The sequence below is a fragment of the Streptomyces sp. NPDC049954 genome (assembly GCF_040656295.1).
Classification (GTDB): domain Bacteria; phylum Actinomycetota; class Actinomycetes; order Streptomycetales; family Streptomycetaceae; genus Streptomyces.
On record NZ_JBFALS010000012.1, the window covers coordinates 1 to 56236 of the forward strand.

Annotated in this window: 50 protein-coding genes and 1 pseudogene (1 of these 51 cut by a window edge); 21 read left to right on the plus strand and 30 right to left on the minus strand. The window is 72.7% G+C overall.

The genetic code is table 11. The features are described from left to right. Positions 1-88: 88 nt before the first annotated feature. Positions 89-1114, minus strand: coding sequence for an ATP-dependent 6-phosphofructokinase (locus tag AB0J21_RS25290; RefSeq protein ID WP_363148392.1), 1026 nt, complete (start codon positions 1112-1114; stop codon positions 89-91). A gap of 313 nt (positions 1115-1427) precedes the next feature. Between AB0J21_RS25290 and pta the strand changes: the two genes are divergently transcribed. The 3 genes from pta to pyk all read left to right on the plus strand — a co-directional run bounded on the left by pta (position 1428) and on the right by pyk (position 6358). After that, the gene (gene pta, locus AB0J21_RS25295) at positions 1428-3506 is read left to right on the plus strand and encodes a phosphate acetyltransferase (RefSeq protein WP_363148393.1); all 2079 of its coding nucleotides are present in this window, start codon (positions 1428-1430) and stop codon (positions 3504-3506) included. A 105-nt stretch (positions 3507-3611) separates the two neighbouring features. Beyond that, the gene (locus AB0J21_RS25300; protein ID WP_363148394.1) at positions 3612-4853 is read left to right on the plus strand and encodes an acetate kinase; all 1242 of its coding nucleotides are present in this window, start codon (positions 3612-3614) and stop codon (positions 4851-4853) included. Positions 4854-4927: 74 nt separating this feature from the next. Further along, positions 4928-6358 (plus strand): pyruvate kinase, encoded by a 1431-nt coding sequence (pyk, locus tag AB0J21_RS25305; RefSeq protein ID WP_363148395.1) that lies wholly within the window; start codon positions 4928-4930, stop codon positions 6356-6358. A 117-nt stretch (positions 6359-6475) separates the two neighbouring features. Here the strand turns inward: pyk and AB0J21_RS25310 are convergent, their stop codons facing one another. The 4 genes from AB0J21_RS25310 to AB0J21_RS25325 all read right to left on the minus strand — a co-directional run bounded on the left by AB0J21_RS25310 (position 6476) and on the right by AB0J21_RS25325 (position 10946). Beyond that, entirely contained in the window at positions 6476-7813 is a 1338-nt protein-coding gene (locus tag AB0J21_RS25310; protein ID WP_363148543.1) for a hypothetical protein, read from the minus strand. A 106-nt stretch (positions 7814-7919) separates the two neighbouring features. After that, a complete protein-coding gene (locus AB0J21_RS25315; RefSeq protein WP_363148396.1) occupies positions 7920-8528 on the minus strand; it encodes a DUF6114 domain-containing protein in 609 nt (202 codons plus the stop codon). A gap of 189 nt (positions 8529-8717) precedes the next feature. Then, a complete protein-coding gene (locus AB0J21_RS25320; RefSeq protein WP_363148397.1) occupies positions 8718-9350 on the minus strand; it encodes a DUF6230 family protein in 633 nt (210 codons plus the stop codon). 621 nt (positions 9351-9971) lie between these two features. Beyond that, the gene (locus AB0J21_RS25325; protein ID WP_363148398.1) at positions 9972-10946 is read right to left on the minus strand and encodes a tetratricopeptide repeat protein; all 975 of its coding nucleotides are present in this window, start codon (positions 10944-10946) and stop codon (positions 9972-9974) included. Positions 10947-11209: 263 nt separating this feature from the next. On the opposite strand from AB0J21_RS25325, the gene AB0J21_RS25330 reads away from it, so the two are divergent. Further along, a complete protein-coding gene (locus tag AB0J21_RS25330) occupies positions 11210-11845 on the plus strand; it encodes a TetR/AcrR family transcriptional regulator (RefSeq protein WP_363148399.1) in 636 nt (211 codons plus the stop codon). 395 nt (positions 11846-12240) lie between these two features. Here the strand turns inward: AB0J21_RS25330 and AB0J21_RS25335 are convergent, their stop codons facing one another. The 4 genes from AB0J21_RS25335 to AB0J21_RS25350 all read right to left on the minus strand — a co-directional run bounded on the left by AB0J21_RS25335 (position 12241) and on the right by AB0J21_RS25350 (position 16421). After that, positions 12241-13941, minus strand: a complete 1701-nt coding sequence (locus tag AB0J21_RS25335; protein ID WP_363148400.1) for a methylmalonyl-CoA mutase family protein — start codon at positions 13939-13941, stop codon at positions 12241-12243. Between the two features lie 140 nt (positions 13942-14081). Further along, a complete protein-coding gene (locus tag AB0J21_RS25340; protein ID WP_363148401.1) occupies positions 14082-14462 on the minus strand; it encodes a DUF3817 domain-containing protein in 381 nt (126 codons plus the stop codon). A 120-nt stretch (positions 14463-14582) separates the two neighbouring features. Then, complete coding sequence (locus AB0J21_RS25345) at positions 14583-15089, minus strand: MarR family transcriptional regulator (protein WP_363148402.1); 507 nt, start codon at positions 15087-15089, stop codon at positions 14583-14585. A 9-nt stretch (positions 15090-15098) separates the two neighbouring features. Beyond that, a complete protein-coding gene (locus AB0J21_RS25350) occupies positions 15099-16421 on the minus strand; it encodes an MFS transporter (protein WP_363148403.1) in 1323 nt (440 codons plus the stop codon). A gap of 178 nt (positions 16422-16599) precedes the next feature. Here AB0J21_RS25350 and AB0J21_RS25355 point away from each other — a divergent pair, with 178 nt between their 5' ends. Next, positions 16600-17592, plus strand: coding sequence for a DUF5937 family protein (locus AB0J21_RS25355; protein WP_363148404.1), 993 nt, complete (start codon positions 16600-16602; stop codon positions 17590-17592). A gap of 56 nt (positions 17593-17648) precedes the next feature. Here the strand turns inward: AB0J21_RS25355 and AB0J21_RS25360 are convergent, their stop codons facing one another. The 4 genes and pseudogenes from AB0J21_RS25360 to AB0J21_RS25375 all read right to left on the minus strand — a co-directional run bounded on the left by AB0J21_RS25360 (position 17649) and on the right by AB0J21_RS25375 (position 19296). Continuing rightward, positions 17649-18254, minus strand: a complete 606-nt coding sequence (locus AB0J21_RS25360) for a TetR/AcrR family transcriptional regulator (RefSeq protein WP_363148544.1) — start codon at positions 18252-18254, stop codon at positions 17649-17651. Positions 18255-18382: 128 nt separating this feature from the next. After that, a pseudogene (locus tag AB0J21_RS25365) lies at positions 18383-18601 on the minus strand (DUF4166 domain-containing protein); the annotation flags it as partial. 9 nt (positions 18602-18610) lie between these two features. After that, the gene (locus AB0J21_RS25370) at positions 18611-18955 is read right to left on the minus strand and encodes an MTH1187 family thiamine-binding protein (RefSeq protein WP_363148405.1); all 345 of its coding nucleotides are present in this window, start codon (positions 18953-18955) and stop codon (positions 18611-18613) included. Continuing rightward, entirely contained in the window at positions 18952-19296 is a 345-nt protein-coding gene (locus AB0J21_RS25375; protein WP_363148406.1) for a DUF3817 domain-containing protein, read from the minus strand. The genes AB0J21_RS25370 and AB0J21_RS25375 overlap by 4 nt, the downstream gene beginning before the upstream one ends. 189 nt (positions 19297-19485) lie before the next feature. On the opposite strand from AB0J21_RS25375, the gene AB0J21_RS25380 reads away from it, so the two are divergent. The 4 genes from AB0J21_RS25380 to AB0J21_RS25395 all read left to right on the plus strand — a co-directional run bounded on the left by AB0J21_RS25380 (position 19486) and on the right by AB0J21_RS25395 (position 22221). Continuing rightward, positions 19486-20124, plus strand: a complete 639-nt coding sequence (locus AB0J21_RS25380) for an AIM24 family protein (RefSeq protein WP_363148407.1) — start codon at positions 19486-19488, stop codon at positions 20122-20124. Next, complete coding sequence (locus tag AB0J21_RS25385) at positions 20124-20774, plus strand: AIM24 family protein (RefSeq protein WP_363148408.1); 651 nt, start codon at positions 20124-20126, stop codon at positions 20772-20774. The genes AB0J21_RS25380 and AB0J21_RS25385 overlap by 1 nt, the downstream gene beginning before the upstream one ends. Next, a complete protein-coding gene (locus AB0J21_RS25390) occupies positions 20771-21592 on the plus strand; it encodes an AIM24 family protein (RefSeq protein ID WP_363148409.1) in 822 nt (273 codons plus the stop codon). The genes AB0J21_RS25385 and AB0J21_RS25390 overlap by 4 nt, the downstream gene beginning before the upstream one ends. A gap of 152 nt (positions 21593-21744) precedes the next feature. Then, positions 21745-22221 (plus strand): MarR family transcriptional regulator, encoded by a 477-nt coding sequence (locus tag AB0J21_RS25395; protein WP_363148410.1) that lies wholly within the window; start codon positions 21745-21747, stop codon positions 22219-22221. Between the two features lie 22 nt (positions 22222-22243). Here the strand turns inward: AB0J21_RS25395 and AB0J21_RS25400 are convergent, their stop codons facing one another. From AB0J21_RS25400 to AB0J21_RS25410, 3 genes are all read right to left on the minus strand, one after another. Then, on the minus strand, positions 22244-23176 hold the full coding sequence (locus AB0J21_RS25400) for a TauD/TfdA family dioxygenase (RefSeq protein ID WP_363148411.1): 933 nt from the start codon (positions 23174-23176) through the stop codon (positions 22244-22246). A gap of 380 nt (positions 23177-23556) precedes the next feature. After that, on the minus strand, positions 23557-25008 hold the full coding sequence (locus AB0J21_RS25405) for a HAMP domain-containing sensor histidine kinase (protein ID WP_363148412.1): 1452 nt from the start codon (positions 25006-25008) through the stop codon (positions 23557-23559). Beyond that, a complete protein-coding gene (locus tag AB0J21_RS25410) occupies positions 25005-25667 on the minus strand; it encodes a response regulator transcription factor (protein WP_363148413.1) in 663 nt (220 codons plus the stop codon). The genes AB0J21_RS25405 and AB0J21_RS25410 overlap by 4 nt, the downstream gene beginning before the upstream one ends. Positions 25668-25784: 117 nt before the next feature. On the opposite strand from AB0J21_RS25410, the gene AB0J21_RS25415 reads away from it, so the two are divergent. Then, positions 25785-26396 carry a PepSY domain-containing protein gene (locus AB0J21_RS25415; RefSeq protein ID WP_363148414.1) on the plus strand — a complete coding sequence of 204 codons (612 nt, stop codon included), beginning with the start codon at positions 25785-25787 and terminating at the stop codon, positions 26394-26396. An 84-nt stretch (positions 26397-26480) separates the two neighbouring features. Here AB0J21_RS25415 and meaB read toward each other — a convergent pair whose 3' ends face one another. Further along, positions 26481-27431 carry a methylmalonyl Co-A mutase-associated GTPase MeaB gene (gene meaB, locus AB0J21_RS25420; protein WP_363148415.1) on the minus strand — a complete coding sequence of 317 codons (951 nt, stop codon included), beginning with the start codon at positions 27429-27431 and terminating at the stop codon, positions 26481-26483. Positions 27432-27527: 96 nt separating this feature from the next. After that, positions 27528-28742 (minus strand): acetyl-CoA C-acetyltransferase, encoded by a 1215-nt coding sequence (locus AB0J21_RS25425; RefSeq protein WP_363148416.1) that lies wholly within the window; start codon positions 28740-28742, stop codon positions 27528-27530. A gap of 136 nt (positions 28743-28878) precedes the next feature. Here AB0J21_RS25425 and mce point away from each other — a divergent pair, with 136 nt between their 5' ends. From mce to AB0J21_RS25460, 7 genes are all read left to right on the plus strand, one after another. Then, positions 28879-29349: a methylmalonyl-CoA epimerase gene (gene mce, locus AB0J21_RS25430; protein WP_363148417.1), complete on the plus strand. Its 471-nt coding sequence runs from the start codon at positions 28879-28881 to the stop codon at positions 29347-29349. A gap of 245 nt (positions 29350-29594) precedes the next feature. Then, on the plus strand, positions 29595-33554 hold the full coding sequence (scy, locus tag AB0J21_RS25435) for a polarized growth protein Scy (RefSeq protein WP_363148418.1): 3960 nt from the start codon (positions 29595-29597) through the stop codon (positions 33552-33554). 242 nt (positions 33555-33796) lie between these two features. Next, positions 33797-34732, plus strand: a complete 936-nt coding sequence (locus AB0J21_RS25440; RefSeq protein ID WP_363148419.1) for a cellulose-binding protein — start codon at positions 33797-33799, stop codon at positions 34730-34732. Positions 34733-34880: 148 nt separating this feature from the next. After that, on the plus strand, positions 34881-35888 hold the full coding sequence (locus AB0J21_RS25445) for an ATP-binding cassette domain-containing protein (protein ID WP_363148420.1): 1008 nt from the start codon (positions 34881-34883) through the stop codon (positions 35886-35888). A 2-nt stretch (positions 35889-35890) separates the two neighbouring features. Next, entirely contained in the window at positions 35891-36661 is a 771-nt protein-coding gene (locus AB0J21_RS25450; protein ID WP_363148545.1) for an ABC transporter permease subunit, read from the plus strand. A gap of 139 nt (positions 36662-36800) precedes the next feature. Next, a complete protein-coding gene (locus AB0J21_RS25455) occupies positions 36801-38006 on the plus strand; it encodes an ATP-binding cassette domain-containing protein (protein ID WP_363148421.1) in 1206 nt (401 codons plus the stop codon). Further along, positions 38003-38899, plus strand: a complete 897-nt coding sequence (locus tag AB0J21_RS25460; RefSeq protein WP_363148422.1) for an ABC transporter permease — start codon at positions 38003-38005, stop codon at positions 38897-38899. The genes AB0J21_RS25455 and AB0J21_RS25460 overlap by 4 nt, the downstream gene beginning before the upstream one ends. Before the next feature lie 13 nt (positions 38900-38912). Here AB0J21_RS25460 and AB0J21_RS25465 read toward each other — a convergent pair whose 3' ends face one another. Further along, a complete protein-coding gene (locus AB0J21_RS25465; RefSeq protein WP_363148423.1) occupies positions 38913-39242 on the minus strand; it encodes an ATP/GTP-binding protein in 330 nt (109 codons plus the stop codon). A 208-nt stretch (positions 39243-39450) separates the two neighbouring features. Between AB0J21_RS25465 and AB0J21_RS25470 the strand changes: the two genes are divergently transcribed. Then, positions 39451-40482, plus strand: coding sequence for an LLM class flavin-dependent oxidoreductase (locus AB0J21_RS25470; RefSeq protein ID WP_363148424.1), 1032 nt, complete (start codon positions 39451-39453; stop codon positions 40480-40482). A 168-nt stretch (positions 40483-40650) separates the two neighbouring features. Here AB0J21_RS25470 and AB0J21_RS25475 read toward each other — a convergent pair whose 3' ends face one another. After that, a complete protein-coding gene (locus tag AB0J21_RS25475) occupies positions 40651-41043 on the minus strand; it encodes an SCO5389 family protein (protein WP_363148425.1) in 393 nt (130 codons plus the stop codon). A gap of 212 nt (positions 41044-41255) precedes the next feature. Here AB0J21_RS25475 and nucS point away from each other — a divergent pair, with 212 nt between their 5' ends. Continuing rightward, positions 41256-41927 carry an endonuclease NucS gene (gene nucS / locus AB0J21_RS25480; RefSeq protein ID WP_363148426.1) on the plus strand — a complete coding sequence of 224 codons (672 nt, stop codon included), beginning with the start codon at positions 41256-41258 and terminating at the stop codon, positions 41925-41927. Positions 41928-42156: 229 nt separating this feature from the next. Here nucS and AB0J21_RS25485 read toward each other — a convergent pair whose 3' ends face one another. The 3 genes from AB0J21_RS25485 to AB0J21_RS25495 form a co-directional block, all read right to left on the minus strand. Next, the gene (locus AB0J21_RS25485; protein ID WP_363148427.1) at positions 42157-45039 is read right to left on the minus strand and encodes a hypothetical protein; all 2883 of its coding nucleotides are present in this window, start codon (positions 45037-45039) and stop codon (positions 42157-42159) included. Between the two features lie 460 nt (positions 45040-45499). Next, positions 45500-45823 (minus strand): STAS domain-containing protein, encoded by a 324-nt coding sequence (locus AB0J21_RS25490; RefSeq protein ID WP_363148428.1) that lies wholly within the window; start codon positions 45821-45823, stop codon positions 45500-45502. Positions 45824-45955: 132 nt separating this feature from the next. Beyond that, the gene (locus AB0J21_RS25495) at positions 45956-46804 is read right to left on the minus strand and encodes a 3-hydroxyacyl-CoA dehydrogenase family protein (protein WP_363148429.1); all 849 of its coding nucleotides are present in this window, start codon (positions 46802-46804) and stop codon (positions 45956-45958) included. Positions 46805-47101: 297 nt separating this feature from the next. Between AB0J21_RS25495 and AB0J21_RS25500 the strand changes: the two genes are divergently transcribed. Together AB0J21_RS25500 and AB0J21_RS25505 are read left to right on the plus strand one after the other, a co-directional pair. After that, positions 47102-47674, plus strand: coding sequence for a cob(I)yrinic acid a,c-diamide adenosyltransferase (locus tag AB0J21_RS25500; RefSeq protein WP_363148430.1), 573 nt, complete (start codon positions 47102-47104; stop codon positions 47672-47674). A gap of 323 nt (positions 47675-47997) precedes the next feature. Further along, positions 47998-49872 (plus strand): glycoside hydrolase family 18 chitinase, encoded by a 1875-nt coding sequence (locus AB0J21_RS25505; RefSeq protein ID WP_363148431.1) that lies wholly within the window; start codon positions 47998-48000, stop codon positions 49870-49872. Between the two features lie 213 nt (positions 49873-50085). Here AB0J21_RS25505 and AB0J21_RS25510 read toward each other — a convergent pair whose 3' ends face one another. The 7 genes from AB0J21_RS25510 to AB0J21_RS25540 form a co-directional block, all read right to left on the minus strand. Next, entirely contained in the window at positions 50086-50532 is a 447-nt protein-coding gene (locus AB0J21_RS25510; protein WP_363148432.1) for a DUF2550 domain-containing protein, read from the minus strand. Between the two features lie 146 nt (positions 50533-50678). Further along, positions 50679-51053, minus strand: a complete 375-nt coding sequence (locus tag AB0J21_RS25515) for a F0F1 ATP synthase subunit epsilon (protein WP_363148433.1) — start codon at positions 51051-51053, stop codon at positions 50679-50681. Positions 51054-51167: 114 nt separating this feature from the next. Next, a complete protein-coding gene (gene atpD / locus AB0J21_RS25520; protein WP_363148434.1) occupies positions 51168-52610 on the minus strand; it encodes a F0F1 ATP synthase subunit beta in 1443 nt (480 codons plus the stop codon). Further along, positions 52610-53527, minus strand: a complete 918-nt coding sequence (locus tag AB0J21_RS25525; protein WP_363148435.1) for a F0F1 ATP synthase subunit gamma — start codon at positions 53525-53527, stop codon at positions 52610-52612. Before AB0J21_RS25525 ends, atpD begins: the two co-directional genes overlap by 1 nt. 20 nt (positions 53528-53547) lie before the next feature. Then, positions 53548-55140 (minus strand): F0F1 ATP synthase subunit alpha, encoded by a 1593-nt coding sequence (gene atpA, locus AB0J21_RS25530; RefSeq protein ID WP_363148436.1) that lies wholly within the window; start codon positions 55138-55140, stop codon positions 53548-53550. Between the two features lie 149 nt (positions 55141-55289). After that, positions 55290-56105 (minus strand): F0F1 ATP synthase subunit delta, encoded by an 816-nt coding sequence (locus tag AB0J21_RS25535; RefSeq protein ID WP_363148437.1) that lies wholly within the window; start codon positions 56103-56105, stop codon positions 55290-55292. Continuing rightward, positions 56102-56236: the end of a F0F1 ATP synthase subunit B gene (locus AB0J21_RS25540; protein WP_363148438.1), read on the minus strand. Its footprint extends 411 nt past the window's final position; the window shows 135 of its 546 coding nt (coding positions 412-546); the start codon falls outside the window, past its right edge — the gene reads right to left on this strand; it ends in the stop codon at positions 56102-56104. Before AB0J21_RS25540 ends, AB0J21_RS25535 begins: the two co-directional genes overlap by 4 nt.

The following is a 56236-nucleotide window of genomic DNA, read 5'->3' on the forward strand; positions in this document are numbered from 1 at the left end:
TACGTCCAGTACTAGGGCTTCCGGCCGGCGCACCGAGAGCACGCACCGGACGCCGCTCCTTCACGGGCAAACATTGCCTGCCACGGCACTAGAAGACCGACTCGGCCTCGTCCATGCGCTCCTTGGGGACGCGCTTGAGTTCGGTGACGGCGTCGGCGAGCGGGACCATGACGACGTCGGTGCCGCGCAGGGCGGTCATGTTGCCGAAGTCGCCGCGGTGCACGGCCTCGACGGCGTACCAGCCGAAGCGGGTCGCGAGCACCCTGTCGTACGCGGTGGGGGTGCCGCCGCGCTGGACGTGGCCGAGGATGACGGGCCGGGCCTCCTTGCCGAGGCGGGACTCCAGCTCGTAGGCGAGGGCGGTGCCGATGCCCAGGAAGCGCTCGTGCCCGAACTGGTCGATCTCGCCCGTGCCGTAGTCCATCGTGCCGGCCGCCGGGTGGGCACCCTCGGCGACGCAGATGACGGCGAATTTCTTGCCGCGCGCGAAGCGTTCCTCGACCATCTTGGCGAGGTCGGCCGGGTCGAAGGGCCGCTCGGGCAGGCAGATGCCGTGCGCGCCGCCCGCCATCCCGGACTCCAGGGCGATCCAGCCCGCGTGCCGGCCCATGACCTCCACGACCATGACGCGCTGGTGGGACTCGGCGGTGGTCTTGAGGCGGTCGATGGCCTCGGTGGCCACACCGACGGCGGTGTCGAAGCCGAAGGTGCGGTCGGTGGAGGAGATGTCGTTGTCGATCGTCTTCGGCACGCCGACCACCGGCATCCCGCTGTCGGACAGCATCCGGGCCGCGGTGAGCGTGCCCTCGCCGCCGATCGGGATGAGGGCGTCGATACCGAGTTCGCGGGAGAGTTCCCGCGCGTTGGCGCAGGCCTCCGCGAGCCGGCCGCGCTCCAGGCGGGCCGAGCCGAGGACGGTGCCGCCACGGGCCAGGATGCCGCTGACGGCTTCGAGGTCGAGGGGGCGGTACCGCCGGTCGAGCAGGCCCTTGTAGCCGTCCTCGAAGCCGATGACCTCGTCGCCGTGATGTGTGACGGCGCGGTGCACGACCGACCGGATCACTGCGTTGAGGCCGGGGCAGTCGCCGCCTGCGGTGAGAATTCCGATGCGCATCGTGCTGGTCTCCTGCTCGCTACTAGTTCCGCGCGTGAGCTGTGGCCGATTCTGTCACGGTCTTCGGGCGGCACCGGCGGCCCCTGCCGCGACGGCCCCCGTGACCGGTCTCCCGGGTTGATCCTCGCGGGAGCGGTCACCCGTCCCGCCGTAGGGGTGCGCTCGCACGGACGCGCCCCTACCCCACGGACGGGCGCACTATCCATCGTCATGGGTAGTGTCAAGAGGAAATGCTCAGCAGATCGGGTGTTTCTGCCCTATGGGTGACGAAGAGCGTCCGAGTGACGAAAAGCGTCGAAACGGAGAAAATCAGGTGGCGCGCAGTGTGTACGTGACCGGTATCGACCGGGGCGACGGGCGTCAGGTCGTGGAGCTGGGGATGATGGAACTCCTCACCCGCCGGGTCGACCGGATCGCCGTGTTCCGCCCGCTCGTGCACGACGGCCCCGACCGGATGTACGAGCTGCTTCGCGAGCGCTACCACCTGTCGCAGTCCCCCGAGTCGGTCTTCGGCATGCACTACGAGCAGGCCGCGAGCCTCCAGGCCGAGCAGGGCTCCGACGAACTCGTCTCCGCCCTCGTGGACCGCTACCACCGGCTCGCCGCCTCCTACGAGGCGGTGCTGGTCATCGGGACGGACTTCGCGCACACCCAGCTGCCCGACGAACTCGGCCTGAACGCGCGGCTGGCCAACGAGTTCGGGGCCGCCGTGCTGCCCGTGGTCGGCGGCCGGGAGCAGTCGGCGGAGTCGGTGGGGGACGAGGCGGCGAACGCCTACCGCGCCTACGCCACCCGCGGCTGCGACGTGCTCGCCATGGTCGTGAACCGGGTGGCGCCCGCCGACCGGGATCTGGTCGCGGAGCGGCTCGCCGACCGGCTGCCGGTGCCCTGCTACGTCCTGCCGGACGATCCGACGCTGTCCGCGCCGACCGTCGCGCAGATCACCCACACCCTGGGCGGAACGGTTCTGCTGGGGGACGAGGCGGGGCTCTCGCGGGACGCTCTCGACTTCGTGTTCGGCGGCGCGACCCTGCCGAACTTCCTCAAGGCGCTCACCCCCGGCGCGCTCGTCGTCACGCCGGGGGACCGCGCCGATCTCGTGGTGGGCGCGCTGGCGGCGCACGCGGCGAGCACCCCGCCGCTGGCCGGGGTGCTGCTGACGCTCGGCGAGCGTCCCGACGCGGGGGTGCTGGCGCTCGCCCGGCGGCTGGCGCCTGGCACCCCGGTGGTCTCGGTCCCGGGCAACAGCTTCCCGACCGCCGCCGAACTGTTCACCCTGGAGGGCAGGCTCGGCGCGGCCACCCCGCGCAAGGCGGAGACCGCGCTCGGGCTGTTCGAGCGCTGGGCCGACGGTCCGGATCTGCTGGACCGGGTGCAGGTCTCGGGCAGCGAGCGGGTCACGCCGATGATGTTCGCCCACAAACTGCTGGAGCAGGCGCGGACGCTGCCGCGCCGGGTCGTGCTGCCGGAGGGCACCGAGGAGCGGGTGCTGCGCGCCGCGGACGTCCTGCTGCGGCGCTCGGTGTGCGAGCTGACGCTGCTGGGCCCGGTCGACGCGATCCGCAAGAAGGCCGCCGACCTCGGCGTGGACCTCTCGGGCGCCCAGCTCGTGGACCCGCAGGACTCACAGCTGCGCCAGGGCTTCGCCGAGGAGTACGCGCGGCTGCGGGCCCACAAGGGCGTGACGGTGGAACTCGCGTACGACGTGGTCGCGGACGTCAACTACTTCGGCACGCTCATGGTGCGCACGGGTCTCGCGGACGGCATGGTCTCGGGCGCGGTGCACTCGACGGCGGCGACGATCCGGCCGGCCTTCGAGATCATCAAGACCCGGCCGGACGCGCGGCTGGTGTCCTCGGCCTTCTTCATGTGCCTGGCCGACAAGGTCCTCGTGTACGCGGACTGCGCGGTCAACCCGGACCCGGACGCCGAACAGCTCGCGGACATCGCGGCGCAGTCGGCGACGACGGCGGCGGCCTTCGGGGTCGAGCCGCGGATAGCGATGCTCTCGTACTCGACGGGCACCTCGGGCAGCGGCGCCGACGTGGACAAGGTGCGCGCCGCGACCGAGCTGGTGCGCGCGGAGCGTCCGGAGCTGCTGATCGAGGGGCCCATCCAGTACGACGCCGCCGTCGAGCCCTCCGTGGCGGCGACCAAGCTGCCCGGTTCGCAGGTCGCGGGCCGGGCGAGCGTGCTGATCTTCCCCGACCTGAACACCGGCAACAACACCTACAAGGCGGTGCAGCGCTCGGCCGGGGCGGTCGCGGTCGGCCCGGTCCTGCAGGGGCTGCGCAAGCCGGTCAACGACCTGTCACGGGGCGCGCTCGTGCAGGACATCGTGAACACCGTCGCGATCACCGCGATCCAGGCACAGGCCGGGGAGGCGGAGTGAGTACCGTGTCCGCCCCGGCCCGGCCGGCGGCCTCCCGCCCCGCCGGGGCCCGGGCGGCCACCTCGTACGCCCGTCCCTCCCTCCGCGCAGAAAGTGGCCGTACCCGTGGCTGAAGCCCGCACCCGTGTGCTCGTCCTGAACTCCGGCTCCTCGTCGGTGAAGTACCAGTTGCTCGACATGCGCGACCGCACGCGGCTCGCGGCCGGTCTGGTCGAGCGGATCGGCGAGCGCACCTCGCGCGTCGAGCACACCCTGCACACCGAGGACGGGCCGCGGACCCGGGAGCGGGAGGGCCGGGTCGCCGACCACGAGGAGGCGCTGAAGGCGGTGGCCGCCGAGCTCGACGCGGACGGGCTCGGCCTCGGCTCCCCCGAGCTGGCCGCCGTCGGGCACCGCGTCGTGCACGGCGGGCGGCTGTTCGACGCGCCGACCCTGGTGGACGCGGCGGTCGAGAAGGAGATCGAGCGGCTCGTCCCGGTGGCCCCGCTGCACAACCCGGCCGGGCTCGCGGGCATCCGTACGGCGCGGGCGCTGCGCCCCGACCTGCCGCAGGTCGCCGTGTTCGACACCGCCTTCCACGCGCACATGCCGGAGGCGGCGGCGCGCTACGCGCTGGACGTCGCGACGGCCGACGCGCACCGCATCCGCCGCTACGGCGCGCACGGCACCTCGCACGCCTTCGTCTCGCGGGCCACGGCTCAGTTGCTGGGGCGCCCCTACGACGAGGTCAACACGATCGTGCTGCACCTGGGCAACGGGGCCTCGGCCGCCGCCGTACGGGGCGGGCGCAGCGTGGAGACCTCGATGGGGCTGACCCCCCTGGAGGGGCTGGTGATGGGCACCCGGTCGGGGGACATCGACCCCGCCGTGGTCTTCCACCTGATGCGGAACGCGGACATGTCGGCCCAGGATGTGGATGTGCTGCTCAACCGGAAGAGCGGGCTGCTGGGCCTGTGCGGGGACAACGACATGCGGGAGATCACCCGCAGGTCCGACGAGGGCGACGCCGCCGCCCGGCTGGCCTTCGAGGTGTACGTGCACCGGCTGAAGAAGTACGTCGGCGCCTACACGGCGGTGCTGGGCCGGGTGGACGCGGTGACCTTCACGGCGGGCGTCGGCGAGAACGCGGCGGCGGTGCGGCAGGCGGCCGTCGAGGGCCTGGAGGGCCTGGGTCTCGTGGTGGACCCGGAGCTGAACGCCGTCCGCGACAAGGCGCCCCGGCTGATCTCGCCGCCCGGGTCGCGGGTCGCGGTGGCCGTCGTACCGACCGACGAGGAACTGGAGATCGCGACGCAGACCTACGGGCTGGTGAACGGTCAGGACACGGTGCGGGAGGGCACCACCTGAGCGCCACCGCGCCCATTTGTATGTTCCGACAGTCCGTTAATCCCGCCCCGAAACAAACCGATAGGATCAGCCTCATGCGCCGTTCCAAAATCGTCTGCACACTCGGCCCCGCCGTCGACTCGTACGAGCAACTGAAAGCTCTGATCGAGGCCGGTATGAACGTGGCCCGTTTCAACATGAGCCACGGTTCCCACGAGGAGCACGAGCAGCGGTACCGCCGCGTCCGCCAGGCCGCCGAGGACACCGGCCGCGCGGTCGGGGTGCTCTTCGACCTCCAGGGGCCGAAGATCCGCCTGGAGACCTTCGCCGAGGGCCCCGTCGAGCTGGTGCGCGGTGACGAGTTCATCATCACCGCCGAGGACGTGGCCGGTGACCGCAGCATCTGCGGCACGACCTACAAGGGCCTCCCGGGCGACGTCGTCAAGGGCGACCCGATCCTGATCAACGACGGCAACGTCGAGCTGAAGGTCACCTCGGTCGAGGGCCCGAAGGTGCACACCATCGTCATCGAGGGCGGTGTGGTCTCCGACCACAAGGGCATCAACCTGCCCGGTGCCGCCGTCAACGTGCCGGCCCTGTCCGAGAAGGACATCGACGACCTGCGCTTCGCGCTGCGGGTCGGTGCCGACATGATCGCGCTGTCCTTCGTGCGCGACGCCAACGACGTCAAGGACGTCCACCGCGTCATGGACGAGGAGGGCCACCGCCTCCCGGTCATCGCCAAGGTCGAGAAGCCGCAGGCCGTCGCGAACATGGAGGACGTGGTCCTCGCCTTCGACAGCGTGATGGTGGCCCGCGGCGACCTCGCCGTCGAGTACCCGCTGGAGAAGGTCCCGATGGTGCAGAAGCGCCTCGTGGAGCTGTGCCGGCGCAACGCCAAGCCGGTGATCGTGGCGACCCAGATGATGGAGTCGATGATCACCAACTCGCGTCCGACGCGCGCCGAGGCGAGCGATGTCGCGAACGCGATCCTGGACGGCGCGGACGCGGTCATGCTGTCCGCCGAGTCGAGCGTGGGCGCCTACCCGATCGAGACCGTCAAGACGATGTCGAAGATCGTCGTGGCGGCCGAGGAGGAGCTGCTCTCCAAGGGCCTCCAGCCGCTCGTGCCCGGCAAGAAGCCCCGTACGCAGGGCGGTTCGGTGGCCCGCGCGGCCGCCGAGATCGCGGACTTCCTGGACGCGAAGGCGCTCATCGCCTTCACCGAGTCCGGGGACACCGCGCGCCGGCTCTCCCGCTACCGCACGGCGCAGCCGGTCGTGGCCTTCACGACGAGCGAGGCGTCCCGCAACCAGCTCGCGCTGAGCTGGGGCGTCGAGGCGCACCTCGCCCCGCACGTGGACAACACCGACGCGATGGTCGACCTGGTGGACGCCGAGGTCGTCAAGATGGGCAAGCTGAAGGACGGCGACACCGTGGTGATCACGGCCGGCTCGCCTCCCGGCGTCCCGGGCACGACCAACATGGTGCGCGTGCACCACCTGGGCGGCGTCGGCCGGGACTGACCCCGGGGCGCGGCGCACAGGTGACGGAACGGCGAGAGGGGCACCCCGGGCGGGGTGCCCCTCTCGCCGTCTCGTTCCCACGGCCCTGCGGTCGTCGTCGTTCTCACGGCCGTACGGTCACCCGGCGTCGCCGTCGTAGTAGTTGTGCAGCCCGGGGATGGTGAGGGTGCCGCCGAACTGCGCGGCCTGCACGACCGTCACCTTGGTGAAGAACAGCTCGGGCAGGGTCAGTGGCGGCGGGCTGTCGGGGGTGAAGTCGACCGGGATCAGGCCCAGCAGGTTCCCCTTGAGCCGCTCCGTGTACATCGTGACCTTGCCGTCGCGGATCGTCGACGTGGAGCCGGGAGCGCCCTTGACGTGGCCGGTCTTCCCGTCCGGGCCCACGGTCAGCTGGTGCAGGTCCTTGATGTCGAGGCCGCTCGCGGTGAACTTCAGGACGTTCTTGATCCTGCCGCTGGACGTGCGGACCTTGACGATCCCGTCGTAGCCGAGCCCGTGCAGGCTGAGCTTGGTGGTCTCCAGGCGCCAGGGCTCGTCGGCGACCCTCGGGTAGGACTCGTCCACGTCGGCGTCGGCGAGGGCCTTCGCGTCATGGGTCGGGCACGGGTAGGGCTCGGTGCCGTCGAGCTTGAGGTCCCCGGCCTTCGCGCCGTCCTCGCCGTCCTTCTCGGCCCGCGGTCCTGCCGCGTTCTTCTCGGCGGCGGAGCGGGCGCCCTCGACGATGTCCTTCTCGGCCGCCCCGGCCTTGCGGGCGGCGTCGGTGATGTCGTCCTTGAGGGTGCGGGGGGAGGCGGACGCGGCGTCCTTCGCCCCGGACTCGGGGGCCTTCGCCTTGCCGGCCTTCCCGGCGGGGGCGTCGGGGGACGCGGTGGCGCCCGGCTCGGCGCCGCTTCCGGCGGACTCGGCCTCGTCCTGGGCCTCGTCCTGCGCGGCCTTCTCCGCGGCCGCCTTGTCCGCCGCCTCCTTCTCCTCCTGCTCCTTCTTCTCCTTCGGGGTCAGGAGGTCCTTGAGGGCCTTGCCCACGCCCAGCGGGTCGAGCGGGTTCGTCGTCTCGGAGGCCGAGGGCGAGGGGGTCGAGGACGGCTCCGGGGCGGACTTCGCCTCGGGCCCGGCGCTCTGTCCCGAGTCCTGCGCACCGGTGGCGGCGGAGGTCCCGGAGTCCTTCGTGTCCGGGTCCTTCGCGTCGCCCTTCGCCCCGTCGGAGCCCTTCGCGGGCGCGTCCGGGGTGGCCGAGGGCTTGGGCGTACCGCCCGCGTCCGGGCTCGGCGAGGCGGAACCGGACGGGGAGGCCGAGGGGCTCGGGGTCGCCGAGGGGTCCTCGCCGGCGGGCTCGTCGGACCGGGTGACGCAGGGTCCGGGAGCGAAGGGCAGCTCGGCCTTGTCGTCGGCGAGGGCGAGCCGGGGCGTGAGACCGATGCCCACGAACACGGCCGTCGGCATCGCGGCCAGCGCCATCGCCTTGCCGGCGGGTATCTGCAGTTTGGTCAGCAGCGATTTCCTCGGCGCCGCGTGGCGCGGGCCGGTTCTGCCGGGCCGGTCCGGCCCGGAGGCCGCCGGTTCCTCATTTCGCACGGTGCCTCCCGCCGTCACCCGACACCTGCGCGAAGGCACGGTCGCCGTCACCGGCGGGCGCGGGGCCGGCGGGGCCGCCCTGCTCCGGTCCGGGGAAGGGATCGCCGCCCGCGGGTGCGGGACCGCCGGGCGTGCCGGGCGTCGGGGAGGCCGGGCCGGGAGCGGGCGCCGCCTGGCCGGCTGCCGTCACCTCGTCGGCCGGGGGCTTCGCGGGCGCCCAGGACAGCGAGAGGGCGCCGCCCACCATGGCCAGCAGGAAGCCGAAGAACAGCCCGCCGAGGTTGGAGACGGGGATGGAGATGAGGGCCAGCAGAATCGCCGCGACCCCGGCGAACACCCGGACGATGTGGTGGTACCACATCGTCAGTCCGAGGGTGATCAGCAGGATGCCGATGATCAGCGATCCCGCGCCCGCGGTGGTGGCCATCCGGAGGGTGAGCTGCCCGAGCTTGAGGTCGTTGTAGGGCAGGTAGGCGATGGGTATTCCGCCCAGCAGCGTGAGCAGTCCCGCCCAGAACGGGCGGGTGCCGCGCCAGGCACGGAACCGGAGACGCCAGTGGTGGATTCGGTGGCTCAGCCCTGGGGACTCGGCGCTCATGAAAAACAGCTCCCTGGAACCGGCTGTGCGTGGAAGAAGGAGGGGAGGCGGACGGCCGCCCGGCCGCCTCCCCGGGAGATGAGGCCCGGGAAGGCCGCCGCGGGCTCCTGGCCCGCCGAGGGCGAGGGGCCGCTCAACGGCCCGTCAGCCCGGGGCGGAGGCCCGGGGGCGTCCGCCGGGGGCGGGTGCTCAGTAGCACTCCTTGACGCCCTTGTGCAGCTTCATGCTGAGCCCGCTCAGCTTGAAGGTCCCGGCGGTGGTGGCCCACGCGGTCTGCTTCACGTTCTTCAGCGTGGCCTCGTCGGCCTGCTGCGCGAAACCGTTGGGGTTGACCTTGTCCCTGACGGCCGGCCCCTTGCCGCCCTGGCCCGCGTTGCCGGTCACGCCGGTCGCCACACCGATGTCGATGTTCTTGAACTCGGCGTCGGCGCTCAGGTCGGCGACGTCGATGTACAGGTTGTCGGCGTGCACCGGGGTGCCCTTGCCGCCCGCCTTGAGCTGCAGGGTGACGGTGCCGACCAGCGGGACGTCGGGCGTGACGACCGACTGGCACATGTCGGTGATGTCGGCCGACTTGAACGACGAGATGGCCACCGCGTGACCGGACTTGTCGTAGCCCGCGTCGACGCCGCCGTACTGGGCGAAGCCCTTGCCGTTCAGCTCCTTGGCGGACACCTTGAACGACTGGCCCGACACGCTGAACGAAGCGGCGAGCGCGCCCTGCGAGAGCGCCACACCTATCGCGGCGGTGGCCGCGATGCTCGGAACCATGACGACGGCGAAACGACGCCATCTGGTCCCGCCACGAGCGAGAGACTCCATGACTTTCCTCCTTCTCGGACGTACATCTCCGGCCCTGGCCACTGCCGTTCGGCAAGGCGGCCGGGCAGGGATGGGAGAAGCGCTACGTCCTCGGGAAGAAGCACCGGGACTCGCGGCGCTGCACGCGCCCGGATCTCCGGCGATCACCCCCGAGCGACAACCACTGGCTGCGGCTTCACGCAACCCGATGGACAGGCCCCGCCGACCGGCGGAGACCCCCCTGTCCAGTGACCGGCGCCCGCAGGCTCCGGCCCGCCCGGTGGGGACCCAAGGACCCCCGTGGCACCCGACTGGTTGTCGGGCGGGGGGAATGGACCGAGCGTGGCCGATCGTGGTGCATTCGGAGCGTGCGCACAAGGGGTTCGTTACTGACTAGTAACGCGGAGATGACCTCGGCGGGTCCCGCCCCCGCCACCTCCCCACGGACGGTGGCTCCGCACAGGGGGGCATAACGGGGCATCGACTCACACATCGCGACGCTTTGTCCGTGCCGACTTACTGCAAGTAACAGCGACCGCCCTTTGCCAAGTTTTGGCAAAGGGCGGCCGCTGCGTCACTGTGTCGTCAAATCTCCACGGGACTCGCAGACCCCGGGCATATGCGCTGCCGGGGGGCGGCCCGTCAGAACAGCACGCGGGCCAGGGCGGTACGGGCGGAGGCGACGCGCGGGTCCTCGGCGCCGACGACCTCGAACAGCTCCAGCAGCCGCAACCGTGCGGCGTCGCGGTCCTCGCCCGCCGTGCGCCGTACGGTCTCCACGATCCGGCCGAAGGCGTCCTCGACGTGGCCGCCGGCCAGGTCGAGGTCGGCTGCGGCGAGCTGCGCCGAGACGTCGCCGGGGCGCTCCGCCGCGTCCTTGCGGACCTGCTGCGGGTCCAACTCGGAAACACGTCGCAGCAGTTCGGCCTGGGCGAGGCCGAGTTTGGCCTCCGTGTTGCCCGGATCGTCGGAGAGGACGTTGCGGTACGCCTGCACCGCGCCGGCGAAGTCACCGGCGTCCAGCGCCTGGACGGCGGACTCCAGCAGCGCGTCGTAGGGCCCGGCGGGCACCGGCGGGGCCTCCGAGGGCTCGGCCTGGGCGGCGTCCGGGTCGACGGCGATGCCGGTGAGCCCGAAGCGCTCCTCACCGACCTGGATGAGCTGGTCGAGGGTCTCGCGGATCTGCGCCTCCGGGGCGGCGCCCTGGAAGAGCGGCAGCGCCTGGCCCGCGACCACCGCGAAGACCGCCGGAATGCCCTGGATGCCGAACTGCTGCATCAGCATCTGGTTGGCGTCGACGTCGACCTTGGCGAGCAGGAAGCGGCCGTTGTACTCAAGCGCGAGCCGCTCCAGGAGCGGGCCGAGCTGCTTGCAGGGCTCGCACCACTCGGCCCAGAAGTCGATGACGACGGGCACCTCGGTGGAGCGCTGGAGGACATCGCGCTCAAAACCGGCCTCGTCGACGTCGATCACCAGCGAGGACGGGGAGGCCGCTCCCCCGCCGCCGTTGCGCGCGGCTTCCGCGCGCGCCTGTTCCGCCTTCGCCTTGGCCTCTTGGGCCGCCTTCACCGCGGCGAGGTCGACGACTCCGCTCATGGACATGTTCCGTGGCTGCATGAGGCCATCCTCCCCTGTCCGGTGCCGCTGCGGAAAAGTCAGGTGCACACTGCACCCATCGCCGGGGCGACACGCCGTCCGCCGAGGTCGGGCGGCGTACGACGGGTACCGCTCCGGTAGTGCGTGGATGCCCGGGGTCCCCACCTCGGGCGTGCGTGGTTGTCGCTCCTTACGCTACGACTCGTAGCGTAACTCCTGAGCGCCCGGTCCGCCCGGTGATCTCGCTCACGCCCCGAAGTCGTACCGGCCGGTATGGTCACGGCATGCAGCGTCGCAGCCCTTCTCCGCCGTCCCCTCCCGCCCGGGCGGGCCGGCCTCGCAGCGCCGCCGCCGACGAGGCGATCCTCGCGGCGACGCGTGAGGTGCTGGTCGAGGCGGGCTGGTCGGGGCTGCGGCTGGGCGAGGTGGCGAGCCGCGCCGGGGTCGCGAAGACGACGCTCTACCGGCGCTGGCCGGGCAAGAGCGAGCTGGTCGTGGACGCGGTGGCGGTCCTCTTCGACGAGTTGGAGCTGCCCGACTCGGGTTCGCTGGCCTCCGACGTGAGCGCGGTGGTGCTGCAGTTCGCCGCACTGCTGGAGCGTCCGGAGACGCGGACCTCACTGATGGCGGTGGTCGCCGAGTCCACGCGGGACGAGGCCCTGCGCCGCCGTATCCGCTCGGCGATCGTGGACCGCCAGAAGCGGCTCGTGGTGGAGGGCAGGGCGCGGGCCCAGGGGCGCGGCGAGATCCCGCCCGACGCGGACCCGGCCAGCGCCGATCGCAACACCGACCTGGTCTTCGACGTCATCGCGGGCACCGTCGTGCACCGGGCCCTGGTGAGCGCGCAGCCGGTGGACGCGGACTGGGCCGAGCGACTGGCCCTCCTGCTCGTCGCGGGAATCAGGGGGACGCCGCCGTAGCGGTGGGGGGCGGGGCGCAGGGGGCCACAGGAGGCGTGGTACAGGGGCCCACCGTGGCACAGGGACCCGCAGGGAACGTTGCGGCCGTCCTGGCCCGCCCGGCGCGGCGCGGGCTCCGCTCGGCGAGGGGCTCCGCACCCCTTCGGCACGGGGCGCGCAGTGAACGCGACAGCCGCCGTGGCCCGCCCGGCGCCGCCCCTCCCGGCTCCCGGTGCCATCCCTCTCGACCCGCCCGGCGGTCCCGACCGCCCCTGCCCGGCTCACCTCAGGGAGGGGACGGGGCCCTCTCGACGCAAGGGCCGCAGAGAACGCGCAGACACCCTGGGCTCACCCGACGCCGCCCCACCCCACCCCCACCCGCACTCCGCTCGGGAAGGGCGCTCCGCCCCGGCGGCTCAGAACCCCGCCGGTTCCGTGTAGGAACCCCACTCCTCGCGCAGGACCCCGCAGATCTCCCCGAGGGTCGCCTCGGCGCGGGCCGCGTCGAGCATCGGGGAGATCATGTTGGACCCGTCGCGGGCGGCGGCCAGCATCGCGTCGAGGGCGGCGCGTACGGCGGCCTCGTCGCGGGTGGAGCGGCGCTCGGCCAGGGTGGCGACCTGGTCGCGCTCGACCTCGTGGCTGACCCGCAGGATCTCCAGGTCGCCGGTCACCGAGCCCTCCGCGACGTTGACGCCGACGACGCGCTTGTCCCCCTTCTCGACGGACCGCTGGTAGCGGAAGGCGGACTCGGCGATCTCCCCGGTGAACCAGCCGTCCTCGATACCGCGCAGGATGCCGGAGGTCATCGGGCCGACGGGGTGGCGCCCCTCGGGGTGGGCGAGCGCCCCCTTCTCCTTGATCCGCTCGAAGATCTCCTCGGCCTCGGCCTCGATCCGGTCGGTGAGCTGCTCGACGTACCAGGAGCCGCCGAGCGGGTCCGCGACGTTGCCGACGCCGGTCTCCTCCATGAGGACCTGTTGGGTGCGCAGGGCGATCTCGGCGGCCCGCTCGCTGGGCAGCGCGAGCGTCTCGTCGAGCGCGTTGGTGTGCAGGGAGTTGGTGCCGCCGAGTACCGCCGCGAGCGCCTCGACGGCCGTGCGCACGACGTTGTTGTACGGCTGCTGCGCGGTCAGTGAGACCCCGGCCGTCTGGGTGTGGAACCGCAGCCACTGCGCCTTGTCGGTGCGCGCCCCGTACACGTCGCGCAGCCAGCGGGCCCAGATGCGGCGCGCGGCGCGGAACTTGGCGATCTCCTCGAAGAAGTCCACGTGGGCGTCGAAGAAGAAGGACAGCCCGGGGGCGAACACGTCGACGTCGAGGCCGCGCGAGAGGCCGAGTTCGACGTAGCCGAAGCCGTCAGCGAGGGTGTAGGCGAGTTCCTGCGCGGCCGTCGCCCCGGCCTCGCGGATGTGGTAGCCGGAGACCGAGAGCGGTTTGTAGGCCGGGATCTTCTCGGCGCAGTGCTCCATCAGGTCGCCGATGAGGCGCAGGTGGGGCTCGGGCCCGAACAGCCACTCCTTCTGCGCGATGTACTCCTTGAAGATGTCGGTCTGGAGCGTGCCGTTGAGTACGGCCGGGTCGACGCCCTGCCGTTCGGCGGCGACGAGGTACATGCAGAAGACCGGGACGGCCGGTCCCGAGATGGTCATGGAGGTGGTGACCTCGCCGAGCGGGATGCCCTGGAACAGGACCTCCATGTCGGCGGCCGAGTCGATCGCGACCCCGCAGTGGCCGACCTCGCCGAGCGCGCGCGGGTCGTCGGAGTCGCGGCCCATGAGGGTCGGCATGTCGAAGGCGACCGAGAGCCCTCCGCCGCCCGCCGCGAGGATCATCTTGTAACGCTCGTTGGTCTGGAGCGCGTTGCCGAAGCCCGCGAACTGGCGGATGGTCCAGGCCCGGCCCCGGTAGCCCGTCGCGTGCAGGCCCCGGGTGAAGGGGAACTCCCCGGGCCAGCCGATCCGGTCGAAGCCCTCGTAGACGTCGCCGGGACGTGGCCCGTAGACGGGCTCGACCGGATCGCCGGAGAGCGTGCTGAAGTCGGCCTCGCGCTTGCGGGCCGCGTCGTACCGGGTCTGCCAGCGACGGCGGCCCTCTTCGATGCCGTGAGCGTCCATACCCCCGAATTTACTAGGACGTCCAAGTAAATGTCGATGGGCACACCGCCGTACGCGCGTACGGCGGTGACGGGGCGGACTCGGCGCGCCGGCCCGGGGCGAGGCCGCCGGGCCCTCCCGGGAGGCCCTGCCGAGAGGGCTCAGCCCTTCTTGACGGTGCCGCCGCGACCGGCGGGCGCGGGCCTGGCCGCGGGCACGGCGCCGTCCTGCCGGGCGACCTTCGCCTCCAGCTCGGGCGTGATCTTCCGCTCGACGAAGAAGGCGGCGGTGGGGATCGTTCCGGCGATCAGCACCCACAGCTGCTTGCCGACCGGCCACTTCGCCTTGGAGCCGAGATCGAAGGCGACGACGAGGTAGACGACGTAGAGCCAGCCGTGCGCGATCGCGACGACCCGGGTGAACCCGGTGGCACCGTCGATGTCGAGGAGGTACTTGGCGATGACACCGATCGTCAGCAGAACCAGCAGCACACCGGTGACGTACGCCATCACCCGGTAGCGGGTCAGCACGCTCTTTTTCATGAGGCCGAGCCTAACCGGGCGGATCGGGCGATCTACGCGGGGGTGGGACCCGCTCCCGGCCCGCCGGGCCGGTGCGAGGCCCCTGTCACCAGGGCCGGAGACGGGCGCCCGGAACGGGGCTCACTCCTCGAAGTCGCCCGCCGCGACCCGCAGCGGGCGGAGTGTGGCGAAGATCTCGGCGCACTCCTCCGCGTCGTAGGCCCCGAGCCCGAAGTCCATCGCCATGAGGTCGCGCGAGGCCGCCTCGACGACCTCGCGCCCCTTGTCGGTGATGGACGCGAGGGTGCCGCGGCCGTCGTTGGGGTTGGGCCGCCGGGCGACGAGGCCGGAGCGCACGAGCCGGTCCACGGTGTTAGTCACCGAGGTGGGGTGCACCATGAGCCGCTCACCGATCTTGGACATCGGCAGTTCGCCCGCCTTGGAGAAGGTCAGCAGCACGAGCGCCTCGTACCGGGCGAAGGTCAGTCCGTACGGCTTGACGACGGCGTCGACCTCGGCGAGCAGGATCTGCTGGGCGCGCATGATCGAGGTGATCGCGGCCATCGAGGGCACGTGGCCCCAACGCTGTCGCCACGACTCGTCGGCGCGGGCGATGGGGTCGAAGGCAAGGCTGAGCGGCTTCGGCACGCCTGCACCCTACCGGCCGGTCACATGGCGGTCCCGCCCCGTCTCGCCCTTCGGTCGCCCGCCCGGTGCCGTGCACCCCTTCGTCCGGGCGCGGGTGCGGTGGACGTCGAGGGCGAGCAGCGCGCAGCAGACGGTGCCCAGGAGCCCGGCGCCCGCGACCGCGGCCCGCGCCGAGAAGAGTTCGGCCACCGCTCCGGCCAGGGCCATCCCGAGGCCCTGGAGGGTCATGAGCCCGGCCGTCTGGAGCGTCATGGCCCGGCCGCGCAGCTCCTGCGGCACGGCGTCCACGAACCAGCGGTCCACCCCGAGGGTGTACGCCGATCCGGCCCCGGTCACGACGAGGACGAGCAGGGACGTCACGAGGCCGAGCCCGGCGGCGTACGCGACGAGGGGCAGCAGGGTCAGGGCGGCGAGCGGCAGGGCGATCCGGGCCCGGGAGGCGGGGGACAGCAGGGTGCCGGCGAGCAGCTCCCCGGCGATCGTGCCGACCGCCATGGCGCACATCAGGAGCCCGAGCCCCGCGCTGCCGACGCCGAGCTGCGCGGCGTACGGGGCGGCGAGGGCCTCGGGGGCGACGGTGAAGAACGGCGGCACCCAGAACAGCAGGAGCAGGCCCCGGGTGGGGCGGTGGGCCAGGACGCGGCGGGCCCCGCCCAGCGAGTGGCGCAGCAGGGAGGTCCGCTCCTCCCGTGCCGGGGCGCGGGCGGGGCGGCGCCGGGTGCCCAGGCGCAGCAGGGTCGCCGACAGCAGGAAGGTGGCGACCGTGACGAGCAGCGCGCCGCGCGGGCTGACCAGCGTGAGCAGCACTCCCCCGGCGCCGAAGCCGATGAGTACGGCGCTCTGCGAGACCATGCGCAGCAGGGAGCGGCCGAGGACGAACAGCTCCCCCTCGCCCAGGATGTCGGCGAGCGTCGCCATCCGGGTGCCGGCGAAGACCGGGGCGACGGCGGCGAGGACGACCCGCAGGAACAGCAGTCCGGGCACGGGCGTCGCGGGCAGGGCCATGACGGCGGCGCACGCCGCGCACAGCAGGTCGCACAGGACCAGGACGCGGCGGGGCGGGTGGCGGTCGGCGATCCCGGCGAGCAGCGTCCCGCCGAAGAGGTACGGAAGGAAGCCGAGGGCGAAGGTGAGGGCGCTCAGGAACGGCGAACCGGTGAGGCCGTAGACGAGGACGGACAGCGCGACCTCGCTGACGACGACGCCGAGCAGCGAGAGGAGGTGGGCGGCGAGAACGGGGCGGAACTCGGCGGTACGGAGCAGGTCCGTCCAGCCGGGGGCGCGGGTACGGAGCGGGCCCGCTCCCGCCCCGTTCCCTTGAGCGGTGGTCATGACAGCAGCGTGGGGCCCGGCGTACGTGCCCCGTAGAGTTTCGGCTCCAGCCGAATCGGCGGGGACGGCTCGGACGCCGCGGGCCGGGTGACCGCCCGGGGTCTCCCGTGGTGGGCCGACGGGATGAGTGAGTGCCCGGCGTTTCCTGACGACGGCCACGTCCCGCGAGGAGGCACGCATGACCTACCGGCTGCTGTTCGGCGAGGCCGACCTGTTGCGCTGCCGGTTCGCGGTGTCGCCGCTCTGGGAGACGGCGGAGGCGGTGCGCACACTGCGGCGGCCGGACCGTTTCCCGTACCACCCGGACCGGCTGGAGCGGATGCGCGCGGCGGTCGAGGACCTCGACCTGGAACCGCTGTGGGTGCTGATGCCGCGCCGCGGTTTCTCCCCCGATTTCTGGTCGCTGGCGCCCTCAGGGCCCTCGGTGACGATCGAGGAGGAACTGGCGCGGGTGCGGGCGACGGACCCGGACACGGCGCGCCGGGACCTGGAGCAGGCCCTGGCCTCGGCGCCCGGGGCGGCCCGTTCGGCGGCGGGCCGCGCGCTGCTGGCCGATCCGGCGCGGGCGGTCGCGACGCTGGCGGATCTGCTGGAGCGGGCCTGGCACGCGCTGGTCGCCCCGGACTGGCCCCGGCTGCGGGCGCTGCTGGACGCGGACGTCGCGCACCACGCGCGCCGGCTCGCGGAGGTGGGCTTCGGCGGGCTGCTGTCCGAGCTGGACACCCGCCTGTCCTGGCACGAGGGCGTCCTGACGGTGCACGGCCCCGGCGAGCACGAACGGGTGCTCGGCGGCATGGGCCTCGTGCTGATGCCGAGCGTGTTCGCCTGGCCGGACGTGGTGAGCGGTCTGGAGGCGCCCTGGCAGCCGCTGGTGGTGTATCCGGCGCGCGGGATCGGCGCCCTGTGGGAGGAGACGGCGCGGCGTCCGGCGCGCGCCCTGACCGGGGTGCTCGGCCGGGGCCGCGCCTCGGTCCTCGCGGCGCTCGGCGCCCCGTCCACGACGAGTTCCCTGGCCCGGCGGCTGGGTCTCGCCCCGTCCTCGGTGTCCGCGCACCTGACCGCCCTGAGCGCGGCCGGACTGCTCGCGCCACGCCGGTACGGCCGCGAGGTCCTCTACCGGCGTACGGCGCTGGGCACGGCCCTCGCGGAGGGCGACAGCGGGGAGGGCTGAGGCGGGGCCCGGGCCGCTCCGTGGCCCCGGCGTGCGGGCGAGTGCCGGCCGTGCGGCTACTTGCGGGCCGTACGGCGCAGCCGGTGGCGGACGGCGCGCTGCGCGACGGGGCCGAGGTCGTCCACGGCGGTCGCGAGGACGGCGAGGTGGGCCAGGGCGTCGAGCGCCCGGCCCGCTCCCTCCGCGTCGACCCCTTCGTACAGCTCTATGCCGACGAAGGAGGCGGCGACGGCGCGCGCGAGGCCGGGCGGGTCGGTGAACTCGCCGAGCGGGGAGGCGGCCAGGACCCGGCGCAGCACCTTCTCCAGCGCCTCCGTCCACAGGGCGAGCCCGGCGGCGGTGGCGGGGCGCAGCCGCGGCTGGGTCTGGGCGGCGGCGAGGAGCTGGCCGAGGACGGCGACGTGTCCGGCGGCGCGTTCCCGGGCGTGCATGGCCCGCCCGAAGTCGAGGAGCCCGCCGAGGGTCGTGACGGCGGCGAGCCCTTCGCGGTAGTCGGCGAGCTGGCGTTCGGTGCCGTAGCGGCACGCGGCGGCGAGGAGTTCGTCGACGGAGCCGAAGTGGTAGAAGACGAGCGCCTGGTTGACGCCGGCCGCCGCGGCGACGGTGCGCGCGGAGGTCTTCGCGAGTCCCTGCTCCGTGAGCGTGCGCAGCGCGCCGTCCAGGAGCTTGCGCTGCGTCTCGGAGAGCGGGGGCGAGGGGAACGGGGCGGAGGCCCCGTCTTCGGACGCACCGGACGCACCGGGCTCGTCGGGCCCACCCGGCTCGAAGGGGGCCGGGCCGGTCGGGGTGCTCACCGGCGGGCCTCCTCGCGAACGGGACGCAGTCCGGGCCGGACGCCGAGGGTGCGTACGTCCTCGTACGTCGTCGTGAAGGAGCCCTCGTAGCCGAAGAGGGGGCCGAAGCGGCGGTTGACGACGCGGACCCGGACGCGGAAGCGTCCGGTGTGCTCGTCGAAGGACTCGCGGACCTCGGCGTCCGCCCCGATGATCTCGGGGACGCGGACGTCCACCTGGGGGCGTCAGCCCTCAGCGGTCGCGTCGTCCGTGTCCGCGTCTGCGCCCCTGGTCGCGTCGGCGGCCAGGTGACGCTCGACGGTCGCCACCTTGGCGGTGAGCCCGTCGGTGACGCCCTGGCGGATGTCGGCCTTCAGGACGAGGGAGACCCGGGAGGAGCGGGCCTCGACGGCGGCGGTCGCGCGCTTGACGACGTCCATGACCTCGTCCCACTCGCCCTCGATGCTCGTGAACATCGCATCGGTGCGGTGCGGGAGGCCGGACTCGCGTACGACGCGCACGGCGTCGGCGACGTACTCGCCGACGTCCTCGCCGACACCGAGCGGGGAGACGGAGAAGGCGACGATCACGCGTTCACGATCCCCTCGCGGCGGGCGCGGGAGGCGATGACCGCGTCCTCGGCCTCGCCCTTCAGCTTGCGCTCGGCGAAGAAGCCGCCGGTGGGCAGCACGGAGAGGACGAAGTAGAGGACGCCCCGGCCGACCGGCCACTTGGCGCGGTTCCACGCGTCGAGCCAGAAGAGCACGTACAGGATGAACAGCACGCCGTGGACCATGCCCATGACGGGGACGGCGTTGAAGTCCGTGGTGCGCTTGAGCACGGAGCAGACGATCAGGAGGAGGAAGGAGACCGCCTCGGGCGCCGAGACCAGGCGGAGGCGACGGAGGGCGGAGGCTGTCTTGATGTCCACGGGCGCGGACCCTTCGGCTCGGAAAGCGGGATGGCAGGTCGGGACGATCTTGTGAACGCGTGCACAAGCTCGGGCCCATTCTGTCAGCCGCCGCGGGTCCGCCCGTATCAGGGTCCCCCGGCGACGCGCCACGGGCCCCGTTCTCCGTACGGCCTGTCCGCACCACCCCCGGCCCGCTACCGTCAGTGCGTGGCTCAGTTCCGACTCCAAGGCAGCAAGGTGCTCGCCGTCGATCTGTCCGGCGACGCCGTGAAGGCGAAGAACGGCTCGATGGTCGCGTACGACGGCCGGATGGCGTTCAAGAAGATGACGGGCGGTGGTGACGGCCTGCGCGGGATGGTCACGCGCCGGCTGACGGGAGAGCAGATGGAGGTGATGGAGGTGCGCGGGGAGGGCACGTGCTGGTTCGCGGACCGGGCGAGCGAGATCAACCTGGTGTCGCTGCGCGGCGAGAAGCTCCACGTGGAGTCGAGCAACCTCCTGTGCACCGACGCGGGGCTGCGCACGGGCACGACGTTCACCGGCCTGCGCGGCGCGAGCCAGGGCAACGGCCTGTTCACGACGACGGTCGAGGGCAGCGGCCAGGCGGCCCTGCTGTCCGACGGGCCGGCGGTCGTCCTGCGGGTGAGCGCGCAGTACCCCCTCCAGGTCGACCCCGGGGCGTACATCGCGCACCAGGGCTCGCTGCGGCAGCAGTTCCAGTCGGGGGTGTCCTTCCGCACCTTCCTGGGCGAGGGCGGCGGGGAGGCCTTCCAGATCCGGTTCGAGGGCGAGGGCCTGGTCTACGTCCAGCCCAGCGAGCGGAACACGATCGGAGGCGACGTCTGATGCCCTTCCGCGAGATCAACTCCCGGATGGTCGAGGCCACGATCACCCCCGGGCAGCGGATGTACAGCCAGCGCGGCGCGATGCTCGCCCACCGGGGCGAGGTCGCCTTCACCCCGAACATCCAGGGCGGCCAGGGCGGCGTGATGTCGATGATCGGCCGTCGGGTGGCGGGCGAGGCGACGCCGCTCATGACGGTCGAGGGCGAGGGCACGGTGCTGTTCGGCCACGGCGGCCACCACGTGCAGGTCATCGGCCTGGAGGGCGACACCCTGTACGTCGAGGCGGACCGGCTGCTGGCCTTCGACGGCTCCCTGGAGCAGGGCACCGTGTTCCTCGGCGCGCAGGGCGGGGTCATGGGCATGGTGCGCGGCCAGGTCACCGGGCAGGGCCTGTTCACGACGACACTCAAGGGCCACGGCGCGGTCGCGGTGATGGCCCACGGCGGGGTGATCGAGGTGCCGATCACCCCGCGGCGCCCCGTGCACGTCGACCCGCAGGCGTACGTCGCGCACCACGGCGACGTACGCAACAAGCTGTCCACGGCCCTGGGCTGGCGCGACATGGTGGGACGCGGGTCGGGAGAGGCGTTCCAGCTGGAGCTGTCCGGCACCGGAGCGGTGTTCGTCCAGGCATCGGAGGAGAAGCTGTGAGTGTCGCGACGCCCGGCGGGCCCACGGTCCTCGATCCGGTGACGCTGCCCGCCAACGACAACGTGAATCCGTACACCTTCTGCGTGGAGCTGACCGGGAGCCAGTGGTTCCTGCAGAAGGGCAAGATGATCGCCTACTACGGGCGGATCGACTTCAACGGCATCGGCCACGGCGGCTTCGACCGGCTGCTGCGCACGAGCTTCCACTCCCCGCTGCACGCGAGCGACTGGGTGGTGGCTGCGGGGCAGGGCAAGATGCTGCTCGCCGACCGCGCCTTCGACGTGAACTCCTTCGACCTTCAGGACGGCAACCTGACGGTGCGCTCGGGCAACCTGCTCGCCTACGAGCCCTCGCTGGCGCTCAAGCAGTCGATCGTGCCGGGCTTCCTCACCCTGATCGGGACCGGGAAGTTCGTGGCGGCCTCGAACGGGCCGGTGGTCTTCATGGAGCCGCCGCTGCGGGTGGACCCGCAGGCGCTCGTGGGCTGGGCGGACTGTCCCTCCCCCTGCCACCACTACGACCACCAGTACATGAGCGGCTTCCTGGGCGGGGTGCGGGCGCTGACCGGGCTCGGCGGGGCCTCGGGCGAGGAGCACCAGTTCGAGTTCGTCGGCGCCGGGACGGTACTGCTCCAGTCCTCGGAGCAGCTGATGCCCGAGCAGGACACGGGCACGGTCCCGGCCGGCCCCGGGGTCCCCGGCGGCAGCGGCCACTCAGGCCCGGGGGTGCCGGGCCACGGCCCCGGACAGTCCGGACAGGCGGGGCTGCCCCGTATGCCCGGACAGCTCGGTGACATTCAGCGACGCTTCGGGCTCTGAGCGGTTCGGCCGCCCGCGTGTCCACCGGGGTCGCTTCCAGCGGTTACGCTGCGGTGGCCGGGCACCGGACGGCCGGGCTCGGTCACCTTACGTGCCCGACCGGACACGGTCAGGGATTGTTGGATATTCAACATCTTAGGTAGAATGCCTTCATGGAGACCGAGACGGCCACACGCTGGCTCAGCGACGCGGAGCAGTGCGCCTGGCGCACCCACCTGGAAGTGAACCGGCTGCTCACGTATCAACTGGAGAAGGACCTCCAGCCGTTCGGGCTGACCATCAACGACTACGAGATCCTGGTCAACCTCTCGGAGGCCGAGGAGCACCGGGTGCGGATGAGTGACCTGGCCGCCGCGACCCTCCAGTCCAAGAGCCGGCTCTCGCACCAGATCACGCGCATGGAGAAGGCCGGTCTGGTGCGCAGGGAGAACTGCGAGTCGGACCGGCGCGGACTGTTCGCCGTGCTCACCGCTCCGGGCCTGGAGACGATGCGCAAGGTCGCGCCGCACCACGTGGACTCGGTGCGGCGCAACTTCATCGATCAGCTCAGCCCCGAGGAACTCGGCACGCTGCGCGGGTTCCTGGCCCCGATCGCCGCCCGGCTCCGTGAGGAGCGAGCCAGACGCTGACCGGCGAGGGTCACGGGCCGGGTCAGCAGGGCCGGTCGCCCGCGACGGCCACGCGTTCGGCGATCCGGCGGTGCGGGGCGTAGTCGCCCACGGCGTAGTGCTGGGTGGCCCGGTTGTCCCAGAAGGCGACGTCCCCGGCCTGCCAGTGGAAGCGCACCTGGTACTCGGGGACGTGCGCCTGCTGGAAGAGCAGGCGCAGCACACGGTCGCTCTCGGCCCGGTCCCAGCCCACGACGCGGGTGGTGAACGAGGAGTTCACGAACAGCATCCGGCGGCCGGTCTCCGGATGGCGCCGCACCACGGGGTGCTCGACCGGCGGGAACTGCTCCTGGAACCGCGCGAGCCGTTCGGCGGGGGTGAACCGTTCGAAGCCCGGCAGGAAGTCGTGCACGGCGCGGGCCCCGTCGAGGCGCCGGCGCAGTTCCTCGGGCAGGTTGTCGTAGGCGGCGGCCATGTCGGCCCACAGCGTGTCCCCGCCGACCGGCGGCACCTCGCGGACCTGGAGGACGGCGCCGAGCGCGGGCCGCTCGCGGAAGGTCACGTCGGTGTGCCACACGTTCTCGAAGCTCGGCACGCTGCCCCGGTCGAAGCGCACGACCTCGGCCGAGTCCCCGCTCATCAGCAGCGGGTTGGTCTCCAGCGGACCCCAGTGGGCGGCGAAGGCGCGCTGCGCGTCGGAGCTGAGGTGCTGGGCGCGGAAGAACAGCACCTTCCACTCCAGCAGCGCCCGGTTGACCTCCGCGCGCTGGGCGGCGGTGAGCGGGAGCGACAGGTCGATGCCGTGGATCTCGGCGCCGATGACGCGTCCCAGCGGCCTCAGTTCGAAGAGTTCGTACGGCCGGTCGTCCCAGTCCGCGGGGGTGCGGCGCAGGATCCGGGGGCCTTCGACGATGCCGTCCGCGGGGACGGCGTGTTCCCGCAGCGCGGGCGGTACGGGGGTGGGGGCCAGGGTCATGTGCGTGCTCTCCTCCGGGGTGGGAGGGACCCGGGGCGGGGCGCGGGTACGCGCGGCGCGGTGGGTCCGCTCGGGGTGGCGGCGTCGAGTGCGGGACGCCGGGTGGAGACGTGGGGCTGAGCCGGTCCGTGCCGCGGGATCCATGCCGAAGGATCCGCGGCGAGGGGAAGAAGGGGCAGCGTGCGGACGCACGGTGCGCGGGGCTTCGGCTACTGGAGGCCGGAACATCGGCGGGCCGGGGGCGAACCCACCCGGCCGCGACGGCGCAGGAAACTCATCCCGCCGGGAACGCGACCGCCGTGGTCGCCGCGACAAGGCGGCGTACCGGCACGGAGGTTCGAGGGCGTTCCCATGGGACGCACCGTACCGCAGCCGGCCGCTCAGCGGGAGAGCGGCAGTCGCAGCACGAAGCGGGCGCCGCCGCCTGGCCGCTCCCCCGCGGTCAGCGTGCCGCCGTGGCGCAGGGCCAGGTCCCGGGCGAGGGCGAGGCCGAGCCCCGCGCCGCCCTCGTCGCGGGCCCGGGCGTCGTCGAGCCGCACGAAACGCTCGAAGATCCGCTCCCGCTGCCCGGGCGGCACCCCGGCCCCGTCGTCGCACACGGCCAACTCCGACAACATGTCGCGGCGGTTGAGCTCCACGGACACCTCGGAGCGGGCGTGGCGCTGCGCGTTGTCCAGGAGGTTCCCGAGGACCCGCTGCAACTGAGAGCCCGATCCGAGCACTTCGGCGGCGTCGGCGCTCGCCCGCAAGCGCACCGGGACCCGGCCGTGGGCCCGCTGGTCCAGCTCCCGTGCGACGAGCGCGACGAGGTCCACCGGCCGGTCCCTGGGGCGTTCACCGGCGTCGAGACGCGCGAGCAGCAGGAGGTCCGCGGCGAGTTGCTGGAGCCGCACCGTGTCGGCGACCGCCCCGTCCACGTCGAGCAGTTCCGGATGCGCGGCGCCGACCTCCAGCTGGGTGCGCAGCGAGGCGATGGGGCTGCGCAGTTCGTGCGAGGCGTCCGCGACGAAACGGCGCTGCCGTTCCACGGAGGACTCCAGGGCGGACAGTGTCTCGTTCGTGGTGCGGGCCAGCGCCGCGATCTCGTCGTGCGTGCCGGGCTCGGGCACCCGCCGGCCGAGGTCCTGGGAGGCGGTGATGGCGGCCATCTCCCGCCGGATGGACTCGACGGGGCGCAGCGCCCGCCGCGTCACGAGCCAGGTCACGGTGGCGACGACGGCGAGCAGCACCGGCAGCCCGATGAGCATGACGGTGGAGGCCGTGCCGACGGCGCCCTCCTCGGTGTCCAGCGGGGCCCCGGCGTACACCGTGACGCTCTCCCCGTCGTCCCCGCCCCGTTCGGCCTCGACGCCGGCCCAGCGGTAGGCCGCGCGGTGGCCGTCGATGGTCGCGGAGCCGGTGCTGAGCGCGGCCTCGTCCCCGACGCCGCCGTCCTCGTCGGCGTCGGCGTCGGCGTCGGCGTCGGCCCGCGTGTCCCGGGCGGAGTCCTCGTGCTTCGTCTCCGGGGCCGGGGCGACGCGTACACCGGCCACCCCGGTGCCGCTGACGGCCTCCAGGTCCTCGCTGACGGCGAGGACGTGGCCGTCGTCGTCGGCGATCTGCACCGGTTCGTCGTCGTCATCGGGCAGGTCGAGCCGGTCGAAGGCGCGCCCCGAGGCGACGACCGAGGCGATCCGGCGTGCCCGCGCCTCCGCGTCGGAGGACGCCTGCCCGAGGAGGTTGGCGTGCAGGGACTGCAGGACGGCGAGGCCCGCGGCGACCAGGACGACGGCCACCACGAGCGTCGCGCCCAGCGTCGCCCGGGCCCGTACGGAGCCGAAGAGGCGTCTCACCGCCCCGTCTCCAGCCGGTAGCCGGCCCCGCGCACGGTACGGATGAGGTCCGCGCCCAGCTTGCGGCGCAGGGTGCTGACGTAGACCTCGACGATGTTCGGGTCGCCCTCGTAGGCGAAGTCCCACACGTGCTCCAGGATCTCCGCCTTGGACACGATCTGCCCGGGGCGCACGACGAGTTGCTCCAGCACGGCGAACTCCTTCGCGGTCAGGGCGGCCTCGTCCTGCGCGACCCACACCCGCCGCGCGGCGGTGTCCACCGTGAGCGGGCCGAGGACGTGCACCGGGCTGGGCACCCCCGGCCTGCGGCGCAGCAGCGCCTTGACGCGTGCGACGAGCACCACGTACGAGAAGGGCTTGGTCAGGTAGTCGTCGGCGCCGGTGTCGAGCCCCTCGGCCTCGTCGTACTCGCCGTCCTTCGCGGTGAGCATCAGGATCGGCACCTCGTGGCCGGCGGCCCGGAGCGTCGCGCAGATCCGGTAGCCGTTCATGCCGGGCAGCATGATGTCGAGGATCAGCAGGTCGTACGTCCCCTCGGAGGCGCGGAACAGCCCCTCCCGGCCGTCGTGGACCACGTCCACGGCGTATCCCTGGGCCGTCAGTCCCCTGGCGAGCGACACGGCGAGCCGCTTCTCGTCCTCCACGATCAACAGGCGCATGCGCCCAGCCTCGCAAACCGGAGCTGAAGGTGTCTTCAGGCTTCTTCAGGGCCCCTTCAGGTGCGGCGGGCAACAGTGAGGAGGTCAGCAGGAAGAACCACTCGGGGAGGTTCCCTCATGAAGCGCGACATCGTCATCGCCACCGTCACCGCCGGTGTCCTGCTCGCCGGGGGCGGGGTCGCCGCCGCCACGCTCGGCACGGACTCCGGCGGGGCGGACGGCGGCACGGGAGGCGGACGGGCCGAACGGACCGTCGGGCACTCGGACGCGGCCGAACACCGCGCGGAGGCGGGGGCCGCGAAGCGGCTGAGCGCGCCGCAGGCGATCGGGGCGGCGCTGGACCGGGTCCCCGGACGGGTGACCTCGGCCGAACTGGACGAGGACGACCGGCGCGGCGCCCTCGTGTGGGAGGTCGACGTCCTCGACCGGCACGGCGTCGCGTACCACGTGGACGTCGACCCGGGCACCGGCAAGGCGCTCTCCGCCCACCGTGACCGCGACGACGACGCGCCCGCCGACGCGAAGGAGGACGGCCGGGCCCTGGCGGGCACGACGACGACCGCTGCCGAGGCGGCTCGCGCCGCGGCCGACAAGGGCCGCGTGGTCTCCGTGGACCTGGACGACGACGGCGGGGCGCACTGGAGCGTCGAGGTCTCCGGCGGTCACGGGACGGAGTGGTCCGTCCCCCTGGACGGCCTGCGGGTGGCCCCCGACCGCTCGGACGACTGACCGCCGCCGTCCTCACGCTCCCCGGGTGAAGCCCGGGGGCGTGAGTGAGGACACGGGGCGACCTGAGACGGACGCCCCGCCCCGTCACAGGTGCGACAGCACCTCGTCCGCCGCCTGATAGGGCGACAGCTCGCCGTCCACCACCCGGGCGGCGAGCGCGGCGATCCGGTGGTCCCCCCGGACGTCGAGCATGCGCGCGCGCAGCGCCGTCACCGCGATGGTCTCGATCTCGTGGGCGGCGCGCGCGGCCCGGCGCTCTGCGAGGACACCGTGCTCGTCCATCCAGGCCCGGTGCTTCTCCAGCGCCGCGACGACCTCGTCGACGCCCTCGCCGCGTGCGGCGACGGTCTTGACGATCGGGGGGCGCCAGTCGCCCGGTTCGCGGGCCTCGCCGAGGCCCAGCATGTGGTTGAGTTCGCGCGCCGTGGCGTCCGCCCCGTCCCGGTCGGCCTTGTTGACCACGTAGACGTCGCCGATCTCCAGGATTCCGGCCTTCGCTGCCTGGATGCCGTCCCCCATGCCGGGGGCGAGCAGGACGACGGAGGTGTCGGCCTGGGAGGCGATGTCGACCTCGGACTGGCCGACGCCGACGGTCTCCACGAGGACGACGTCGCAGCCCGCCGCGTCGAGCACCCGGATGGCCTGCGGGGCGGCCCAGGCGAGTCCGCCGAGGTGGCCGCGGGTGGCCATGGAACGGATGTAGACGCCGGGGTCGGAGGCGTGCTCGGCCATCCGGACCCGGTCGCCGAGCAGCGCCCCGCCGGAGAACGGCGAGGAGGGGTCGACGGCGAGCACCCCGACCCGTCGGCCGGTCCTGCGGTACGCGGAGACGAGCGCCGAGGTCGAGGTGGACTTGCCGACGCCGGGCGAGCCGGTGATGCCGACGACGTAGGCCCGGCCGGTGAACGGGGCGAGCGCGGCCATGACCTCCCGCAGTTGCGGAGAGGCGCCCTCGACGAGCGAGATGAGGCGGGCCACGGCCCGGGGGCGGCCCTCGCGGGCCTGTTCCACCAGCGAGGAGACGTCCTGGTTCACAGCTCACAGCTCCGTTCGGTCAGTGCGGTGGCGCGGGGGCGGGTGATCGGGCGGGTCCCGCCGTCCAGTCGCGGCCGGACGGCGGGACCCGTGCGCTCAGGCGCTCTTCGGCACCCGCACGATCAGCGCGTCGCCCTGCCCGCCGCCGCCGCACAGGGCGGCCGCGCCGACGCCGCCCCCGCGCCGCTTCAGCTCCAGCGCGAGATGCAGCACGATACGGGCCCCGGACATGCCGATGGGGTGGCCGAGCGCGATCGCGCCGCCGTTCACGTTGACCTTGTCCGCGTCGAGCCCGAGATCGGCCGTCGACTGCACGGCGACGGCGGCGAAGGCCTCGTTGATCTCCACGAGGTCGAGGTCCTCGACGCCGATGCCCTCCTTGCCCAGCGCGTGCGTGATCGCGTTCGAGGGCTGCGACTGGAGCGAGTTGTCGGGGCCCGCGACGTTGCCGTGCGCGCCGATCTCGGCGATCCACTCCAGGCCGAGTTCCTCGGCCTTGGCGCGGCTCATGACGACGACGGCCGCGGCCCCGTCGGAGATCTGCGAGGAGGTGCCCGCGGTGATCGTGCCGTCCTTGGCGAAGGCGGGGCGCAGCTTGCCGAGGGACTCGGCGGTGGTGCTGGGGCGGATGCCCTCGTCCTCGGCGACGACGACCGGGTCGCCCTTGCGCTGGGGGACCTCGACCGGGGTGATCTCCGCGTCGAAGAGGCCGTTCTTCCGGGCCGCGGCGGCCCGCTGGTGGCTGAGCGCGGCGAACGCGTCCTGCGGGGCGCGCTCGATGCCGAGGCGGGTGTTGTGTTTCTCGGTGGAGGCGCCCATCGGGATGCTCTCGAAGGAGTCGGTGAGCCCGTCGAGGGCCATCGAGTCGAGCATCTCGATCGCGCCGTACTTGTAGCCCTCACGGGACTTGGGCAGCAGGTGCGGGGCGTTGGTCATGGACTCCTGCCCGCCGGCCACCACGATGTCGAACTCACCCGCCCGGATCAGCTGGTCGGCGAGGGCGATCGCGTCGAGGCCCGAGAGGCACACCTTGTTGACGGTGAGCGCCGGCACGTTCATCGGGATGCCGGCCTTCACGGCGGCCTGGCGTGCGGGGATCTGCCCGGCCCCCGCCTGGAGGACCTGCCCCATGATCACGTACTGGACCTGTTCCCCGGTGATCCCGGACCGCTCCAGCGCGGCCTTGATCGCGAATCCGCCGAGGTCGGCCCCGGAGAAGCTCTTGAGCGAACCGAGCAGGCGCCCCATGGGCGTACGCGCCCCGGCGACGATCACCGACGTGCTGCCGGGCGTTCCAGCTGTTCCAGCCATGAGGCACAGCCCCTTGAGATGAGAGTGAACGAGGGTTTACCTCAATGTACTGACGAGTACCCGGCCGGGTCACCGGGCCGTCGGTGTGATCGCGCGCACGTTGCGTAATCACCCGGTCTACCGCTGCACTGGGGTCATGCTGACACGTATCGATCACATCGGTATCGCCTGCTTCGACCTCGACCGCACCGTCGAGTTCTACCGGGCGACGTACGGGTTCGAGGTGTTCCACACCGAGGTCAACGAGGAGCAGGGCGTGCGGGAGGCCATGCTGAAGATCAACGAGACCTCGGACGGCGGCGCCTCCTACCTCCAGTTGCTGGAGCCCGTCAGGGAGGACTCCGCGGTGGGCAAGTGGCTCGCGAAGAACGGGGAGGGCGTGCATCACATCGCCTTCGGGACCGCCGACGTGGACACCGACTCCGAGGAGATCCGCGACAAGGGCGTCCGGGTGCTCTACGACCAGCCGCGCACCGGTTCCATGGGGTCCAGGATCACCTTCCTGCACCCCAAGGACTGTCACGGAGTGCTCACGGAACTGGTCACAGCGGCACCTCGGGCCACCTCCGGCGCACCCGCTCCGTCAGACAAGGGGACGGAGGACTGACCTCCGGATAGCGGGGCCGGTAGGGTTGGGCTCGACCTACCGGCCGTGCCGGGCGGTCTCGGGCCGGGGTCCGGGTTTCGGGGGCGAGCGTCAGGGCAGCAGTGTGTGCTCGGCCGAGGATCTGACACCATTCCCCGGGGGCCCGTCCGGCGGTTGGACGGTGCTCGTTCGGAGAATTACGACCAGGGTTGGGGCCTCCCCTGCTCGACCGAAGTTGAGAGCTTGGGGAAGGATGGGACCGCGCGGTGCGGGGCTACGAACGCCAGGAGAGCCACCAAGCTGCTGACGACGACCACCTGTCACGGTTCGAAGCCGAGATGAAGCGGCTGAAGACCGAACGGGAGAAGGCCGTTCAGCACGCCGACGACCTCGGCTATCAGGTCGAGGTCTTGCGCGCCAAGCTGCACGAGGCGCGGCGTGCCCTCGCGACCCGTCCCGCGTACGACGGCACGGACATCGGGTACCAGGCCGAGCAGATGCTGCGCAACGCGCAGATGCAGGCCGACCAGCTGCGGATGGACGCGGAGCGGGAGCTGCGCGAGGCCCGTTCGCAGACCCAGCGCATCCTCCAGGAGCACGCGGAGCAGCAGGCGCGGCTCCAGGCCGAACTGCACCAGGAGGCGGTCAACCGCCGCCAGCAGCTCGACCAGGAGCTGTCCGAGCGCCGCGCGACCGTCGAGTCCCACGTCAACGAGAACGTCGCCTGGGCCGAGCAACTGCGCTCGCGCAGCGAGGCGCAGGCCCGCCGGCTGGTCGACGAGGCGCGCGCGGAGGCCGAGCAGTCCCTGAGCGTGGCGCGGGCCGAGGCCCAGCGCGTGGTCGAGGAGACCCGGCAGCGCATCGCCGCCGAGGCGGAGAGCACCCGCGCCGAGGCGGAGGCCCTGCTGCGCCGCGCCCGCGCGGACGCCGAGCGGCTGCTGAACGCGGCCTCCGGCCAGGCCCAGGAGGCCACCGACCACGCCGAGCGGCTGCGCGCCTCCGCGCACGCCGAGACCGAGCAGGAACGCCGCCGTACGGCCGAGCAGTCCCGGCTGGCCGAGGAGCGGGCGGCGCAGGCCGAGACGGCGCTGCGCGAGGCCCGCGCCGAGGCCGAGCGGCTGGCCGCCGAGGCGCAGGAGCGCTCGGCGAAGCTGCTCGCGAGCACCGAGTCGCAGAGCGAGCAGCGCACCCGTACGGCGAAGGAGCAGATCGCCCGGCTGGTCGGCGAGGCCACCAAGGAGGCCGAGACGCTGCGCGCCGAGGCACAGCAGCGCCGCGACGACGCGGTCGCGGAGGCCGAGCGCATCCTCGCCGAGGCTTCGGAGAACGCCCGTACCGTCGCGGCGGAGGACTCGGCCGCGGCGCTGGCGAAGGCGGCCCGCAGCGCCGACGAGGTCCTGTCGAAGGCCTCGGCCGACGCGACGGCGACGACCCGCGCGGCCACCGAGGAGGCCGAGCGCATCCGCGGCGAGGCGCAGGCCGAGGCCGACCGGCTGCGCAGCGAGGCCGCCGACACGGCGGAGCAGCTCAAGGGCGCGGCGAAGGACGACACCAAGGAGTACCGCGCCAAGACCGTCGAACTCCAGGAGGAGGCCAGGCGGCTGCGCGGCGAGGCCGAGCAGCTGCGGGCCGAGGCCGTCGCCGAGGGCGAGCGGATCCGGGGCGAGGCGCGGCGCGAGGCCGTCCAGCAGATCGAGGAGGCGGCGGGCCGCGCCGAGGAGCTGCTGACCAGGGCCCGCTCCGACGCCGAGGAGCTGCGCGGCGGCGCCACCGAGGACGCGGAGCGCACCAGGGCCGAGGGCACCGAGCGGGCCGAGGCGCTGCGCACCCAGGCCGAGGAGCTGCTGGAGCAGGCCAGGACCGAGGCGCGGGAGCTGCGGGAGCGGGCCGAGGAGCACGCGCAGGCGGAGCGGACGGCCGCCGAGGAGGCCGCCGCCCAGTTGCGCGCGGACGCCGAGCGGGCCGCCAAGGCGCTGCACGAGGGCGCCGAGGAGGAGCTGGCCCGGCTGCGGACCGAGGCCGAGCAGCGGCTCAGCAGCGCCGAGGAGGCGCTGACCGAGGCGCGCGCCGAGGTCGAGCGGCTGCGGGCGCAGACCGCGGAGGACACGGAGCGGCTGCGCGCCGAGGCGGCGGAGCGGGCGCGCACGGTGCGCGAGGAGGCCGAGACCGAGGCCGAGCGGCTGCGCACCGAGGCGGCGGCGGATGTCGCGGCCTCCCGCGCGGAGGCGGAGAACGTCGCCGTACGGCTGCGCGCCGAGGCCGAGGCCGAGGCGGAGCGGGTGCGGGCGGAGGCCAAGGAGGCCGCCGACCGGGTCCGTGGCGAGGCGCAGACGGCCGCGGAGCGGGTCACCGAGCAGGCCGCGGAGGAACTCGCGGCGGCTCAGGAGGAGTCGGCGCGGCGCCGGCGCAGCGCCGAGGAGACGCTGGAGTCGGCGCGGGCCGAGGCCGGCGAGGAGCGGGAGCGGGCGCGGGAGCGTTCCGAGGAGCTGCTCGCTGCGGCTCGCAAGCGGGTCGAGGAGGCGGAGACCGAGGCGGTCCGGCTGGTCGAGGAGGCGGAGACCCGCGCCGGGGAACTGGTGTCGGCCGCCGAGCAGACGGCGCAGCAGGTACGGGACTCGGTCGCCGGGCTCCAGGAGCAGGCGCAGGAGGAGATCGCCGGTCTGCGGTCGGCCGCCGAGCACGCCGCGGACCGTACGCGCACGCAGGCGCAGGAGGAGGCCGACCGGCTGCGGGCCGACGCGCACACGGAGCGCGAGCGGGCCGGGGAGGACGCCTCGCGGCTGCGCCGGGAGGCGCAGGAGGCCTCGGAGCACGCGAAGGCGCTTGCCGAGCGGACGGTGACCGAGGCCCTCGCGGAGGCGGAGCGGCTGAAGTCGGAGGCGGCGCAGCACGCGCAGCGGGTGCGTACCGAGGCCTCGGACGCGATCGCGAGCGCGGAGCAGGACGCCTCGCGCTCCCGGGCCGAGGCGCGGGAGGACGCGAACCGTATCCGCAACGAGGCGGCCGCGCAGGCGGACACCCTCGTCGCGGAGGCGACGGCGGAGACGACGCGGCTGCGCGAGCGGACGGCGGCCGAGACGGAGCAGCAGGTCGTGGCGGCGACGGCGGAGGCGGCCCGGCGGCTCGCCGAGGCCAAGGCCGACGCGGAGCGGCGGGTCGCGGAGGCGACCGACGAGGCGGAGCGGCTGCGGGCCGAGGCCGCCGAGGCCGTGGGTTCCGCGCGTCAGCACGCCGAGCGCACCCGTGCCGAGGCGCAGGAGCTGGAGCGGCGGACCGTCGAGGAGACCGAGCGGACGCGGACCGGGGCCAGGGCCGAGGCGGAGCGGCTGCTCGACGAGGCGCGGGCCGAGGCCAACAAGCGGCGCACGGAGGCCGCGGAACAGGTCGACCGGCTCGTGTCGGAGGCCACCACCGAGGCGGAGAAGCTGACGACGGAGGCGCTGGAGCAGGCGCTCAAGGCGACCGCCGACGCCGAGGAGCAGGCGGACCGGATGGTGGGCGCGGCCCGCAAGGAGGCCGAGCGGCTGGTCGCCGAGGCGCGCGGCGAGGGCAACGCGCTGGTCGAGAAGTCGCGTACCGACGCCGACGAACTCCTCGTCGGGGCGCGCCGGGACGCGACGGCGATCCGGGAGCGGGCCGAGGAACTGCGGGAGCGGGTCACCGGCGAGATCGAGGAGCTGCACGAGCGGGCCAGGCGCGAGTCGGCCGAGACGATGCGGACGGCGGGCGAGCGCTGTGACGCGCTCGTGCAGGCCGCTCAGGAGCAGCTCGCCGAGGCGGAGGCCAAGGCCGGGGAGCTGGTCTCGGAGGCCGACTCGGAGGCCGGCAAGGTCCGGATCGCCGCGGTGAAGAAGGCCGAGGGGCTGCTCAAGGAGGCCAACCAGAAGAAGGCCGAACTGGTGGGCGAGGCCGAGCGGGTGCTGAGCGAGGCGAAGGCCGAGGCGGAGCAGATCGTGGCCGAGGGCCAGCGGGAGCTGGACATACTGGTGCGCCGCCGGCAGGACATCAACGCCGAGATCGGCCGGGTCCAGGACGTCCTGGAGGCCCTGGAGTCCTTCGAGACGCCCGGCGCGGGCGGGAAGTCGGTCCCGGCCCCGGCCGGTCCCGGCGGTGCCGCGGGCAAGGGATCGGGCAAGGGCGCGGAGGGGCGCGGCCAGAGCCCCGGCGTCAAGGCGGGAGCCTCGGCCGGCTCGACTCGTTCGAGTGGTAAGCAGTCGGACACCTAGCGGAACCCCTCCGGGTCGTGCTTGCTGTACTGGGGTGCGGCCCGGGCTGTTTGAGGGGGCGTCGGTTGTGTGCCGGGGCCCCTGTGACACGGACAGAAGTCGCCGATCCGGAAGAATCCGGCCATCAGCCACACAAAAGGGGTGGCATTCTCCAGATCAAACGGGCATTTGCTCGATGACACGCCGTCCGGACCCCTAGGATTCCCCTTATCACCTCACCGGTCTCATTCGACAGGAACCCCATGAGCGACACTTCCCCCTACGGCTTCGAGCTTGTGCGGCGTGGGTACGACCGCGCTCAGGTGGACGAACGCATCTCCAAGCTCGTCTCCGACCGTGACAGCGCGTTGGCCCGTATCACCGCCCTGGAAAAGCGCATTGAGGAGCTGCACCTCGAAACGCAGAACGCGCAGGCACAGGTAACGGACGCGGAGCCCTCGTACGCGGGGCTCGGCGCGCGCGTCGAGAAGATCCTCCGGCTCGCCGAGGAGGAGGCCAAGGACCTGCGTGAGGAGGCCAGGCGCGCGGCGGAGCAGCACCGCGAGCTGGCCGAGTCCGCCGCTCAGCAGGTGCGCAACGACGCGGAGTCCTTCGCGTCCGAGCGCAAGGCCAAGGCGGAGGACGAGGGCGTCCGGATCGTCGAGAAGGCCAAGGGCGAGGCGGGCACGCTGCGGGCCGAGGCGCAGAAGGACGCGCAGTCCAAGCGCGAGGAGGCCGACGCGCTCTTCGAGGAGACCCGCGCGAAGGCCGCGCAGGCCGCCGCCGACTTCGAGACGAACCTCGCCAAGCGCCGGGAGCAGTCCGAGCGGGACCTGGCCTCGCGTCAGGCGAAGGCCGAGAAGCGGCTCGCGGAGATCGAGCACCGGGCGGAGCAGCTGCGCCTGGAGGCCGAGAAGCTGCGCACGGACGCGGAGCGCCGGGCCCGTCAGACCGTGGAGACGGCGCAGCGTCAGTCCGAGGACATCGTGGCGGACGCGAACGCGAAGGCCGACCGCATCCGCAGCGAGTCCGAGCGGGAGCTGGCGGCGCTGACCAACCGTCGCGACTCGATCAACGCGCAGCTGACGAACGTCCGCGAGATGCTGGCGACGCTCACGGGTGCCGCGGTGGCCGCCGCCGGTTCGCCGGCCGAGGACGAGCCGGTCTCGCGCGCAGTGCCCGCGCAGCAGACCCGCTGACGCGCTCTCAGGCGCCGTCGCTCGCTGGTGACCGCACCGTCCTCGCGCCGGACGGGCCGGGTCCTTCCCGGCCCGTCCGGCGTTCGCGTTTTCGGCGTGCGGGGAGGGGGCCGGGCGAAACGGGACGGCGGGCGTTAGCGTGGGTCGCATGATTGAGGTGGCCGGCCTGACCAAACGTTACGGCGAGAAACTCGCCGTCAACAACCTGACCTTCACCGTGCGCCCCGGCATCGTCACGGGCTTCCTCGGGCCCAACGGCGCCGGGAAGTCCACGACGATGCGCATGATGCTGGGGCTGGACAACCCCACGTCGGGCGAGGTTCTCATCGACGGCAAGCGGTACGCCGGGCTGAGGGACCCGCTCACGGACGTCGGGGCGCTGCTCGACGCGAAGGCGATGCACGGCGGGCGCACGGCCCGCAACCATCTGCTGTGCCTCGCGCAGAGCAACGGCCTGCCGGCCTCCCGGGTCGACGAGGTCCTCGACACGGTGGGGCTCACGGCGGTCGCGAGGAAGCGCGCGAAAGGGTTCTCGCTCGGCATGGGGCAGCGCCTCGGGATCGCGGGCGCGCTGCTCGGCGACCCGCGCATCCTGATGTTCGACGAGCCGGTCAACGGGCTCGACCCGGAGGGCATCCACTGGATCAGGAACCTGATGCAGACCCTCGCGCACCAGGGCCGCACGGTGTTCGTCTCCTCGCACCTGATGAGCGAGATGGCGCTGACCGCCGAGCACCTCGTGGTCATCGGCCAGGGCCGGCTGCTCGCCGACACCTCGATGGCCGGCTTCATCCGCGACAACTCCCGTACCTACGTGCGGCTGCGCTCCCCCGAGCAGGAGCGGCTGCGCGACGTGCTGCACGAGGCGGGCGTACGGGTCGCGCAGGGCCCGGACGGCACGCTGGAGGCGGACGACGTGGAGGCGGCGCGCCTCGGTGAGCTGGCCGCCGGGAGCGGGATCGTGCTGCACGAGCTGAGCCCGCAGTCCGCCTCGCTGGAGGACGCGTTCATGCAGCTGACCGCCGAGTCGGTGGAGTACCACGCGCACACCGGGCGGTCCGGTCCGGCCGACGCGGTCGGGGGGCCGCCGGTTGCCGGCGGCCCGGGCGCCTCCCCGCAGCGGGGCTGGGGCGAAGACTGGAAGAAGGGCAAGTGACGATGGCCGCGCCGCAGGTAGTGCTCTCGGAGTGGACGAAGATCCGCTCCGTCGCCTCGACCGTCTGGACCCTCTCGCTCGCCGTGGTCACCACGATCGGGCTCGGTCTGCTGATCAGCTGGCTGACCAACAACGACTTCGGCTCGATGAACCGTGAGGACCGGCTGACCTTCGACCCGACGTACACGAGTTTCGCGGGGATGGGCCTCGGTCAGCTCGCGATGATCGTGTTCGGCGTGCTGGTCGTCTCCAACGAGTACTCGACCGGAATGATCCGCACCTCGCTCGCGGCGGTGCCGCGCCGGGGCGTGTTCTTCTTCTGCAAGGTCCTGGTGGCGACCGCGCTGGCCTTCGTGGTCGCGGTGGCCACGGCCTTCGTGACCTTCTTCGTGGGGCAGGCGGCGCTCGGCGACCACAGTGCGGCGCTCGGCGATCCGGGGGTGCTGCGCGCGGTGTTCGGCTCCGCGTTCTACATGACGCTGATCGCGGTGTTCTCGATGGGGATCGCGGTGATCCTGCGCTCCCCCATGCTGTCGCTGGGCATCCTGATGCCGTTCTTCTTCCTGGTCTCCAACATCCTGGGCAGCGTCTCGGCGACCAAGAAGTACGCGCAGTACCTTCCGGACCAGGCGGGGCAGAAGATCCTCCAGGTGATCCAGCCGCCCGACGACGACGCCCCGTACGGTCCGTGGGGCGGTCTCGGCATCATGATCCTGTGGGTCGCGGTCGCCCTGCTGGTGGGCTATCTGCTGCTGCGCAAGCGGGACGCCTGAGCGGGCGGGCCGCCGCCCCGCCGTCCGGTCTTTGCCCGATCTTGGCGGGAACCGTCATTCCACCGATAGCCTCCTAACCCTTACGGGGGCGGTGTGCCCCTGCGGCCAGCGGGCCGCCGGGTATCGATGGGTGCGGAGAATGATCGAGGCAATCGGCCTGACGAAGCGCTACGGCGACAAGACAGCCGTGTACGACCTGTCCTTCCAGGTGCGTCCTGGGACGGTGACCGGGTTCCTGGGCCCCAACGGTTCCGGCAAGTCCACGACGATGCGGATGATCCTGGGGCTCGACCGGCCCACCGCCGGTCATGTGACGATCGGGGGGCACCCCTACCGTCAGGTGCCGAACGCGCCGCGCCAGGTGGGCGCCCTGCTCGACGCGAAGGCCGTGCACGGCGGCCGCAGCGCGCGCAACCACCTCCTGTCGCTCGCCCAGCTCTCCGGCATCCCGGCCCGCCGGGTCGACGAGGTGCTCGGGGTCGTGGGCCTCCAGGACGTGGCCAGGCAGCGCTCCGGGGGCTTCTCGCTCGGCATGGGGCAGCGCCTGGGCATCGCGGCGGCCCTGCTCGGCGACCCGCAGGTGCTGCTGTTCGACGAGCCGGTCAACGGTCTCGACCCCGAGGGCATCCTGTGGGTGCGCAACCTCATGAAGTCGCTGGCCGCCGAGGGCCGCACGGTGTTCGTGTCCTCGCACCTCATGAGCGAGATGGCGCTGACCGCCGAGCACCTCGTGGTCATCGGGCGCGGGCGGCTGCTCGCCGACATGAGCGTGCGGGACTTCATCTCGCACAACTCGGCGGACTTCGCACGGCTGCGGGTGCCCGAGGGCGAGCGGGAACAGCGCGAGAAGCTCACGGCGGCGCTCACCGAGGCGGGCGGCCAGGTGCTGCCCGAGCCGGACGGGGCGCTGCGGGTCACGGGCCTGCCGCTGCCGCGCATCAGCGACCTCGCGCACAACGCGGGCGTACGGCTGTGGGAACTGTCGCCGCACCAGGCCTCCCTGGAGGAGGCGTACATGCGGATGACGCAGCACGCCGTGGACTACCGCTCGACCGACGACCGGCTGGCCGGTTTCGAGGAGGCGCCGCCGCAGTGGGCGCTCCAGCCGGACGCGGCCCCGGCCCCTCCCGGGGCGGGGCAGCCCGGCTGGTACGCGCCGCAGGCCCCGCCGCCTTCGGCGCCTGCCGCGAGCCCGTACGCGGGGCGCCCGGCGCCGTCCGCCGCCCCGGCCGCCGCCAACCCGTACGCCGCGCCCGTCGCCGTCCCGGCGCCGGGCGGGGAGCGCGCGGGCGCCCAGGGCGCCGAGGGGCGCCGCGAGGACCAGGACAGCGAGGACCACCGATGAGCACGCCCACCGCCCCGCGACCGCCGCACGGCCCGCTGCCGCCTGCTTCCGGCGCCCCGCACCCCGGGCCGGGGCAGCGGCCGCCGTACGGGCAGCAGGGCCCGTGGGCGGGCCAGGCGCCCGCCGGGTACGAGTCGCCGATCCCCGTCGTACGGGTCCATCTCGGGCACGCGCTGCTGTCCGAGTGGACGAAGATCCGCTCGGTGCGTTCGACGGTGTGGACGCTCGGGGTGTTCTTCCTGCTGGTCCTCGGGATCGGCGTGCTGTTCACCACGCAGGTCGGCGAGCAGCTCGGCAGGACCGACACGGTCACGCTGTTCGCCTTCCCGGGCCTGTTGCTCGGCTCGATCTGCATCATGACGCTGGGCGTGCTGGTCGTCACCTCGGAGTACGGCACCGGGCTCATCCGGCCCACGCTCACCGCCTCCCCGCAGCGCCACCGGGTGCTGCTCGCGAAGATCCTGGTCTTCTCCGGGCTCACCTTCGTGGTGGGGCTCGTGTCGGTCGGGCTGGTGTCGGTCATCGCGGAGGGCTCGTACGCCGGGGCGGGCGGCGACTGGGGCGGCCCCGCGCTGCTCGCGACGCTCTACGTGTCGCTGCTCGGGGTGCTCGCGCTGGCGGTCGGCTCGATGCTGCGGCACTCGGCGGGGGCCATCACGACGATGCTGGCCGCGATGCTCGTGCCCTCGATCCTGCCGGCCTTCCTGATGATCTCGGCCTCCACGAAGCCGCTCGGGGAGCTGATGATGGAGTACAGCGCGCCCACCGCGCTGACCTACCTCACGATGCCGGACGGCGCGGACAACGGCCACCACCAGCTGCTGTTCCTCGTGGTGGTGACCGCGGCGGCGGTGGGCGGGGCCTTCGCCCTGCTGGAGCGCAGGGACGTGTGAGCCCGCGCCCCGCTCAGTAGCGGGGCGCGTTGCGGGACCGCTGCACCCGGGTGGTGCGGCGGTCCTTCGCGTTCCAGCAGGACTTGTGCCAGTGTCTGCGCTCGTCGACCCCGCTGTACTCGGACCAGGCCACGACGTGGGCCACGCCGGAGCGGATCTCCTGGTCGCAGCCGGGGCAGCGGTAGACCTTCCCGGCGGAGGCGGCGCCCGCGACGTGCCGGACCGACCAGTCCTCGTCCTGCCAGCTCTCGGTACGGTGCAGTCCGTACCGGTCTGCGTGGTCCTCGTCAGCCCGCCTGCCGGACTCCGGGGCGGCCTTGGGGCGGTTTCGGCGGGGGGACACGGGCACACCTCGCAGGCGGTAAGCGGACTTCGGCGACATCAAGCCTACGCGGAAGGCGGCCGGTCCCCGGAGCGGCTCCGGACACCGCCGTCACCGCAGATTTCCGGACAATCCGCCAATCCTTCCGCAGCGCCGTGCCTTTGGCACGTGTCAGGCGTTGATGCCCGTAGGGGGAGTGCCGGGGCGGCACGAGGAAGGCAACGAGTCCATGCGGGTAGGCAGTTTTGTTCTGGCGGGTCAGTACCCGGGTCAGGGTCAGGGAGAGGCGCTGCACCGGGCGGTGCGCTCGGCCGAGGCCGCCGAGGAGGCGGGCCTGGACGCGGTGTGGCTGGCCGAACACCATTTCGTGCCGTACGGCACATGTCCCTCGGCGGTGACGCTCGCGGCGCTGCTGCTGGGCCGCACCCGGCGGATCGGGGTGGGTACGGCGGTGAGCGTGCTGCCGACCGCCCATCCAGTGGCGCTCGGCGAGCAGGCGGCCCTGCTGCACGTCGTGTCCGAGGGCAGGTTCTCGCTCGGTGTGGGGCGGGGCGGCCCGTGGGTGGACCTGGAGGTGTTCGGCGCGGGCCTCGCGGCCTTCGAGAGCGGTTTCCCCGAGTCCCTGGACCTGCTGCTGCGCTGGCTGCGCGAGGAGCGGGTGGGCGCGGCCGGGCCCCGGTACGCCTTCCGGGAGGTCGCGGTCGTCCCGCGTCCCGAGGAGGCGCTCGGCGGGGCGCCGGCCGGTCCGGAGGTGGTCGTCGCCTGCACCTCCCCGGCGAGTGTCCGGCTGGCCGCGGCGCGCGGGCTGCCGATGCTGCTGGGCATGCACGCGGACGACGAGGAGAAGGCGGGGATGGTGGCACTGTGGCGGCGGGAGGCGCTGGCCGCCGGCCGCGCTCCGCAGGAGGTCGCGGGGGCGGCGCACGTGAGCGCCGGGGTCCTGCAGATCGCCGACCGGGACGAGGACGCGGCGCAGGTGCTGACCAAGGCGATGCCCGGGTGGTTCCGGGCGGGGCTCGGGGCACATGTCACGGTCGACGGCAGGCACCGTTCGATGCGCGATCCGGTGGCGTACACGGAGTTCCTGTGCGGCATCCACCCGGTGGGCCGGGCCCAGACCTGCGCGCGGCGGCTCGCGGCCACGGCGGAGCGCACGGGGATCAGCAGGTTCGCTCTCGTCATGGAGGGCTCGGGGGATCTGGCGGCGACACGGGAGAACATCCGGCGGGCCGGCGCCGAGCTGCTGCCCCGGCTGCCCTGACCCGGGCGGCCGACCCCGGCCGCCCCGTGCTCCCGACTGTCCTGAAACCGTGCGGACACCGCCGTACGGAATGCGCAGGGCGGTCTACGGCGGCGAGGGGAGGGCGCCCCGGTGCGCGGCCCGCACGGACCGGGCGCGCGGCCGGGGCCCCGCCCCCTCGGCCCCGGCTCAGCAGTCGCGCAGCTCCGGGGACTGGTTGAGGAGCTGGGCGCGTACGGAGGTGAAGCGGGTGAGTCGCTCGTCGACCGAGGGGTCGAGGGGGAAGACGGCCACCCGGTGGCAGTTCTGGAAGGCGAGACGCACGCCGAAGTGGCGCTGGAGCGCCCCGCGGATGGCGTCACTGGCGAGGGCGCGCAGCAGCTGACCACGCTCCTTCTCGCTGGGCGGCGGCGTCTGGTTGTCGGCGAAGTCTCCGCCGTCCACCTTCAGTTGGGCCACCAGGGAGCTGACCATCTCCCATGCGTAGGGCAGGGAGGTCCGGACGCAGTCGACGAATTCCGCTTCGTCCACCTCGCCTCGCTCGGCCTGTTCCAACAGTGCCGGTGAGACGTCGAGCGACATGGGTACTCCTCTCGCACCCCCGAGCGGCGGGGGTCCACGGACAGGGCGGGAAGCCCCGACACGCAGCGTGCTCGCGTCGCGACCTCCCGCCAACACGTTATGCATCCTTTCCGTGGCGCACCAGGAGTTTGCGCACACTACCGGCCACTGCGGCGGGCCCTGGTCCAGGGCGAATCGCGCCGGGGCGGGCGGGTCGGATAGCGTTGCCGACCATGCGTCTTGTCATCGCCCGATGCTCCGTGGACTACGCGGGCCGGCTCACCGCCCACCTCCCCTCGGCTCCCCGCCTGATCCTCGTGAAGGCGGACGGGAGCGTCTCGATCCACGCGGACGACCGGGCCTACAAACCCCTCAACTGGATGTCTCCGCCGTGCACCCTGAAGGAGAGCACCGAGGACGGCGTCCCGGTGTGGACGGTGGTGAACAAGGGCGGCGAGAAGCTGATCATCACCATGGAGGAGATCCTCCACGAGTCCGCGCACGAACTCGGGGTGGACCCCGGGCTCATCAAGGACGGCGTGGAGGCCCATCTCCAGGAGCTGCTCGCGGACCGCATCGAAACGCTCGGTGCGGGCTACACCCTGATCCGCCGTGAGTACCCCACGGCCATCGGCCCGGTGGACATCCTGTGCCGGGACGGCGACGGGGCGACGGTCGCGGTGGAGATCAAGCGGCGTGGGGAGATCGACGGAGTCGAGCAGCTCACGCGCTATCTGGAGCTGCTGAACCGGGACCCGCACCTCGCTCCCGTGAAGGGGGTGTTCGCGGCGCAGGAGATCAAGCCGCAGGCCCGGGTGCTCGCCACGGACCGGGGTATCGGCTGCGCGGTGCTCGACTACGACGCGCTGCGCGGCATCGAGGACGACAAACTGCGGCTGTTCTGAACGCCAGCGGCATATGCCGTGGGCTTGTGTGGGTTCGGCCTGAACCCGCGCTCCCCAATCGCGGCATCCCCGCGCATTTCGCCTGCGCCCTCCTGCGGCGCGCGAGCGGACCGCGTGCGCCCGGTGGCGAAGCGTGACGGCGCGTGTCGCTCCCCAGCGACGAACGAGGGCGGGGCGGGACCAACCCGGTTGGTCCCGCCCCGCCCTCGTCGTCGCCGCCGTGTGCGGGTCAGATGACGCCGCTGTCCCCGCTCCCGGTGGGTCCGGCACTGGTCGAGGCCGTCTGCGAGGCGGTCTCCCCGGCCGGGGTGCTCGGCACGGGACCGCTCGCGGAGTCCGAGGTCTCGGGCTCGTCGGGACCGGTCGGGGGCGCCTCGGTGGTGGGTGGCTCCCCGGGGTCGGTCGGGGGCTCCTGGGTACCCGGGTCGTCCGTCGGGTCCGCGGTGGTGGGCGGCGGCGTCGAGGTGCTGGGCTTCCCGCTGCCGGTCGGCTTCCCGGTACTGGGCTTGCCGGGCTTGTGCGAGGTGCTGGGCTTCTGGGACGTGCCCGGCTGGTCCCCGTCCCCGCTCTCGTCCCCGCTCTCGTCCGGGCCGCCGGACGTCGAGGGGCCCGCGCTGTCCCCGGCGCTCGGGGTGTCGCCGTCCTGCGCGCTGGGCGTCGGGTCGTCGGCGGTGCCGAGGACGCCGTCCTCGCCGGGGTCGGTCGCGGAGGCGTCGGCCTCGGGCCGGCGCGTGGAGTCGGTGGCGCCGTCGTCGGGGCGGTCGGCGCTCTGGCCGTCCTCGCCGTCGTCGGTGCTCGCGGACTGCTCGGAGGTGACGCGGTCGGCGGGGGCCTCGTCCTTGTCGGAGGTCGCGCCGAGCGTGACGACGGTGCCGAGGACCGCGACGAGCAGGGCGCCGGCCCCGGCGGCCACGAGGTTGCGGCGGGTCCCGGTGAAGACGGCGCGCCGCCCGGCGGCCGGTTCGGGCCGTCCGACGGAGACCGGCTGCCCGGCGCCGGTGGACAGCAGCGGGGGGAACGGGGGCTGCGGTTCCGCGCGGCCGGGGAGCTGCGCGACGAGCGCGGGCGGCAGCCCGCCGGGCGGCGTGGACGGTTCCTCGGGCCGGACGGAGGGCAGTTCCTCCGTCACCGCGCCGACGCCGGGCGGGGGCGTGCCCCCCGAGCGGTCGGTGACCAGCGCGAGCGCCCTGCGGCCCGCGACGGTGCCGCGCCGGTCGGCGAGGGCCCCGCGCAGGGCTATGGACGCCTCCAGTTCGGCACGGGCCCGGTCCAGGGCGTTCTCGCACAGCGCGAGCACCCCGAGTTCGTGGTGGAAGTACGCCTCGTCGGCGACCTGTCCGGCGCCGCGCGCGGCCTCCTGACCGCCCCGCAGGGCCCGTTCCCACGCGCCCCAGTGCAGGGCGGCGGCGAAGGCGGGGGCGGCTGCCCGGGCGAGCAGCACTCCGGCGCTGCCCTCCTCGGCCTCCTCCCCGTCCTGGGGCGGGGCCGTGGGCTGCGCGACGACGGCGGCGAGCGCGGCCAGGACGCACTCGGCCTCAGCCGCGACGCGCTCCGGGCTGACCGAGGGGTGCGCGGCCCACCAGGCGTAGTGCCGGGCCGCGACGTCGGCGCGCTCGGCGGCGCCCTCCGCGTATCCGGCGGCCTCCAGCTGGACCAGCACCCCGGTGGCCAGCCGGTAGCCGGCGCCCGCGGGGGTGACCAGCACGGTGTCGGCCAGTTCGGCGAGCGCCGCGTCGGCGTGGGTGTCGCCCGTGAGGGCGGGCAGGTGCGCGGGGTGCGGCAGTTCACCGCCGAGGGCGACGGCGTAGCGCAGCGCGTCGCGCGCCGAGGGGCTGAGCCGGGAGGCGAGGGCCGCGGCCGGGGCGGCACCCTCCGCGAGACTCGGCAGCAGCACCTCTCCGTCGTTCGTGTCGAAGGCGGTGTCCACCGCGCTCTGCGAGAAGTAGCCGAACTCCTCGAACGCGGAGGGGTCGGCGCGCAGCCGGTCGCGCTGGAGCAGCAGCGCCCCGGCCTGGACGAAGCGCAGCGGCAGCCCCTCGGACTCGAACCACAGGTCGCCCGCCCAGTTGGCCTCCTCGTCGGTGAGCGGCCGGTCGACGGCGCGCTCCAGGAGTTCCAGTCCGCTGCCGCGGCCGATCCCGGAGAGGAAGACCTCCTCGAAGTGGGCGTCGGCGGAGGGCGCGGGGATGTCGGGGGTGGCGGCCACGAGGAAGGCGCACTCGGGGGTCGCGTCGAGGAGTTCGTCGAGGGCCGCCCCGCCGAACTCCAGGTCGTCGATGATCACGACGGCGCCGACCTCGCGCAGCAGGTCGAGCAGCAGTTCCCGGCCGGGCCGGTGCAGGGGCGCCTCGTAGACCTCGCCGAACAGTTCGTGCAGGAGGTCGTCGGGGGTACGGCCGCGGCCGCCGAGCCGGACCACCCCGTCGGGGGCGAGGGACTCGCAGGCGCCCGCCACGACGTCGAGCAGGGCGGTGCGGCCACAGCCACCGGGGCCGGTCAGGCGTACGGACCGGCCGCGGGCCAGCAGCCTGGTCAGCCGTTCCTTCGTCTCGGCGCGCTCCAGGAGGCCGCCGCCACCGTTGTGGGCGGGGCCTGCCGGGACCGGCGGGCGGGCCGCGCGGCGCCGTTCGGCGCGTACGGCGGGGCCGCGTCGGGCGGGGCGGCCGGGCAGCGCGCCGGGCGGGCACGGCTCCACCTCGCTCCCGTCGACCGGGTTGACGGTGATCAGCAGGTCGTCGCTGACGATGCGCGCGGTGCGGGCGAGACCGCCCGAGGAGGGGCCGAAGTCGGGCCCGAGCGGATCGCGCGCGGGACGCGGCCTGCGCCGCGCGGCCTGTGCCTCGTCGGTCTCCTCCGCGGCCCCGGCGAGGGGCACGCCGAACACGTCCTGGCCGGCCGGCGCGGACGGAGCGGGCGGGGAGGACGGTGCTCCCGCCCCGCCGAGGACCCCGAAGGCGTCGAAGGGCGCGGGCGCGTCCTGGGGCGGGAGGGCGTCGGCGGGGGCGGGCTCGGGTGCCCTGCTCAGGTCACCGGGGCGCTCACCGGCCACGGGAGGACGGTGCTCGCCGTCCTGCCCCTGCGGTTCCCCGTCGTAAGGATTGTTCGGGTCCATGGTCCAAGCCCCCCAAGAAGCGTCGTGCCGCACCTTTCGCCGGTCCGGTCCGGTCCCGGGTCGGACCGAAGCGCGCGGAGCGACCCGGCCTCGCTCCGGCCCCGTGCGAGGCCGCACTGTCGCCCCTGGTCCGGCGCCCGCCCGGTGGTCCTGCTATCGGTGGGCGACCGAACAATAAACCTGCACACAGTATCTATGAACAGGTGGGGTGCCATCGCGTCCGGGACATCACAGTCTCGTGAGGATTGGCCGTCCCCGCGGGGCACGGGCGGCGGGGCCCGCGATGTCCCGCCGCCGGCCACGGCTCAGGGGGCGACGGCACGCGGTGGCCGGGGATGGCCGGGGATGGCCGGGGGCGGCCGGGGACGACTGGGGGTGGCCGGAGACCGGCCGGGACAGCCGGGGCCCGACATCCGCCCGCCCCGCGCGTCCGCCCCACGCACCCGCCTCCGCGTCCGCGTCAGGAGCGCGGCAGGGCTTCCGCCGCGATACCGCCCTCGATCGCGAGGATGCGGTGCAGCCGGGTCGCGACCAGGAGCCGCTGCATCTGGGGCGGGACGTCACGCAGGACCAGGCGCCGTCCGCAGCGGCCGGCCCTGCGGTGCGCGCCCATGATCACCCCGAGCCCGGTGGCGTCCCACGAGTCCAGCTCGGACAGGTTGAGCACCAGGTCTCCCGCCCCGGCGTCGACAGCCGAGTGCAGGACCGTACGGGCGTCCGCCGCGCTGCGCACGTCGAGGCGGCCCCCGACGACCAGCTCGGTGTGGTCGCCCCTGATATGCATATGCGCTCCCCGATGTGCTCATGTCAGCGTTCGCGTCTCTTGTATGTCACAGCAACTGACTGGTGGTCAGGTACAGAAGTTGCCGCCTGTGAGCGAACCGATACCGAATTCACCCCGAAGGGTGAGCTGCGATCAGTGCTTGTAGAAGCCCTGCCCGCTCTTGCGCCCGATGTCCCCGGCGTCCACCATCCGGCGCATCGACTCCGGGGCCGCGAACTTCTCGTCCTGGGACTCGGTGTAGATGTTGTCGGCCGCGTGCAGCAGGATGTCGACGCCGGTGAGGTCGGCGGTGGCCAGCGGTCCCATGGCGTGCCCGAAGCCCAGCTTGCACGCGATGTCGATGTCCTCGGCGGTGGCGACCCCGGACTCCTGGAGCCTGGCTGCCTCGACCACGAGGGCGGTGATCAGCCGGGTGGTCACGAAGCCCGCCACGTCACGGTTGACGACGACGCAGGTCTTGCCCACCGACTCGGCGAACTCCCGTGCGGTGGCCAGGGTTTCGTCACTGGTCTTGTAGCCGCGCACCAGCTCGCACAGCGCCATCATCGGCACCGGCGAGAAGAAGTGCGTGCCGACGACCCGCTCGGGGCGCGCGGTGGCGGCGGCGATCTTGGTGATCGGGATGGCGGAGGTGTTGGAGGCGAGCACCGCGCTGTCCTGCACGATGCCGTCCAGGGCCCGGAAGATCTCGTGCTTGACGTCGAGCTTCTCGAAGACGGCCTCGACCACGAGATCGGCGTCGGCGGCGGCGTCGAGGTCGGTGGTCGGGGTGATCCGGGCGAGCGCCGCCTCGGCGTCCTCGGCGGACAGCTTCCCCTTCGAGACGAACTTGTCGTACGAGCGCCTGATGCCGTCCGTGCCCCGGGTGAGCGCCGCGTCGGTGACGTCCCGCAGGGCGACCTCCCAGCCCGCCTGGGCGGAGACCTGTGCGATGCCGGACCCCATGAGTCCGGCCCCGATGACGGCGAGCTTCCTGGCCACTTCCGCACCCCTTCGTGTGTTCGCTTCGCGGGTCCGCGCGTCCGGTCCCGCGCACCGCCGCCGGGCGCGTCCCGCACGCCGGTCGCCGGCCGCGCCGGTCCGGGGCCGTCGTACGCCCCGTGTCCCGTGTCCGCACCCGCCGGTGACGCCGGTTTAGCCACCGGCTCCCCGCCGGAGGTTAACGCCCGGCGGGCCCCGTGTGGCGGTGAAGAGATGCGCGTCACGTCACCTTCGACAGACTTCACACCACTGCCGCCGGCGGGGCGCGCGGCGGCGCCTGCGCCTACTGTGGTGCGCATGGTCAATCTGACGCGTATCTACACCCGGACCGGCGACCAGGGCACGACGGCGCTCGGCGACATGAGCAGGACCGCCAAGACGGACCTGCGGATCGCCGCGTACGCCGACGCCAACGAGGCGAACGCCGCGATCGGCACGGCCCTCGCGCTCGGCTCCCTGCCGGCCGGGGTGGCCGAGGTGCTGACGCGCGTCCAGAACGACCTGTTCGACGTGGGCGCCGACCTGTCCACCCCGGTCGTCGCCGAGCCGAAGTACCCGCCGCTGCGGGTCGAGCAGTCCTACGTCGACAAGCTGGAGGCGGACTGCGACCTCTTCCTGGAGGACCTGGAGAAGCTGCGCAGCTTCATCCTGCCCGGTGGCACTCCGGGCGCCGCCCTCCTGCACCAGGCGTGCACGGTGGTGCGCCGCGCCGAGCGCTCGACCTGGGCGGCGCTTGAGGTGCACGGCGAGACGATGAACGCGCTCACCGCGACCTACCTCAACCGCCTCTCCGACCTGCTGTTCATCCTGGCCCGCGTGGCGAACAAGGAGATCGGCGACGTGCTGTGGGTGCCGGGCGGGGAACGCTGAACCGGGGCACGGAAGACGGCCGGCGGAGAACGCCGGGCCGGGCCACCGAAGGCGGCCGGCGGGGGCGACACCCCGCCGGCCGCCTTCGTCGTCGTGCCCCCGTGCCCACCGTCCTGGCGCGAGCCGTCCCCACGCACGCCACCGCGTCCCTCCCGTCCCATTTGGTCCAGACCTCTTGACCGATGGTCCAGACCTTTCTAATCTCACAGCCATCTGCGGTGAGCACGTCAATCGCAGGGGCCGCAAAGCCTCTGCGTACAGGGCGTGTTCACGGGCGCGCAGGGTTCCACCCCACCATCGGTACTCACGCCTTGGAGTGCGCCTTGAGCTCAGGAACCCCCGGCGGACGCGGTAGACGTCTGCGCCTCAGAGCCCTGGCAGGGTTCACCACCCTGATCCTTCCCTTCGCCGCCCTCGTCGGTCTCGGCTCCTCCCCCGCCGGGGCGGCCGCCTCGGCCGCGACGGCGAGCGCGAGCTACACGAAGACCCAGGACTGGGGCACCGGCTTCGAGGGGAAGTGGACGGTCAAGAACACCGGCACCGCGGCCCTGGCCGGCTGGACCCTGGAGTGGGACTTCCCCTCCGGCACCAAGGTGACCTCCGCGTGGGACGCGGACGTCACCAACTCCGGTGACCACTGGACCGCCAAGAACAAGAGCTGGGCCGGCAGCCTCGCCCCCGGCGCCTCGGTGTCCTTCGGCTTCAACGGCACCGGCACCGGCTCCCCGGCCGGCTGCAAGCTCAACGGCTCGTCCTGCGACGGCACTTCGGTGCCCGGCGACAACCCGCCGAGCGCCCCGGGCACCCCGACGGCCTCCGCGGTCACCGCCACCTCGGCGAAGCTGAGCTGGAGCGCGGCCACCGACGACAAGGGCGTCAAGAACTACGACGTGCTGCGCGACGGCGCCAAGGTCGCGACCGTCACCACCACCTCGTACACCGACAACGCGCTGAGCGCGGGTACGGACTACTCGTACACCGTGCAGGCCAGGGACACCGCCGACCAGACCGGACCGGTCAGCGGCGCGGTCAAGGTCCGCACCACCGGCGGCGGCACCGACCCGGGCAACCCGGGCACCGGCGGCGGCAAGGTCAAGCTCGGGTACTTCACCGAGTGGGGCGTCTACGACCGCAACTACCACGTCAAGAACATCGCCAGCTCCGGTTCCGCCTCGAAGATCACGCACATCAACTACTCCTTCGGCAACGTGACCGGCGGCAAGTGCGTGATGGGCGACTCCTACGCGGCCACCGACAAGGCGTACACCGCGGACCAGTCGGTAGACGGCGTCGCGGACACCTGGGACCAGCCGCTGCGCGGCAACTTCAACCAGCTGCGCAAGCTCAAGGCGAAGAACCCGAACATCAAGGTGCTGTGGTCCTTCGGCGGCTGGACCTGGTCCGGCGGCTTCACCGAGGCGGCCAAGAACCCGACGGCCTTCGCCCAGTCCTGCAAGGCGCTCGTGGAGGACCCCCGCTGGGCCGATGTCTTCGACGGCATCGACATCGACTGGGAGTTCCCCAACGCGTGCGGCCTCAGCTGTGACACGAGCGGTCCCGCCGCCCTCAAGAACGTGTCCACCGCGCTGCGTTCGACCTTCGGCAAGGACTACCTGGTGACCGCCGCGATCACCGCCGACGCGAGCGCCGGAGGCAAGATCGACGCCGCCGACTACGCGGGCGCCGCCCAGTCCCTGGACTGGTACAACGTCATGACGTACGACTTCTTCGGCGCCTGGGACGCGAAGGGCCCGACCGCCCCGCACTCCCCGCTCACCTCGTACAACGGCATCCCGAAGGCCGGGTTCACCTCGGCCGACGCGATCGCCAAGCTCAAGGCCCAGGGTGTGCCCGCGAGCAAGCTGCTGCTCGGCATCGGCTTCTACGGCCGCGGCTGGACGGGCGTCACGCAGGACGCCCCCGGCGGCACCGCGACCGGCGCGGCCCCCGGCAAGTACGAGGCCGGCATCGAGGACTACAAGGTGCTCAAGACGGCCTGCCCGGCCACCGGCACCGTCGGCGGCACGGCGTACGCGCACTGCGGCACCAACTGGTGGAGTTACGACACCCCGGCGACCATCGCCTCCAAGATGAGCTGGGCGAAGGCCCAGGGCCTCGGTGGCGCCTTCTTCTGGGAGTTCAGCGGTGACACCAGCAACGGCGAACTCGTCACGGCGATCAGCGACGGACTGAAGTAACCCCCGCGCCCGGGCCGGCCCATCGGCCCGGGACACCACCCCCGAAAACGAAGCCGGGGAGACGGGTACGCCCCCTGTCTCCCCGGCTTCTCGCCGTCCCGCTCCCCCGCACGATCCGTACATACGCGCCGGGGGGGGGTAGCCTCTCAGGCCACGTTGACCCTCCCCCAGACTCCGTCCGGGGGCACCCCCAACCAACGAGCGCCCTTTTCCTCAAGCCACATTGACTCGTTGGCCGGGGGGCGCCGCCTCCAGCCAGGCGAGGAAGCCGGTCAGGGCGTCCTCGCTCATGGCGAGTTCCAGCCGGACCCCGTGGTGCAGACAGCCGAGGACGACGGCGTCGGAGAGCAGGGCCAGCTCCTCCTCGCCGTCCGGAGTACGCCGGTCGGTCACCTCGATCGCGGAGCGCTCCAGCAGCCGGCGCGGGCGCGGGGAGTACGAGAAGACGCGGAACCACGCGAGCCGGTCGCCGTTGTAGCGGGCCACCCCGTAGATCCAGCCCTTGCCGGAGGTCTCGCCGCGCTCGGGGGCGTTCCACCGCAGGGAACAGTCGAAGGTGCCGCCGGACCGCTGGATGAGTCTGCGGCGCAGGCCGAAGACGAAGAGCCCCGCCAATACGAGCACCACGACCAGCCCGCACACCAGCAGAGTGAGGAACATCGGTACCGACCTCCTCGCCTCATCTGTGACGGACTTGCCTCTGCTGCACCCGCATGGCCTCAGCCGCGGCCCGGTCTGGAGGTCTCCAGTCCCGGCCGCGGCTGAGGTTCTAGTGCTGAGGCACTAGGTTACGTCGCCTCGTACGGTCAGCGTCCCGCCGCCGCCCGCAGCCGGACGTCCGCGCGCCGTTCGGCGGAGGCGTCCGTCTCCGACTTGGCACGCTCCAGCGCACGCTCGGCGCGCTGGACATCGATCTCCTCGGACAGCTCGGCGATCTCGGCGAGCAGCGAGAGCTTGTCGTCCGCGAAGGACAGGAAGCCGCCGTGCACGGCCGCGACGACCGTGGAACCGTCGGCGGTACGAATGGTCACCGGGCCCGACTCCAGCACACCGAGCAGCGGCTGGTGCCCGGGCATCACGCCGATGTCGCCGGAGGTGGTGCGGGCGACGACCAGAGTGGCCTCGCCGGACCAGATACTGCGGTCCGCGGCGACCAGCTCGACATGCAGCTCAGCAGCCAAGGGGTGCTCCTCGGGTCACCACCCGGCCGCGTGGCCGGGTGTTGGGAAAAGATTCTAGGGGGCGGGTGCGGAGGGCGGGCACGCGGCCCGCCCTCCGGCCTTCAGCACGAGGCTTCAGGAGACGCCCAGCTCCTTGGCATTGGCCTTGAGGTCCTCAATGCCACCGCACAGGAAGAACGCCTGCTCGGGGAAGTGGTCGTACTCGCCGTCGCAGATCGCGTTGAACGCCGTGATCGACTCGTCGAGGGACACGTCCGAACCGTCCACGCCGGTGAACTGCTTGGCGACGTGGGTGTTCTGGGACAGGAAGCGCTCGACGCGGCGCGCACGCCACACCACGAGCTTGTCCTCCTCGCCCAGCTCGTCCATACCGAGAATGGCGATGATGTCCTGGAGGTCCTTGTACTTCTGCAGGATCGTCTTGACCCGCATCGCGGTGTCGTAGTGCTCCTGCGTGATGTACCGGGGGTCCAGGATGCGGGACGTGGAGTCCAGCGGGTCCACCGCGGGGTAGATGCCCTTCTCGGAGATCGGACGGGAGAGAACCGTCGTCGCGTCGAGGTGGGCGAAGGTGGTCGCCGGCGCCGGGTCGGTCAGGTCGTCCGCGGGGACGTAGATCGCCTGCATCGAGGTGATCGAGTGGCCACGCGTCGAGGTGATGCGCTCCTGGAGCAGACCCATCTCGTCCGCCAGGTTCGGCTGGTAGCCCACCGCGGAGGGCATACGGCCCAGCAGGGTGGAGACCTCGGAGCCGGCCTGGGTGAAGCGGAAGATGTTGTCGATGAAGAACAGCACGTCCTGCTTCTGGACGTCGCGGAAGTACTCGGCCATGGTCAGGCCGGCCAGCGCGACGCGCAGACGCGTCCCCGGCGGCTCGTCCATCTGGCCGAAGACCAGCGCGGTCTTGTCGATGACGCCCGAGTCGGACATCTCCTCGATGAGGTCGTTGCCCTCACGGGTACGCTCACCGACGCCCGCGAACACCGACACACCGTCGTGGTTGTTGGCGACGCGGTAGATCATTTCCTGGATCAGCACGGTCTTGCCGACACCGGCACCACCGAACAGACCGATCTTGCCGCCCTTGACGTACGGGGTCAGCAGGTCGATGACCTTGATGCCGGTCTCGAACATCTCGGTCTTCGACTCGAGCTCGTCGAAGTTCGGCGCCTTGCGGTGGATCGACCAGCGCTCACCGACGTTGGCGTTCTCCTCGGGGACGTTCAGCACCTCGCCGAGGGTGTTGAACACCTTGCCCTTGGTGAAGTCGCCGACCGGCACCGTGAGGCCGGTACCCGTGTCGGTCACCGCGGCCTGGCGGACCAGGCCGTCGGTGGGCTGCATCGAGATCGCGCGGACCAGGCCGCCGCCCAGGTGCTGGGCGACCTCCAGGGTCAGCGTCTTGCGCTCACCGGCGTTGGCCGGGTCGTCGATGTCGACGTGCAGCGCGTTGTAGATCTCCGGCATCGCGTCGACGGGGAACTCCACGTCGACGACCGGGCCGATCACCCGGGCGACGCGGCCCGTCGCGACGGCCGTATCAACAATGGTCGTCATTACTTGTCACTCCCCGCGTTCGCGTCGGCCAGGGCACTGGAGCCACCGACGATCTCGCTGATTTCCTGGGTGATTTCGGCCTGGCGGGCCGCGTTGGCAAGCCGGGAGAGCGTGTTGATCAGCTCTCCGGCGTTGTCGGTCGCCGACTTCATCGCGCGGCGGGTGGCGGCGTGCTTGGAGGCAGCCGACTGGAGCAGCGCGTTGTAGATACGGCTCTCGACGTAGCGCGGCAGCAGAGCGTCGAGGACGTCCTCCGCCGACGGCTCGAACTCGAACAGCGGCAGGATCTCGCCCTGGGGGGCTGCTTCCTTCGCCACCTCGTCGAGGCTGAGCGGCAGCAGGCGGTCGTCGATCGCCGTCTGCGTCATCATCGAGACGAACTCGGTGTAGACGATGTGGATCTCGTCCACACCACCCTCGGCCGTGTCCTTCTCGATGGCCTCGATGAGGGGCGCCGCGACCGTCTTGGCGTCCCCGTACGAGGGTTCGTCGGTGAAACCGGTCCACGAATGGGCCAGGGGCCGCTCACGGAAGTTGTAGTGCGCGATGCCGCGGCGGCCGACGACGTACGTCTCGACCTCGCGCCCCGCGCTCTCCAGCCTTCCGGTGAGCTGCTCCGCCGCCTTGATCGCGTTGGCGTTGTAGGCCCCCGCGAGACCGCGGTCGCTCGTGAGGAGCAGGACCGCGGCCCGGGTGGGCGCCTCGGACTCGGTGGTCAGCGGATGCTTCGTGTTCGACCCGGTCGCCACCGCCGTGACCGCGCGCGTCAGCTCGGTCGCGTACGGCGTGGAGGCCGCCACCTTGCGCTGCGCCTTGACGATGCGCGAGGCGGCGATCATCTCCATCGCCTTGGTGATCTTCTTGGTCGCGGAGACGGACCGGATGCGACGCTTGTAGACCCGGAGCTGGGCTCCCATGAGTCAGGTCCCTTCGGTCGTCACTTGGCCGCGGTCGCGGGGGCGTCGTCGCCGAGCAGCTTGCCGTCCGAGGTCTCGAACTGCTTCTTGAACTCCGCGATGGCGTCGCCGACCGCGGTCAGCGTGTCCTCGGACATCTTGGCGCCCTCCTTGATGGAGGTCATCAGTCCCTGCTCCTGGCGGTGCAGGTAGTCCAGCAGCTCACGCTCGAAGCGACGGATGTCGGAGACCGGCACCTCGTCCATCTTGCCGGTGGTGCCGGCCCAGACGGAGACGACCTGGTCCTCGGTGGCCATCGGCTGGTACTGGTCCTGCTTGAGCAGCTCGACCAGGCGCGAACCCCGGTTGATCTGCTGCTTGGAGGCCGCGTCCAGGTCGGAACCGAAGGTCGCGAAGGCCTCCAGCTCGCGGTACTGGGCGAGGTCCAGGCGCAGTCGGCCGGACACCTGGCGCACGGCCTTGTGCTGGGCCGAACCACCGACGCGGGAGACCGAGATACCGACGTTCAGCGCGGGCCGCTGGCCGGCGTTGAACAGGTCGGACTCCAGGAAGCACTGGCCGTCGGTGATGGAGATGACGTTGGTCGGGATGAACGCCGAGACGTCGTTGGCCTTGGTCTCCACGATGGGCAGGCCCGTCATCGAGCCGGCGCCCTCCGCGTCGGAGAGCTTGGCGCAACGCTCCAGGAGACGCGAGTGCAGGTAGAAGACGTCCCCGGGGTACGCCTCGCGCCCCGGCGGGCGGCGCAGCAGCAGGGACACGGCGCGGTAGGCGTCGGCCTGCTTGGAGAGGTCGTCGAAGATGATGAGGACGTGCTTGCCCTCGTACATCCACTGCTGGCCGATGGCGGAACCGGTGTACGGCGCCAGGTACTTGAAGCCGGCCGGGTCGGACGCCGGGGAGGCCACGATGGTCGTGTACTCCAGGGCGCCGGCCTCTTCGAGCGCACCACGCACGGAGGCGATGGTGGAGCCCTTCTGGCCGATGGCGACGTAGATGCAGCGGACCTGCTTCTTCGGGTCGCCGCTGCGCCAGTTGTCCCGCTGGTTGATGATCGTGTCGACGGCCAGGGCGGTCTTGCCCGTCTGGCGGTCGCCGATGATCAGCTGGCGCTGGCCGCGGCCGATCGGGGTCATGGCGTCGATCGCCTTGTACCCGGTCTCCATGGGCTCGTGCACCGACTTGCGCTGCATGACCGTGGGGGCCTGCAGTTCGAGGGCGCGGCGGCCCGAGGTCTCGATGTCGCCGAGACCGTCGATCGGGGTGCCGAGGGGGTCGACGACGCGGCCGAGGTAGCCCTCGCCCACCGCTACCGACAGGACCTCACCGGTACGCGTGACCGGCTGGCCCTCCTCGATGCCGCTGAACTCGCCGAGGACGATCGCACCGATCTCGCGCTCCTCAAGGTTGAGGGCGAGACCAAGGGTGCCGTCCTCGAACTTCAGCAGCTCGTTCGCCATGGCCGAGGGCAGTCCCTCGACCCGGGCGATGCCGTCGCCGGCGACGGTGACAGTTCCGACCTCCTCGCGCGAGGCCGCGTCCGGCTTGTACGACTGGACAAAGTTCTCCAGCGCGTCCCGGATCTCCTCCGGCCGGATCGTGAGCTCCGCCATCTGGGTTCCCTGCTCTCCTTGTTGGGCCCGAAGTACTTTGGGGGTTCCTGGGGGCTCCCCCCAGAACTTCTTCATCCTGTGGACGGCCCAACCGGGCCGTTGGATCTAGCTGTTGGTTCTGCTCGGTGTGCCGCGCGGGGCAGGCCGGGTCAGCCGGCCATCCGACGGCTCGCGTCTTCGAGGCGGTCCGCGACGGAACCGTTGATGACCTCGTCGCCCACCTGGACCCGGACTCCGCCTACCACCTCGGGGTCCACCTCCAGGTTGAGGTGCATCGTGCGGCCGTACAGCTTGGCGAGCGCGTCGCCGAGCCGCCGCTGCTGCACCGTGGTCAGCGCGACCGCGGAGGTCACGATGGCGACCAGCCGGTTGCGCCGGTCCGCGGCCAGCTTGGACACGGTCTCCAGACCGCGTTCCAGGCTACGTCCTCGCGGCTGCGACACGAGGCGCGTGATCAGGCGCTCCGTCGTGCTGTGCGCGCGGCCGGCCAGCAGGGACCGCACCAGTTCCGCCTTGGCGGCGGCCGGGGCGGCCGAGTCGGTCAGCGCGGCGCGCAGCGCGTGGTCGGAGGCGGCGATCCGGCCGAAGCGGAAGAGTTCGTCCTCCACGTCGTCCAGCGCGCCGGCCCGCTGTGCGGCCGTGAGGTCGGCCAGGGCGGCCAGCTCCTCCAGGGTGTCCACCAGGTCGCGCGAACGCGACCAGCGGGCGCGCACACTTCCGGCCACCAGGTCGGCGGTACCACCGCTGACCTGGCCGCCGATGAGGCGCTGGGCCAGGGTGGCCTTGGCCTCGGCGGGCTGCGCCGGGTCGGTGAGGACCCGACGCAGGGACACCTCGCGGTCGAGCAGCGCGGTGACGGCTGCCAGCTCGTCGGCGAGCGTGACGGCGTCCACGGACGGGGAGTCCGTCAGGGCGTCGAGACGCTCAACGGCGGCGGACAGTGCCTCGCGGCTCGCTCCGTTCATCGTGCGGCCTCTGCCTTCGCGTCGAGTTCGTCGAGGAAGCGGTCGATCGTGCGGCTCTGCCGCGCGTGGTCCTCAAGGGACTCGCCGACCAGCTTCCCGGCCAGGTCGGTGGCCAGCCGGCCGACGTCCTG

Bases quoted from the DNA above. Each gene is read 5' to 3' on its own strand.
- AB0J21_RS25310 (WP_363148543.1), bottom strand. From the start codon at position 7,813: ATGGCGCTGGCCGCGATGCCGACGGCCGTGTTCGTGGGCATCGGTCTC.
- AB0J21_RS25395 (WP_363148410.1), top strand. From the start codon at position 21,745: ATGGAGACCGAGACGGCCACACGCTGGCTCAGCGACGCGGAGCAGTGC.
- AB0J21_RS25410 (WP_363148413.1), bottom strand. From the start codon at position 25,667: ATGCGCCTGTTGATCGTGGAGGACGAGAAGCGGCTCGCCGTGTCGCTC.
- AB0J21_RS25500 (WP_363148430.1), top strand. From the start codon at position 47,102: ATGGTCAATCTGACGCGTATCTACACCCGGACCGGCGACCAGGGCACG.
- AB0J21_RS25335 (WP_363148400.1), bottom strand. From the start codon at position 13,941: ATGGACGCTCACGGCATCGAAGAGGGCCGCCGTCGCTGGCAGACCCGG.
- nucS (WP_363148426.1), top strand. From the start codon at position 41,256: ATGCGTCTTGTCATCGCCCGATGCTCCGTGGACTACGCGGGCCGGCTC.
- AB0J21_RS25340 (WP_363148401.1), bottom strand. From the start codon at position 14,462: ATGAAAAAGAGCGTGCTGACCCGCTACCGGGTGATGGCGTACGTCACC.
- AB0J21_RS25415 (WP_363148414.1), top strand. From the start codon at position 25,785: ATGAAGCGCGACATCGTCATCGCCACCGTCACCGCCGGTGTCCTGCTC.
- AB0J21_RS25455 (WP_363148421.1), top strand. From the start codon at position 36,801: ATGATCGAGGCAATCGGCCTGACGAAGCGCTACGGCGACAAGACAGCC.
- AB0J21_RS25355 (WP_363148404.1), top strand. From the start codon at position 16,600: ATGACCTACCGGCTGCTGTTCGGCGAGGCCGACCTGTTGCGCTGCCGG.
- AB0J21_RS25475 (WP_363148425.1), bottom strand. From the start codon at position 41,043: ATGTCGCTCGACGTCTCACCGGCACTGTTGGAACAGGCCGAGCGAGGC.
- AB0J21_RS25450 (WP_363148545.1), top strand. From the start codon at position 35,891: ATGGCCGCGCCGCAGGTAGTGCTCTCGGAGTGGACGAAGATCCGCTCC.
- AB0J21_RS25425 (WP_363148416.1), bottom strand. From the start codon at position 28,742: ATGGCTGGAACAGCTGGAACGCCCGGCAGCACGTCGGTGATCGTCGCC.
- AB0J21_RS25470 (WP_363148424.1), top strand. From the start codon at position 39,451: ATGCGGGTAGGCAGTTTTGTTCTGGCGGGTCAGTACCCGGGTCAGGGT.
- mce (WP_363148417.1), top strand. From the start codon at position 28,879: ATGCTGACACGTATCGATCACATCGGTATCGCCTGCTTCGACCTCGAC.
- atpD (WP_363148434.1), bottom strand. From the start codon at position 52,610: ATGACGACCATTGTTGATACGGCCGTCGCGACGGGCCGCGTCGCCCGG.
- AB0J21_RS25385 (WP_363148408.1), top strand. From the start codon at position 20,124: ATGCCCTTCCGCGAGATCAACTCCCGGATGGTCGAGGCCACGATCACC.
- AB0J21_RS25320 (WP_363148397.1), bottom strand. From the start codon at position 9,350: ATGGAGTCTCTCGCTCGTGGCGGGACCAGATGGCGTCGTTTCGCCGTC.
- AB0J21_RS25290 (WP_363148392.1), bottom strand. From the start codon at position 1,114: ATGCGCATCGGAATTCTCACCGCAGGCGGCGACTGCCCCGGCCTCAAC.
- AB0J21_RS25325 (WP_363148398.1), bottom strand. From the start codon at position 10,946: ATGCAGCCACGGAACATGTCCATGAGCGGAGTCGTCGACCTCGCCGCG.
- AB0J21_RS25400 (WP_363148411.1), bottom strand. From the start codon at position 23,176: ATGACCCTGGCCCCCACCCCCGTACCGCCCGCGCTGCGGGAACACGCC.
- AB0J21_RS25440 (WP_363148419.1), top strand. From the start codon at position 33,797: ATGAGCGACACTTCCCCCTACGGCTTCGAGCTTGTGCGGCGTGGGTAC.
- pyk (WP_363148395.1), top strand. From the start codon at position 4,928: ATGCGCCGTTCCAAAATCGTCTGCACACTCGGCCCCGCCGTCGACTCG.
- AB0J21_RS25485 (WP_363148427.1), bottom strand. From the start codon at position 45,039: ATGGACCCGAACAATCCTTACGACGGGGAACCGCAGGGGCAGGACGGC.
- AB0J21_RS25460 (WP_363148422.1), top strand. From the start codon at position 38,003: ATGAGCACGCCCACCGCCCCGCGACCGCCGCACGGCCCGCTGCCGCCT.
- AB0J21_RS25490 (WP_363148428.1), bottom strand. From the start codon at position 45,823: ATGCATATCAGGGGCGACCACACCGAGCTGGTCGTCGGGGGCCGCCTC.
- AB0J21_RS25350 (WP_363148403.1), bottom strand. From the start codon at position 16,421: ATGACCACCGCTCAAGGGAACGGGGCGGGAGCGGGCCCGCTCCGTACC.
- AB0J21_RS25315 (WP_363148396.1), bottom strand. From the start codon at position 8,528: ATGAGCGCCGAGTCCCCAGGGCTGAGCCACCGAATCCACCACTGGCGT.
- AB0J21_RS25535 (WP_363148437.1), bottom strand. From the start codon at position 56,105: ATGAACGGAGCGAGCCGCGAGGCACTGTCCGCCGCCGTTGAGCGTCTC.
- atpA (WP_363148436.1), bottom strand. From the start codon at position 55,140: ATGGCGGAGCTCACGATCCGGCCGGAGGAGATCCGGGACGCGCTGGAG.
- AB0J21_RS25525 (WP_363148435.1), bottom strand. From the start codon at position 53,527: ATGGGAGCCCAGCTCCGGGTCTACAAGCGTCGCATCCGGTCCGTCTCC.
- AB0J21_RS25330 (WP_363148399.1), top strand. From the start codon at position 11,210: ATGCAGCGTCGCAGCCCTTCTCCGCCGTCCCCTCCCGCCCGGGCGGGC.
- AB0J21_RS25445 (WP_363148420.1), top strand. From the start codon at position 34,881: ATGATTGAGGTGGCCGGCCTGACCAAACGTTACGGCGAGAAACTCGCC.
- AB0J21_RS25510 (WP_363148432.1), bottom strand. From the start codon at position 50,532: ATGTTCCTCACTCTGCTGGTGTGCGGGCTGGTCGTGGTGCTCGTATTG.